Consider the following 56,841-nt stretch of genomic DNA (forward strand, 5'->3'; position numbering starts at 1 on the left):
CGGTGGTCGACGTGTATGGCGTTAGGGCGGGCGTGCGGGCGGCCGCTGCCTCCCGCGCCTGCTGCTCCTCGAGCCGCCGGGCGGCGGCGAGCAGGGGCGACGCCGCGGCCGTCGGGCTGGCCGGCTCCCCGGGGAGGGGCTCGGGCTCGGCGTGCGGCTCGCGGTCCGCCTCGGCGTCGGGCGTGGGCTCGGCGCGGGGCTCGGGCGGGGCCCGGAACGCGGCGAGGACCGAGTGGGCGATGGCGTGCCGGGGGTCCACGGGCTCGGGCTCGGGTGCCGGCGTACCGACCCCGGTCGGCTCGGCGTGGGGCTCGGCGTGGGGCTCGGCGGGCCCCTCGGCGGCCGGGGCGGCGAGGTCGCGGTCGACGGCGGAGGGGGCGGGGTCGTCCGCGGCGGTGCGGGGCGGGCGCTCGGCCCGGTGGGCGGGCGCGCTCGTCCCGTCGTCGTCGGGGTTGCGGCTCTCGAGCCAGCGGCTCAGCAGGTCGACGGGCGCGTGGCCGCCGTCCCGGGGAGTGCTCATGCCCCACAAACTACGCCGGAGGGGCCGCGTTACGGGGCCGTTCCGCCCCGCCCACCCGTCCCGCCCGGCACGCCGGCAGGCCCTGGCCACTGGCAGACTGGGGCGGCGGGCCACTAGCTCAATGGGCAGAGCATCGGACTTTTAATCCGCTGGTTCAGGGTTCGAGTCCCTGGTGGCCTACCGCTCCCGCCCCACGGAGCGCCACGTCCGGCCCCCCGCCGGGGCGTCGGCCCGCCCGGGCGTAGCGTGCGCGGGTGAGCACGGGACCCGACGGCCGACCGGTCCGCGCGACGTTCCCCTGGGTGCCCGTGCTGGCGCTCCTGCTGGTGGCGCTCAACCTCCGTGCCCCGTTCGTCGGGGTCTCGGTCGTCACCGACGAGCTGCGCTCCGCGCTCGACGCAAGCAGCGGCGAGATCGGGCTCCTGACCAGCCTCCCGGTGCTCTGCTTCGGCCTCGCCGCCCCGCTCGCGCTGGCCGTCGTGCGTCGCCTCGGCGCCGAGGTCGCCGTGGTCGTGTGCCTCGCCGGGGTCGTCCTCGGCAGCCTCGTGCGCTCGACCGGCTCCCTGGCCGGTGCCGCGGTCGGCACCGTCGTGGTCGGTCTCGGCATCACCATCGGCAACATCGTGGTGCCCGTCCTCATCCGCCGCTCCACGCCGCCGGCGTACGTCGGCGCCGTCACCGGCGCCTACACCGCGACCCTCAACATCGGCTCGATGTGCGTCCTCGTGGGTACGGCGCCGCTCGCCGACGCCGCCGGCTGGCAGGTCGCCCTCGTCGCCCCCGCCGTGGTCGCGAGCCTCGCCATCGCGGTGTGGTGGCGCGTGGCGCTCCCGCGCCGGATCCCGGTCGCCCGCGGCGTCGCGGAGGAGCCCGGGGCGGGGGAGTCCGCCGTACCGGCCGACGGAGGCACCCGCGCCCGCCCGCTGTGGCGCGAGCCGGTCGTCCTGCTGCTCGCGCTGGCGTTCGCCGGGCAGGCGACGTCCTACTACTCCCTCACCGCCTGGCTGCCGTCGGTGCTGAGCGACGAGGCGGGTGCCGGCGATGCGGCCGGCGGCCTGGCCGCGGTGTTCCAGGTCGCGGCGATCATCGGCGCGGTGGGGGTGCCGCTGCTGGCGCTGCGCGTGCCGGAGTGGTGCACGGTCGCGCTCGTCGGGGTGCTGTGGACGAGCTTCCCGGTGCAGCTGCTCGCGGCCCCCGACGCCTACCTGCTCGGCAGCCTGCTCGGCGGCGCCGCCCAGGGCGGCGGCTTCTCGGCCATCTTCACCATCATCGCCCGGGTCGCCCGCTCCGACCGGGAGAGCGCGGGCATGTCGACCTTCGTGCAGACGGTCGGGTACGCCGTCGCCGCCGTCGGCCCCACGCTGCTCGGCGCGGTCCACGACGCGACCGGGTCGTGGACGGTGCCGTTGGCCCTCGTCGTCGGGACGACCGCGACGTTCACGGTGGCGGGCTCGGCCGCCGCCCTCAGTGCGCGACGTCGCTGAGGACGGTGTCCCGGCGCCCGGTGGGGAGAGCCGCGGAGCGGTCGTCACGGGCCGCGTAGCCCCCGCGTCACCGGCTCGTAGCGCAGTCTTCACCGCCGTCCGAAAAAAATCGGCCGCCGAGAATGTCGTGCTGGGGGTAGGGGTTGGTACTGTCGGAGACGCAACAGGTGCAAGTTCCAGCAGGTATCGCCCGCGGAGTTTGTGATCCAACGGCGCTTTTCTTCGTGGGCCTACCACTCACGACAGTCGGAGCGACGTATCACCGCATCTGGTGTGGGTCGTCGAAGTGACGGCTCTCGCCCCGACAAGAGGAGAATGAGTCACATGACTCTGGGCACCGTTAAGTGGTTCAACGCTGAGAAGGGCTTCGGCTTCATCGCGCAGGAGGACGGCGGCGACGACGTCTTCGTGCACTACTCGGCGATCCAGTCGCAGGGCTACAAGTCCCTCGACGAGAACCAGAAGGTCGAGTTCGACGTCACGCAGGGCCCCAAGGGCCCGCAGGCGGAGAACGTTCGCGCCGTCTGATCGAGCCTCTCGGACGCACCTGTCCGTAGCTCACGAGGCCCCTCCCGCTCCGGCGGGAGGGGCCTCGTCCCTTTCCCGGCGCCGCCCCTGCGGGCGCGCACTAGGCTCGGGCCCCGTGAGTGCCTCCGCCGAGCTCCCCCACCGACTGCGCGACGCCCTCGTGGCGGCCGACTTCACCGTCGACGCCGTCGCCGAGCTGCTGGGGACGACGGCCCACGCCGCCCTGGCCCGCAACCAGACCGCGCCCGGGCTCGCCCGCACGGGGGACGGATCGCCGCTGGCGACGCTCACCCGGCTGTTCCTGCTGCAGACCGCGGTGCCGGCCTCGGCCGCGGAACAGGCCCTGCCCGGCCTCGTCGACCGGCTCGCCGTCGAGGGGATCCTGGAGGCCGGGGTGGGCGAGGTGCGCGCGCGGCTCGACTGCCGCCCGTACGCCGCCCCCGACGCCGCGGGCGACCACGACTTCTGGGTCGTCAGCGACCTGACGCCGGGCCTCGACGGTGCCCCCAACGTGGTCAGCACCGACCACGTGCTGGGCATCAGCTCCGCCTCGACCTCGTTGGCGCAGCTCACCATCCGCGACGACGTGGCCACCGCGCTCGACCTCGGCACCGGGTGCGGCGTCCAGGCGCTGCACTTGGCCACGCACGCCGGCCGCGTGGTCGCCACCGACGTGAACCCCCGGGCGCTGCGGATCGCCCGGCTCAACGCCGCGCTCAACGACCTCGGCACGGTCGAGGTGCGCGACGGCTCCTACTTCGAGCCCGTCCGCGACGAGCAGTTCGACCTCATCGCCACCAACCCGCCGTTCGTCATCTCGCCGGGCACCCGCGAGCGCCTCGTGTACCGCGACTCCGGGCTGCCGGGCGACCGGGTCGTCGAGGACATCGTGCGCACCGCGCCCCGCCACCTCGTGCCCGGCGGCTGGTGCCAGGTGCTGGCCAACTGGGTCATCGCCCGCGGCACGCCGTGGGACGAGCGGCTCGGGTCGTGGCTCGAGCCGGGCGCCGACGGCGTCGCGTGCGACGCGTTCGTGGTGCAGCGCGAGGTGCTCGACCCCGCGGCGTACGTCGAGCTGTGGCTCGCCGACGAGGGCGCCACGGGGACGCCGGACTACCTGCGCCGCTACGACACCTGGCTCTCGTGGTTCGCCGAGCAGGGCATCGAGGGCGTCGGGTTCGGCTGGATCAACCTGCGGCGCCGTCCGGACGGCGCGCCCGGCAGCCCGGTCACGCGGCTGGAGGAGTGGCCGTACGACGTGGAGCAGCCGATCGCCCCCGCCATCGCCGCGTGGGGTCACGCCATCGACGACCTGGCGGCACTCGACGACGCCGCGCTGCTGGGTGCCCGGCTGCGGGTGCGGGCCGACGTGCGGCAGGAGAACGTCGGGGCTCCGGGCGCCGCCGACCCCGAGGCCATCGTGCTGCGCCAGCAGCGCGGCTTCCGCCGCGGGCACGCCGCCGACACGGTCACGGCGGGCCTCGTCGGGGCCTGCGACGGCGACCTCGCCGTCGGCCAGCTGCTCGACGCCCTCGCCCAGCTGCTCGACGAGGACGCCGCAGGGCTGCGCACGACGTACCTCCCCGTGGTGCGGGGCCTCGTGGCCGACGGCTTCCTCGAGGTCTGAGCCCGGCGGGCCTCAGGCGGCGTCCCCGGCCGCCTCGGCCAGTGCGCGGTCGCGGGCCCGCACGAGCTGGCGCCGGGTGCTCGTGGTGAGCACCCCCGCCCACCCGGTGGCCAGGAGGTCCGACCCGACCCCGACGTGGTGGTGTCTCCACGGCCAGCGCGGCCCCAGGGAACGCTGCACGACCTGACCCGTCGAGCTCAGCTGGCCGCGGAGCCCGAGCAGCTCCCGCACGACCGCCTGGGTGGCGCCCGGCACGAACAGCCCGTTGGCCCGGCCGACGACCCAGCACACGCCGCCGGCGACCTGCGCCGCGGTGCGCGACCCCGTCAGCAGCAGCGGGTCGTCGGTGCAGAGGTGGTCGACGACGCGGTGCAGCGCCGCCTCGACGTCGGCGTCGAAGCAGCGCTCGGCGACCGCGGAGACGAGGTCGCGAACGACGGCCCGGCGCTCGAGCACCCCGCTGGGCACCCCGAGCGGGGCCTCGCCGGGGGCCGGTGCCTCCGGGGTCAGGGCCAGCAGCGCCTCCCGGCCGCCGACCAGGTCGTCCAGCCAGGCGAGCACCTGCGCGTGACGGGGCGGCGGGGGCGGGGCCGGGTCGGGGGCCGGACGACGGGGGCGGTCCAGGGCCTCGGCGACCCCCGCCCACGGCGTCAGCTCGACGGGCTCCGTCCACGCGTCGACGAGGCGGCCGTCGACGAGCACGAGGTGGGTCAGGCGGTCGCCGCGCTCGAACGCCGGGCGGGGCGGGGCGAGGCCGCCGACCTCCGCGCGGCGCGTGGGTTCCGTCTCGTCGTCGCGCCACCGCTCGGGCGGCGGGTCGGGCCAGTCGTCGTACATCTCGTGCTCCCCCTCGGTCGTGTGGTGGCAGCCACCCTGGCACCGCGCGCCGACCTCCCGGCCCGCTCCTCCACAGGTCCGGCGCGGGCCCGCGGGCCTGGGGACGACGCCGCCTCGACTCGCGTCCCCGTCGGGGTTCCGCGCTACTGTGACCCGCCGTGGGGGCCCGGAGATGGGTCGCGGTCCTCGCGTGACGCAGTGGGAGAGGGAGTCGTGGCACACAAGCTGGTGATCGTCGAGTCGCCTGCGAAGGCCCGGACGATCGCGGGTTACCTGGGCGAGGGGTACGTCGTGGAGTCCTCGATCGGGCACATCCGCGACCTGCCCAACAACGCCGCGGACACCCCCGCCAAGATCAAGGACAAGCCGTGGGGCCGCCTCGCGGTCGACGTCGACAACGGCTTCGAGCCCTACTACGTGGTGCCCCGCGACAAGAAGTCCCACATCAGCAAGCTCAAGGGCCTGCTGAAGGGCGCCGACGAGCTCTTCCTCGCCACCGACGGCGACCGCGAGGGCGAGGCCATCGCGTGGCACCTGCTCGACGAGCTGAAGCCGAAGAACATCCCCGTCAAGCGGATGGTCTTCCACGAGATCACCAAGCAGGCCATCCTCGAGGCGGCCGAGCACCCGCGCGAGCTGGCGATGGACCTGGTGGAGGCGCAGGAGACCCGTCGCATCCTCGACCGCCTCTACGGCTACGAGGTCTCGCCGGTGCTGTGGCGCAAGGTGATGAGCGGCCTGTCCGCGGGCCGCGTGCAGTCGGTCGCGACCCGCCTCGTCGTGGACCGCGAGGCCGAGCGCCTGCGGTTCCGCCCGGCGTCGTACTGGGACCTCGAGGGCACCTTCGACGCCGGCAGCGACCACGACCAGCGGATGTTCCCGGCGAAGGTCCACTCCGTCGACGGCGCCCGCGTCGCCCGGGGCTCGGACTTCGGCCCCGACGGCCTGCTGAAGACCGCCTCCGAGGGCAAGGTCGTCCACCTCGACCGCGCCCGCGCCGAGGGCCTCGTCGGCGCGCTCGCCGAGTCGACGTACGACGTGCGCTCGGTCGAGTCGAAGCCCTACAAGCGCTCGCCGTACGCGCCGTTCCGCACCACGACGCTGCAGCAGGAGGCGAGCCGCAAGCTCGGGATGAGCGCGAGCGTGACCATGTCGGTCGCGCAGCGGCTCTACGAGAACGGCTTCATCACCTACATGCGCACCGACTCGACCACCCTCTCGGAGGGCGCGGTCGCCGCGGCCCGCGACCAGGTCCGCGAGCTGTACGGCGCGGAGTACGTGCCGGACCGGCCCCGGGTCTACGCGAGCAAGGTCAAGAACGCGCAGGAGGCGCACGAGGCCATCCGCCCCGCGGGCGAGTCGTTCCGCACGCCGGCGCAGACCGGGCTGACGGGGGAGCAGTTCCGCCTCTACGAGCTCATCTGGATGCGCACGGTCGCCTCGCAGATGCGCGACGCCGTCGGCCAGTCGGTCTCGATCCGCATCGGTGGCACCGCGGCGACCGGCGAGGACGTCGTCTTCTCCGCGTCGGGTCGCGTCATCACGTTCCACGGGTTCCTCAAGGCGTACGTCGAGGGCACCGACCACGGCGCCGCCAGCGACGACCAGGAGACACGCCTGCCGGCGCTCGCCGAGGGCGACGCCGTCTCGGCCGCGTCGCTCACCGCGAACGGCCACGAGACCAAGCCCCCGTCGCGCTACACCGAGGCGACGCTGATCAAGGAGCTCGAGGACCGGGAGATCGGCCGCCCGTCGACGTACGCCTCGATCATCGGCACGATCCTCAACCGCGGCTACGTCTACAAGAAGGGCACCGCGCTGGTGCCCGCGTGGCTCGCCTTCTCCGTGGTGCGGCTGCTCACCGAGCACTTCCCCCGCCAGATCGACTACGAGTTCACCGCCCAGATGGAGGACGTGCTCGACGAGATCGCCGCGGGCCGCTCGGACCGCAACACCGAGCTCGCGGAGTTCTACTTCGGCAGCGGCGACGTGGACGGGCTGAAGAAGCTCGTCAACGAGCTGGGCGACATCGACGCGAAGGGGCTCGCGACCATCCCGCTGCCGTTCGGCGCCTCCGCGGAGGAGTCGGACATCCACCTGCGGGTCGGCAAGTACGGCCCCTACCTGGAGGGCCCCGGCGACGACGGCACGGCCTTCGCGAAGCGGGCGAACGTGCCCGACGACCTGCCCCCCGACGAGCTGACGCTGGAGAAGGCCGAGGAGCTGCTGGCCAACCCGGCCGGTGAGGAGCGCGAGCTCGGCCGCCACCCGGAGACGGGCCTCGTCGTCGTGGCCAAGAACGGTCGGTTCGGTCCCTACGTCACCGAGCTGCTGCCCGAGGACGCGCCGAAGTCGGCGAAGCCGCGCACCGGCTCGCTGTTCTCCTCGATGACGCTCGACACGGTGACCATCGACCAGGCCGTCAAGCTGCTGAGCCTGCCGCGCGTCGTGGGCACCGACGCCCAGGGCGTGGAGATCACGGCGCAGAACGGCCGCTACGGCCCGTACCTGAAGAAGGGCACGGACTCGCGCTCGCTCACGAGCGAGGACCAGATCTTCGACATCACCCTCGACGAGGCGCTCGCGATCTACGCGCAGCCGAAGCAGCGGGGTCGCGCCGCGGCCGCGCCGCCGCTCAAGGAGCTCGGCAACGACCCGGTCTCCGGCCAGCCGATCGTGGTGAAGGCCGGTCGCTTCGGCGAGTACGTGACCGACGGCGAGTTCAACGCGACGCTGCGCAAGGACGACTCGGTCGAGGCCGTGACGCTCGAGCGGGCGGCGGAGCTGCTGGCCGAGCGCCGCGCGAAGGGCCCCGCCACGAAGAAGGGCGCCAAGAAGGCGCCGGCCAAGAAGGCCCCCGCGAAGAAGACGGCGGCGAAGAAGACCGCCGCCAAGAAGACCACCGCCAAGAAGACGACCGCGGGGAAGACCACGAAGGCCACGGCCAAGAAGGCCTGACCGCGGGCCGCGCTCAGCCGAGCGCGGCCCGCAGGTTCTCCGGCGTGAGCCGGCGGGGCCCGACGTAGTAGAGCGTCGCCCCCGCCGGCACCCGCGTCGCCCAGTCGGGGCTGACGTGCACGTCGCCGTCGACGCCGAGGGCCAGCACCGTGGTGGCGCTGGTCTCGCCGAGCGTGCGCTGCCACTCGCCGTACGTCGCGTCGGCGCCGTCGGGCACGACCGTCGACCAGGTGCTCGGCCCGCCGGGGGTCATCAGCTCGTCGTACACGGTCGCGATGCCGGGGTCGGCCAGCTCGTCGAGGACGAGCCCCAGCGCGTGCCACTGCACGCAGTGCACCGTGGGGTCGATGCGGCGCACGGTACGACGTCGCGCGACGTCGCGCAGGGTGACGACCGTGTGGACTCCCGGCGCGGCCTCCTCGGCCGCCACGGTGAGCGTGATGGCCTCGTTGTCGTCGCGGGCGTCGACGAGCACGGCGGAGGCCCGGTCGATCGCGGCCCGCCGCAGCACGGCCAGGTCGGTCAGGTCGCCGCGCACGAACTCGACCCCCGCGACGTCGACCAGGGGGTGCTGGGGCACCTGGTCCTCCCAGGCGCACACGACGATCGTGGTGTCGTCCTCCGCGCGCAGGTCGGCGACGAGCCGGTCGGTGCGCCCGGCGGTGTAGCCGACCAGCACGAGGTGGCCGGAGAGGTCGAGGCTGAGGAGGCCGTTCATGCGTCGTCCCTTCGCGTTCGCCAGCGTGGCGGCGAGGTGGGTGAAGAAGGTGGTGAGGGTGGCCACGCCTCCGGCGACGACGTAGGCGCCCACGAGCCGGCCGCCCGTCGTGACCGGGAAGTAGTCGCCGTACCCCACCGTGGAGGCCGTGACGAGGAACCACCACCAGTAGTTGGCGGGGTCGGCGATGTCTCCGTCGGGCTCGAGCAGGGCCATCGCGGCCCAGCTGGTGCTGAACACGACGAGCAGCACGATCAGGGGCGTGCGCCACGTGACGCGCGAGGTGAACCGGGCCCAGAGCCGGGCGAGGACGAAGACCATCAGTAACCCACCCAGGCGTGCTCGGAGTAGCGCAGGATCGCGGGGTCCAGGAGCGTCGACACGTCACCGGGGCGATCGGCCATGTCGGGCGGGAAGACCGCCGCCGCGTCGAGCACGCCCGGGGAGGCGAAGCGCGTCGCCGGGGCCCCGGCCGCGATGTCGAGGGGCGGCGCGACCGTCGCGCCCGTGCCGTCCGTGCCGCCGGGGCCGTCGGCGGTCGCCAGCACCCAGCCCCAGTCGCCGAAGGACGGCACGTCCGCGTGGTACGGCGTCGTGGCGAAGCCGGCGTCGGCGAGCGTGCGTCGCACGCACCAGAACGCGTCGGGGGCGAAGAAGGGTGAGCCCGACTGCACGACCAGCCGCGCGTCGGGGGCGAGGAGCGAGCGCAGCGTCGCGTAGTGCTCCCGCGAGTAGAGCTTGGCCAGCGCGGGCGAGTCCGGGTCCGGGTAGTCCACGACCACCACGTCGTAGCTCTCCCCGGCGTCGGCGGCGCCGCGGGCCCACGAGAACGCGTCGGCGGCCTCGTAGGTCACCCGGGGGTCGGCCCACGCGTCCTCGTTGAGGTCGCGGATCGGCTCGTAGCGGCGGGCCAGGTCGACGACCGCCGGGTCGAGGTCGACGAGCGTGACCTCCTCGACGTCGTCGTACCCCAGCACCTCGCGCAGCGCCAGGCCGTCCCCGCCGCCGAGCACGAGCACCCGGGCGTGCGGGCCCGCCATGGCCGGGTGCACGAGCATCTCGTGGTAGCGGTACTCGTCCACGGACGAGAACTGCAGGTCGCCGTCGAGGTAGAGCCGCACGTCGTCGAACTCCGCACCCTGGAACCACCCGCGGGTCACGACGATCGACTGGTACGCCGACCGCTCGCTGTGGACGATCGGGTCGCGGTAGAGCGCCTGCTGGGCCGTCGCCTCGAAGGCGCTCGCCCGCCACGCCATGAGCCCCAGGGCCAGCGCGGTGACGACGCACGCGGAGACCGCGACGAGCAGCGGCGTACGGGTGCGGGCCCGGCGGCCCAGGGCGAGCGCCACGACGGCGGCGGCGGCCACGTTGAGCGCGGCCGTGGCCAGCGCGCCGTCGAGCAGGCCGAGCAGGGGGAGCAGCAGGAAGGGGAACGCGAGGCCGCCGACGAGCGCTCCGACGTAGTCGACGGCGTTGATGTCGGCGACGGCGTGGGCCGCGTCCTGGCGGCGCAGCTGCTGCAGCAGCGCCATGAGCAGCGGGATCTCGGCCCCGACCAGCAGGCCGATGGCGAAGGACGCGACGACCATCGCCGGGGTGTAGAGCGAGAGCCAGGCGAAGGCGGCGTACAAGGCGGGCACGGAGAAGCCGCCGACGACCGCGAGCGCGAGCTCGACGCCGACGAAGGCGCGCAAGGGGTGGCCGAGCAGCGGCTTGGCCGCGACGGCGCCCACACCCATCGCGAACATGGTCACCGCGAGCACGAGGGAGGTCTGGGTGACGGTGTTGCCGAGCAGGTAGCTGCCGAGGGTGACGAGGGAGAGCTCGTAGACGAGGCCGCACGCGGCGCACACGAAGACCGCGGCGAGCACGACCACGCGCAGCGCGCGCGCCGAGACCCCCCGGGGCGCGGCGCCGGCCCCGGGGGCGGGAGCGGTGGTGGCGCTCAGCTGATCGACGCGGCGACGACCAGGCCGACCGCGAGCTGGACCGCGACCGCGACGTACGCCGCCGGGTCGTCGGAGTCGTCGACCACCAGCTCGGCGAGGCTGCCCGGGGTCACCAGGTCGAGGAGCCAGAACGAGAGGCCGAGCAGGGCGACGCCGATGAGGCCGAAGACCGAGGCCTCCAGCAGCGTGTCCCACGTGTCGCCCTGGGCCGTCCAGAACGCCGTGGCGATGATGAACCCGAGTGAGACCTGGGTCGAGGCCAGCACCAGGGCGGCGTCGCGGCGGTGCTCGACGAAGACCTGCCGGCCGAGGTGGCCCGGGGTCAGCAGGTCGACCATGAAGTAGCCGATGACGAGCAGGAGGAGGCCGACCCCGGCGAAGGCCAGGGTCGCGAGGGACTCGTCGAGGAGCTCGGGCATGTCGTGCCTTTCGGTGCGGGTCGGTGCTCGTGGGGTGCGCGTGCTGTGCCGGGGTGGAGCAGGTGGTGCGGGTGGTGCGGGCGGTCGGCCGGGTCACTTCCCGGAGCCGGAACCGCCCCCGCGGTAGCTGCTGCCGCCGCCCCCGCCGCCGTAGTAGCCGCCCCAGAAGCCCACGAAGGTGCTGTTGTTGGAGTAGCCGCGGTCGAACTCGTCGAGGGTGATGCGCGAGCCGTCGCCGTCGTCCGAGACCGTCACCATCCAGTCGTTGCTGTAGCGCAGGAAGGCCCGGCCGTCGGCCTCGCGACGGTCCGACGGGTTCGTGCCGGCGGCGATGGCGGCGGCGGTGGTCGTGACGTCGTCGTCCGAGCGCCACGTGACCGTCTCGTCGTCGGGGTCGGAGCCCGAGACGTGCTCGTAGTGGTCGTCGATCCAGTCCTTCGGGCCGTTGCCGAAGCCGCCGAAGAGGATCGGGACGAGCACGATGCCGACGAGGAGGAGGGCCCCGACGATCAGCAGGCCCTTGGCGCGTGAGCTCACGGGCGACCCTCTCAGCGGGCGCCGGGCTCGTCGGAGCCCGGGTAGACGGTGAGCTCCCACGGCTGGAGGGGCTCGCCGAGCGAGGCCTCCCAGCTGCCGCCGAAGTTCTCGAAGCCGAGCAGGTGCTTGCCGTCGGCGCTGGCGTAGTCGACGTACTCCGCGGTGCCCTGCGGGGCGGTACCCGTCGAGCCCTGGGAGCGGAAGGCCGCGGAGCCCCGCTCCTGCAGCCGGTAGGCCACGCCGCCGACGATGACGTCGCGGTCGCCGGGAGCGCCCTGCTCGACGTCGCCCGCGGGGATGCCGCGCCACAGCGCGACCTCGAAGCCCTCGTCGTCCTCCACCGAGAGCCAGCGGCGGGCCTCGGCGTCGTCGAGGAAGTGCTCGGTCCACGTGTAGCCGGACTCGTCGAAGTCGAGGCGGCCGCGGACGAAGAGCATCGCGCCCTGGTACTCCACGATGTCGCCCACCCGCAGGCGTCGCAGCGGCTCGACGGAGGCCAGGTCGTTCTCGGCGATCACGTCACCGGGCGGTCGGGAGCCGCTGGTCGCGGGCTTGCGCGTGCGCGCCACGACGACGGCGGCCGCGACGGCAGCGGCCAGCACCAGCAGCAGGATGAGCCACCACACGGACGATCACTCCTCAGGGGGTCGGACGGGATCCGGAGCCTCGTTACCCCGCGCCCGGACGCCCAAACCCCACCACGCCGCGCCGGGGACCGCCAGCCCCGTCCACAGGTCGGCGGCCGCCACCACCCCGCGGGTGGCCGGGTGTCGGTGCGACCTCGTAGGTTCGTCGCCGTGAGCGTCCCCCCCGTGCCCCCGCCGCCGACGGACGGGACCCCCGCCCCCGTCCGCACGAGCACCGGGGTCTTCGTCTGCCTCGAGGGCGGCGACGGTGGCGGCAAGTCGACGCAGTCGGCCCTGCTCGTCGAGCGGCTGCGGGCGGGGGGCTACGAGGTGGTGCCGACGTTCGAGCCCGGCGACACCGCGGTGGGCCGCGAGCTGCGCCGCATCGTGCTCGACCCGGCCACCGGCGACCTCGCGGCCCGCACCGAGGCGCTGCTCTACGCCGCCGACAAGGCGGAGCACGTCGAGCGCGTCGTGCTGCCCGCGCTGGAGCGCGGCGCGGTGGTGGTGACGGACCGGTACGTCGACTCCACCCTCGCCTACCAGGGGGCCGGCCGGGCGCTCGGCGACGCGCTGGCCGGGCTCGAGCAGGTCGCCCGCTGGGCCACCCGGGGGCTGCGTCCCCACCTGACCGTCGTGCTCGACGTGCCGCCGGCGGCCGGGCTGGGCCGTCTCGAGGGCCGCGACCGCATCGAGGCCGAGTCCGCCGAGTTCCACGAGCGCGCCCGCCAGGCGTTCCTGGCCCTCGCGGCCCAGGACCCGGCCCACTACCTCGTCGTCGACGCGCGGGGCACCCGCGCGGAGATCGCGTCGGCGGTGTGGGAGCGCGTCGCCCCGCTGCTGGGCCAGGCAGTCCGCGGCGACGGGGCCGACCAGACCGGCGGGGAGGGCGCGTGAGCGTCTGGGACGGCCTCGTGGGCCAGCGCCCGGCCATCGCCGCGCTGGCCCCGGCCGCGCGGGAGGGCCGGGGCATGACGCACGCCTGGCTCTTCACGGGCCCGCCCGGCTCGGGTCGCTCCAACGCGGCGATCGCGTTCGCCGCCGCGCTGCAGTGCGAGCGGGGCGGCTGCGGCGAGTGCCACGACTGCCGCACCGTGCTGGCCGGCTCGCACGCCGACGTCGGCGTCATCCGCACCCAGCGCCTGTCCATCGGCGTCGACCAGGTGCGGGACCTGGTGCGCCGCTCCGCCCTCGCCCCGGTCGGGCGGCGCTGGCAGGTGCTGGTCGTGGAGGACGCCGACCGGCTCACCGACCAGGCGTTCAACGCGTTGCTCAAGGCGATCGAGGAGCCGACGGAGCGCACGGTGTGGATGCTGTGCGCCCCCACGGTCGAGGACGTGCTGCCGACCATCCGCTCGCGCTGCCGGCTCGTCACGCTGACGACCCCGGCGGCGGCCGACGTGGCCGCGTTCCTCGAGCGCACCTGCGACGTGCCGCCCGACCTCGCGGCGTACGCGGCCCGCGCCAGCCAGGGCCACATCGGCCGGGCGCGGGCGCTCGCCACGGACGAGGCGACCCGGCAGCGGCGGGCGGCGGTGGTCGCTCTCCCGGGGCGGCTGCGGTCGCTCGGCGCGGCGATGACGGCGGCCGCGACCCTCAACGAGACGACGAGGCAGGAGGCCGAGGCCATCACGGTCGAGCTCGACGCGGCCGAGCGCGCCGACCTCGACGCGGCGTACGGCGTGGTCGAGCGGGGCCGCCGGCCGCGGGAGTACGCGCCCGCCCGCGCCGCGCTCGAGCGCGAGCAGAAGTCGCGGGCCAAGCGTCGCCACCTCGACGTGGTCGACCGGGCGCTGACGGACCTGGTGTCGGTCTACCGCGACGCCGTCGCGCTGGCCGTCGGCGCGGGCGGCGAGCTGGTCAACGAGGAGCTGCGCGACGACGTGCAGGTGCTCGCCGACCAGCGCGGCGCCGAGGGCTGCCTGCGGTGCATCGACGCGATCTTCGCGGCCCGCGAGCAGATGCTGGAGTTCAACGTCCCTGTCATGCTGGCGCTCGAGTCGATGGCGGCGGGTCTCCTGCCGACGACCGGTGGTGTCGGCGCGGGGACCTCGACGAGGGTGGGGGACGCGTGAGGCGAGGAGCAGTCCTGGCGTTGGTGCTGGCACTGGTGGTGGTCGTGGCGGGAGCCGTGACCGCGGTGGTGCTGGTGAGGGGTGGCGGTGATGACGTCCGCGAGACCGGCGGGCGTCAGGAGGCCGCCGGCGACGGCGCCTCGACGGAGGACGACGACGCCCGCACCCCGCCGAGCCCGGAGCTCGAGCCGTTCTACTCCCAGGAGATCGACTGGGAGGAGTGCGACGACGAGGGCGACGAGTTCGACTGCGCCCAGCTCGAGGTGCCGCTCGACTACGCCGAGCCCGACGGCGAGACCATCGAGCTCAAGCTCGTGCGGGACCCCGCCGACGAGCCCGACGACCGGATCGGCTCGCTCGTGGTGAACCCCGGCGGCCCCGGGGCGCCGGGCTCCGAGATGGCGACGCGGGGCAGCGCGGCGTACGGGCAGGTGCTGCTCGACCGCTTCGACGTCGTGGGCTTCGACCCGCGCGGCACCGGCGCCAGCCGCCCGATCGACTGCCTCTCCGACGCCGAGCTCGACGCCTACCTGGCCGACTCCGTCGACCCGACGACGCCGGAGGGCGTGGCCGAGGTCGAGGGCTGGCAGCAGCGGATGGGCGAGGGCTGCGCCGTGCTGTCGGGCGACCTCGTCGACCACGTCTCCACCGTCGAGAGCGCCCGCGACATGGACGTGCTGCGCGCCGCGGTGGGGGACTCCTCGCTGCACTACCTGGGCTTCTCCTACGGCACCACGCTGGGCGCGACATACGCCGAGTACTTCCCCGAGCGCGCCGGCTCGCTGGTGCTCGACGGCGCGACCGACCCGTCGCTCTCGCGCATCGACGGGTCGCTGAGCCAGGTCGCCGGCTTCGAGCTGGCGTGGGACAACTACCTGGCCGACTGCGTCGAGACCGCGTGCTCGCTGGGCGCGACGGTGGAGGAGGCCGACGCGGCGGTGAACGGCTTCCTCGACGGCCTGCTCGCGCAGCCGCTGGCCGTCGGTGACCGCGAGCTGACGCAGGCGCTGGCCACGACCGGCATCCAGGCCGCGCTCTACAGCGAGGACAGCTGGACCTACCTGACCCAGGGCCTCGAGACCGCGTTCGCCGGCGACGGCACGCTGCTGCTCCTGCTGGCCGACCTGTACGCCGACCGCAACGAGGACGGCAGCTACAACTCCAACCTCATGGAGGCGTTCTACGCCATCTCGTGCCTCGACGACCCGACCAGCCTGACGCCGCAGGAGGCCGCGCCGTACGCGGACGACTTCGCCGCCGCCTCGCCCACCTTCGGCGAGGGCGGCCAGCTCGGTCTCGGCTGGTGCAGCGGGTACCCGGGGCGCACGAGCGAGGAGCGCCGCGAGATCCGCGGCGCCGGCGCGGAGCCCATCCTCGTCGTCGGTACGACGGGCGACCCGGCCACGCCGTACGAGGAGGCCGTCGCGATGGCCGAGCAGCTCGAGTCGGGCGTCCTGCTGACCCGGGAGGGCGAGGGTCACACCGCCTACGGCTCGGGCAACGACTGCATCGACGAGACCGTGGAGGCGTTCCTCGTCGACGGCGAGGTGCCGGACGACGGCACGACCTGCGCAGCCTGAACCACCCGTCCCCCGGTCACCGCGGGTCGTAGGGCTCGGCGATCTGTCGGATGCGGGCCGTGGCCAGCTCGATCATGAGGCGCGCGGCCGGTGAGAGGGTCGCCCCGGCCCGGTGCACGACGGCGAGGCTGTCGTACTGCCGCGGGCGCAGCGACACGTAGCCGGCGCCCGGCGCCAGGCGGGGGAGCAGCTGCACGGCCGCGCCCTTGGGGATGACGGAGTCGGCCAGGCCCATGCCGACGAGCTCGACGGCCGTCTCGACGTCCTCCACCTCGATGCGCGTCATCGGGTTGCGCCCCGTCTCGTGGAGCATCTGGCGCAGCACCATCCGGGTGGAGTCGACGGCCCGCCACGTGGTCTCGGGCATGACGAGCTTGGCCAGCGACAGCCGGTGCGCCGTGACGGGCGTGGCGAGGTGGGCGGGATCGGCGCTGATGTAGACCAGCTCGTCCTTGGCCACCGGGGTGACGCTCATGCCCTCGCTGCTCGCGGCCGGCACCGCGATCATCGCCGCCTCGAGCCGACCGCGGCGCAGGTCCTCCTGCACGTCGGTGGAGTTCTGGCCGATGAGCTCCACCCGCACGCCGGGGTAGCGCTCCAGCACGTCGGCGACGAGCCCGGCCCCGGCGTACAGCCGCGCGGTGCCGAACATCCCGAAGCGGATGGTGCCGGTCTCGAAGTTGCGCGCGCTGGCGACCGCGCGGCGCGCCTCGTCGGCGGCGGCCAGCGTGCGCTCGGCGTGCGGGCGCAGCTCGTCGGCCATCGTGGTCGGCACCACGCCGCGGCCGACGCGACGGAAGAGGGGCACGTCGAGGGTCTTCTCCAGCGCCCGGATCTGCTCCGAGACGCTCGGCTGGGCGTACCCCAGCTCGGCCGCGGCCGCCGTCAGCGAGCCGTGCTCGTAGGTGGCGAGGAAGCAGCGGAGCTGGTGGAGCGAGAGCACGGTCACAACCATAGGTCAGACCTAGGGTTCCTGCTGGGAAGTGAGGCTACCCCTTGAATCTCGATGACGAGAGACTCGTGGTGTCACCGATCTGACCCCGAGGAGGTCCCCGTGTTCGTCCACCACTGCACCGCGTGCCGGAAGCAGCAGCTCACCTTCGACTCGCAGTTCACCGCGGTCCGCGCCGTCGAGGGCGGCTACGAGGCCACCTTCACCTGCTGGTGCGGCGCCGAGCAGACGCACCTGAGCGACGGCGCCCGCGCCGCCCGCCTGGCCCTCGCGGCCTGACCGACCCGACCCGCGGCCCCCGCGGACCCGATTTCGCCTCCGCGACGGACGTCCCTATACTTCTGCGGGTCGTCCGTCATGGCGGACGGCGCGCCGCCTTAGCTCAGTCGGTAGAGCGAATCACTCGTAATGATTAGGTCGTCAGTTCGATTCTGACAGGCGGCTCCGGCACGTGGCCCCCTGACCTGCAGCGATGCAGGGCGGGGGGCTTCGTCGTACCCGGGGTGGTAGGAGAGAGGCCATGACCCCCGCGACCCCCGCGACCCCCGTGACCCCCGCGATCACCGCCGTCCGGATGACCGGCGCCGCCCACCGCGAGGAGCTGCCGCTCCTCGTCCTCGGGCCGTCGCTCGGCACGTCCGCCGCCACGCTGTGGACCACCTGCGCGGCCGGGCTGACCGACGCCTTCGACGTCCTCGCCTGGGACCTGCCCGGCCACGGGCACAACAGCTCGGTGCCCGACGAGCCGTGGACCGTCGCGGACCTGGCCCGCGGGGTGCTGACCGTGATCGACGACGTGCTCGCGCAGCGCGGGGAGGTCGGCGGCACGTTCGCGTACGCCGGTGACTCGGTCGGCGGAGCGGTCGGCCTGCAGCTGCTCCTCGACGTCCCGGCCCGGGTCGAGGGCGCCGTGCTGCTGAGCACCGGCGCCCGGATGGGCACCCCCGAGCTGTGGGCCGACCGGGTGGAGCGCGTGCGCGCCGGAGGTACGGCGGCCGTGGTCGCCACCGCGGCCGAGCGCTGGTTCGCCCCCGACTTCCTCGACCGGCGACCGTCGGTCGGCTCGGCCCTCCTGGTCGCGCTGCAGGAGACGGCGGACGAGGGCTACGTCCAGGTGTGCCGAGCGATCGCGGCGTTCGACGTGCGCGAGCGGCTCGCGGAGGTCACGGCCCCCGTGCTCGCCGTGGCCGGCGCCGTCGACGCGGCCACCCCGACCGCCGCCCTCGAGGAGATCGCCGCCGGCGTGCGGGACGGCCGGCTCGTCGTGCTCCCCGACGTCGCGCACCTGCCGCCGGCGGAGGCGCCCGAGACCGTCGCCGCGCTGGTGCGCGAGCACCTGCTCGGCGAGACCGCGCCGTCGACACCCGTCACCTCGGCGGCACGCGACGACCGCTCGGCGCGGCACGAGACCGGCGACCTGGTGCGCCGCGAGGTGCTGGGAGACGCCCACGTCGACCGGGTGGTCGGGGAGACCACCGACTTCACCGACGACTTCCAGGAGCTGGTCACCGACCACCTCTGGGGCGGCGTCTGGGCCCGCCCCGGCCTCGACCGGCGGAGCCGGTCCCTCGTCGCGCTCACCGCCCTGGTGGCGCAGGGCCACCACGAGGAGCTCGCCGTGCACGTGCGGGCCGCGCTGCGCAACGGGCTGCGCGCCGACGAGATCAAGGAGGTGCTGCTGCAGACGGCGGTCTACTGCGGCGTCCCCGCGGCCGGCGCGGCCTTCCGCATCGCCCAGGAGGTGCTGGCGGAGGAGGGGCTGGCCTGACCCGGCGTCGTGGCGCGGCCGGGCCGTTCCCGCCCGCGGGGCGTCCGTCGTCGGTAGGTTCCGGTGCCGTGGGGGACGCGGGGCAGAGCGACGAGCGGGACGCGCGCGGAGAGCGTGCGCATCGGGGCGTTGACGACGCAGGAAAAGTGGGCGGTGCTGTCGTGCGCGCTCGTGGCGGTCTCTGCCGTCTTGGGTTCGGATGACGATCCTTCAGTGCTGGACCACGTGCTCGACGCCTTCGTCCTCGCCTCGTTCGCCGGCCTCCTCTGCTGGACCGTCTGGGCCTGGTGGCACCGCCGCCGCACGGGCCAGGACGTGGCACGCTGCGTCGGCGTGGTCGCCACGTGGCGGACCGCCAGCACCTGCCCGACCTGCGGGGCGCCCGTGGTGGGCGAGCGCCGCGGCTACGACAGCCGGCTCGGGCCGCTGCACCGCGAGCGCTACACGTGCGCGGCCGCAGGCCCGGCGCACCTCGACGACACGTGGCCCGTGCGGGACCGCGGTGGGAAGGACGTGGCGCGATGAACCCCGACGACCTCGGCGACGACCTCGTGCTCGACTTCGTCCCCGCGCTGGTGGCGGTGCTGCTCGCGACCGAGCGCGCCAAGGGCGAGCCGCTCGCCGAGGCGGAGGTGCTGGCGGTGCGCGACGGCGCGACCTGCGTGCGGGTGCCGCGCTCGGTCGCCGCGGCGCTGGCCGAGCAGCGCGGCTACGACGACCTCGACCCCGAGCGGGTCTGGGAGGAGTGGCAGGCGGTCCGCCGCTCCTGGGAGTGACGCGAGCCGGACGTCAGGCGCCCTGCTCCTCCTCGCGCAGCCGCGGCGGCGTGAAGGTCTCCGGGTGGAAGCCGGTCTTGTCGGCGTAGAACTCCCGCACCCGGTCCATGTCCGCGCGCACGTCGCCGGACGGGTGGAACGTCGGGCCCCAGCCCACGGTGCGGCTCGGCACGTCGAGGTAGGCGAGCGTGATGGGCAGGCCCGTCTGCTGGGCGATGCGGTAGAAGCCGGACTTCCAGTACTCGCCCTTGCTCCGGGTGCCCTCGGCGGCCAGGCCGAGCAGGAAGGGGTGGTCGCCCTCGGCCTGCGCGAGGAGGGCGCGGACCGTCGTACCGGGGTTCTTCCGGTCGAGCTCGACGGCGCCCGTCGCGCGCAGCAGGGGGCCGAGCGGGCCGCGGAACATCTCCTTCTTGACCAGCAGGCCGATGCGGATCCCGTAGGACCAGCCGAGCAGGAGGGTGAGCACCCAGTCCCAGTTCGAGGTGTGGGGGGCGCCGACGAGGACGCCCCGCTCGGGCACCTCGCCGACGGCGCGCCACCGCGCGGCCTTGAGGACGAGACGGGCCACCGTGCGGCGGATCAGGAAGTGACGCTTCACCTCCTGACCGTACCCGGCGCGGGCCCCGCTCAGCCGTCCCGGTCCGGCGCCGAGCCCCCCGCGCCGTCGACCTCGCCGGTGCGCGCGAGCGTGTCGGCCAGCATCGTGCGCAACGTCCAGGCGAGGTCGGCCGGGTCGCTGGCGGGGCCGCTCTCGAAGCCGACGAGCACGTACATCCCGGCGACCGCGGTACGGCGGGCCAGCTCGCCGTCGCCGAGCACGGCCTCCATCGACTCCGCGAGGTGGCGCAGCCGCTCGGCGTCCACCTCCTGCTGCACGGCCCGCACCTCGGGGTCGTGGGCCGCCCAGACGCGGATCGCGGCCTCCGAGGCGTGCGGCAGCCCCAGGGCGACCTCGACCAGTGCCTCGAGCCGGTCGACGTCGCCCACGACGGAGCGCGTGCGGGTGATCAGCTCGTCGCTGCGGCTCGCCCGCCAGTGCCGGATGAGTGCGGACGTGTAGGCCGGCCAGCCGTCGAAGAAGTGGTAGAAGGGCCCGGTCGAGGTGCCGGCCTCCGCGCACACCGCGGCCAGCTTGAGCCCGGCGTGCCCGTGCTCGGCGAGGATCGCGAGGCCGGCCTCGAGGTAGCGCTCCTGCCCGCGGGTCCGCCGTACCGCCGCTGCGCCCTCCCCGTCCACCTCCACGGCCGCGACGGTACCGGCGTACCCGTTGCACGTCCCTGTAACTCGACTTACAGTCCGAGGACCGCCCCCTGGAGGTGCAGCGTGAGACGGACCGACCGCACGGCCGGGCTCGACCCGGAGACCGACTACCTCGAGATCTACCGCGACCTCGGTGCCCACGAGTTCCCCTGGGACCTCAACCAGGCCCTGAGCTTCGCCCTCTTCCGCACCTACGCCGTGCCGAGCATCGGGCGACTGCTGGACGCGACCGGGCAGTTCACCGGGCCGACGCAGAAGCGGTACGACGACACCGCCCTGCTGCTCGAGGCCCCGCTGGTCGACGGGCTCGACAGCCCCCGGGGCCGGGCCGCGATCCGTCGCATCAACCAGATGCACCGCACCTACGACATCAGCAACGACGACATGGTCTACGTGCTGTCGACCTTCGTCGTGGTGCCGCGGCGCTGGATCGACGCCTACGGCTACCGCCGGCTGACCGAGACCGAGGTGCGGGCGTCGGTGCGCTACTACGTCGAGCTCGGCCGCCGGATGGGCATCAAGGACGTCCCGGACACGTACGACGGGTTCGCCGCGCTCATGGACTCCTACGAGCGCACGCACTTCGCGTACGACCCGGGCGCGCGACGGGTCTCCGACAGCACGCTCGCGCTCCTCGCGTCGTTCTACCCGCGCCCCGCGCGGAAGGCGGTCGAGCGCTTCAGCCTCGCGGTCATGGACGACCCGCTGCTCGCCGCGTTGCGGTACGACGCGCCCCACCCCCTCGCGCGGCGCCTGTCCCACGGCGCCCTGCGGACCCGTGGCCGGATGGTCGCGCTGCTGCCGCCCCGGCGCCGGCCCGTGCTGGTGCAGGACTCGCGCCGCCAGCGCACCTACCGCGGCGGTCTGCCGCCGGTGGAGTCGATGGGCACGTTCGCGCCGGGGTGCCCGGTGCACCGCCCGGTCGGCACCGGTGCCGACCCGGCGGGGGACGTCAGGTCGGCGTGACGGCGCCGGTACCGACCGGCACGATCACGACGACGGGCTCGAACCGCTCGCCGGGTGCGTAGACGCCGCCGAACAGCTCGGCCCCGGCCGCGGTGAGGCGCACGTCCCCGGCGGTCCAGAGCGCCACGCCGTCCGCGGCCGCGTCGGGACTCGGGCGGTGCGCGAGGTCCAGCGTCACGAGGGGCACGCGCGGGGCGCCGGCGGTGTCGTGGGGGTCGTGCGGGTCGTGGGGGTCGTGCGGGTCCGCGACCCAGAGCGTCGCGCCCGCGTCGCCGAGCGTGATCCACGGGTGGGCGATGCGCACGGACATCATCCCGCCGTGGCCGGAGAACCGGACGTCGCCGCGGAAGGCCCATGCCCGCGTCGTACCGCTCGGCAGGTCGACCGCGGCCGGCGCCCGGTCGTCGAGGGGGAACAGCACCTCGTCGCCGCCGACCGGCACCGCTCCGTCGGAGACCGAGCCGGTGCCGCCCGGCGTGCGCCGCACGTAGGAGACGAACGACGCCTTGATCGCCCACCGCAGGCCCGGGGGCGGGGCGCCGCCAGGGGTGCGTGTCTGCTCCGGGGCCGTCATGCGTCCGATGCTTCCATGCGCAGGGTTTCGGGTCCAGGTGCGCCTGGCGACGACTCGGCCGTGCTGCGCGTGCGCTTCGCGACGACTCGCGGGGAAGGGTCGCGCGGGTGCGCGCGTTGCCCGGGCGTGAGGCTCTCCCTGCTCGACCGCTCCCGCACGCGCGCCGGCCGCCCCGACGGCGAGGCGCTGCACGACACGGTGGCGCGGGCGCGGTGGGCGGAGGAGCTGGGGTACGACCGCATCTGGGTGGCCGAGCACCACGGGGTGCCCGGCGTCGCCTCCGGCTCGCCGCCCGTGCTGCTCGCCGCGATCGGTGCGGCTACCGGTCGCATCCGCATCGGCTCCGGGGGCGTCATGCTGCCCCACCACCAGCCCTTCGTCGTCGCCGAGCAGTTCCGCATGCTCGACGCGCTGCACCCCGGGCGCGTCGACCTCGGGGTGGGCCGCTCCCTCGGCTTCACCGAGCCGGTGCGCCGCGCGCTGCGGCAGGGCACCGACGCGCCGGACACGTTCGAGGCCGACCTCGCCGAGCTGCGCCACCACCTCGCCGGCACCGGGGCGGTGACGGTGCGCCCGGCGGGCGGGCACGTCGTACCGCTCCACGTGCTCGCCACCGGCCGTGGGCTCGTGGTGGCTGCCCGCCTCGGGCTGCCGGTCGTGCTGGGTGGGCCCGTGCTGGGGAGCGACGAGCTGCCGGGGGCGCTGGCGGCCTACCGCTCCGGGTTCCGGCCCCACGCCGACGGCGACCGGCCACGGGTCACGGTGTCCCTCGACGTGCTCGTGGCCGACGACGCGGCGACCGCCCGCGAGCTGGCCCTGCCCGAGGCGTGGGCCATGGCCCGCTCGCGGCAGACGGGGGAGTTCGGCCCGCTCGAGGCGCCGGCCGCCATCCGCGCGCAGGCGTGGACCGACCAGCTGCGGCGCCGCGTCGAGGCCCACCTCGACGGCGCGGTGGCGGGCACGCCCGCGCAGGTACGACGCGCGCTCGAGCGCCTCGCGGAGCGCACCGGCGCCGACGAGCTGCTGGCCAGCACCTCGACCCACGACCGCGACGCCCTGCGCGCCGCCGACGCCGCCCTGGCCGCCCTCGTGCTGGGCGGCTGACCCGGCGGCGCGGCTCGTCGGGCGCGGGTCGTCGGGCGCGCTCCGGCAGCGCTCAGCGGGCGCGGCGGTCCACGTAGGCGACGACGCGGGCGAAGAGGGCGGCGGCGGCCGCGGGGTCGCCCTCGCCGCGCTCCTCGGCCGGCACGGCCCGCAGGAGGGGGCCGTCGGTCCCGGTGGGGGGCTCGCCCGCCGCCGCGGCGCAGGTCCGGGCCGCGGCGGCCACGTCGGCGGGTCGCAGCGACCACACCGCCTCGAACTCCCGGCGGGCGTCGGGCAGGCCGTCCTGCCCCGGCACCTCCCACGCCGACAGCACGACCGAGAGGTCCTCGGCGTCGCAGACGACCGCCCACTCGCCGTGCAGGGGCGAGTCGTCGGCGAGCGCCGCGCGCCGCACGGTCCCGGGCGCGGCGACCGGATCGCTCTCGGGGAAGTCCGCAAGCACGGTGGCCGACGCGCAGCGGCGCGCGAGGTCGCGCCAGCGGCCCCGCGACGCGGCGTAGAACTCCGCGCGCTGGAACGCGCCGTACAGCCGCGGTCGTCGCGCCTGGACGACGAACTCGTCCTCGATCGCCCACGACATGGCGACGAGGGTGTCCTTGCCGAGACGGTGGACCGGCAGGCCCGGGTTGCGGTGGCGCAGCTCGGCGAAGACGGAGGCGTCGGGGGGCGCCGCGCTGCGCCGCACGCGAGCCACCGCCTGCTCGAGGCGCAGGCCGGCGGCGCGTTGCTCCGCGACCCGGCGGACGAGCTCGACGTCGTCGGCGTGGTAGCGGCGGTGCCCGCTGGGCAGGCGCACGGCGACGGGGAAGCCGTGCCGCTGCTCCCACATCCGCAGCGTCGGGACGCTCACCCCGGTGGCGGCCGCCAGGTCGCCGATCGAGAGCGCGGCTGCCTGGGGGTTGCGTGCGGCTTGGACCATGGTGCCACCATACCTCCACAATGCGTTGACATCGTTGTTGACATTCCCGGAAGGAGCTCGGATGGACGAGCACCGCTGCGTCGGCCACGTCGGTGGTCTCGCCCTCGAGCTCGACGGGGACCGCGGCCCGGTACCCGCGCTGCTGCTCCGCGACGAGGCCGGCGGACTGGTCCTCCGCCTCGAGGACCCCTCGGCGTACCGGGGTCTCCGGGTGCGGCCGCAGGTCCGGCGGGCGAGCGCCCTCATGGCCGAGCGCGGCGTCGAGGTCCGCGTCGTCGCCGGCGAGCGCGAGGTGATGGTGCTCGGCGTCCCCTCGGCCCCGTGGTGGCACCGCGTGGTGACCGGTACGGCGCACGTCCGGCTCGGCGCGCGCCCCCGTCGCCGGCGCCCGGCGACCGGCGGGATGACCGGCGGGGCGCCGTCGGCGGCGCCCGTCCGGCCGGCCTTGAGGTGAAGTTGACCGCAACCAGCGGAGAAATCGAGACGCCGGGGGCCCGGCGGGTGCATAGTTGACCTCGAACCGCGGTGGAGACCCGAGACTCCACCGCGGTTCTTCATTTCCCCCGACCTCGCCGCGGTCCCCCGAGGACCGCCGCGGGGCCCGCCGCCCCGGGCGGCGCCGGACCGGGTCTACGGTTCGCCGGGTGAGCACAGCCGACGCCATCTCGCCCGACTCCGACCGGCCGTGGGGCGACGCGGGCGCTTGGCCCGTCGCCCCGGGCGTGCACCGCATCCCCCTCCCGCTGCCGAACGACGGCCTGCGCGCGGTCAACGTCTACGCGCTGGAGACCGTCGAGCCCGACGGCGCCCGCAGCCTGACCCTGGTCGACGGCGGCTGGGCCATCGAGGAGGCCGACGCGGCGCTGCGCTCGGCGCTCGCGACGATCGGCGCCGGCGTCGAGGACGTCCGCCGCTTCCTCGTCACCCACGTCCACCGCGACCACTACACGCAGGCCGTCGCGCTGCGTCGCACGACCGGGGCCGAGGTCGTCCTCGGCCGCGGCGAGCAGACGTCGCTGGCGCTCGCCGGCGACCCCGAGGGTGGCGTCCGGGCGGTCATGGCCGCCCACCTCGCCGACGCCGGCTCCGTGGAGGACGCCCGCCGCCTGCGCGCCGCCCCGTCCGAGGCCGACCACGACATCTGGGAGGCGCCCGACACGTGGCTCGACGGCGACGTGCGGCTGCAGGTCGGGGAGCGCGCGGTCGACGCGGTGCACACCCCCGGCCACACCAAGGGCCACTACGTCTTCGCCGACGCCGCCGCGGGACTGCTGCTCGCGGGCGACCACGTGCTGCCGACCATCACGCCGTCCATCGGCTTCGAGCCCGACACCCAGCTGGGCGCGCTGGCGGACTTCCTCGGCTCGCTCGCCAAGGTCCGGGCCCTGCCGGACCTGCGCCTGCTGCCCGCCCACGGGCCGGTGACCGCCTCCGCGCACGCCCGGGTCGACGAGCTGCTGGAGCACCACGAGCAGCGGCTGTCGCTCAGCCGTGCCCCGCTGGAGGCCGCCGGCACCGAGGGGCTCACCGCCCGCGACGTCGCCGCGCACCTGCCGTGGACCCGCCGCGCGCACGCCTTCGCCAGCCTCGACCCGTTCAACGGAGCGCTCGCGGTGATGGAGACCCGCGCGCACCTCGAGGTGCTCGTGGCCCGCGGCGAGGCGTCGGTACGGCGCGCCCCCGCCCCCGCGACCGGCCCCGGGACGGACCGCGTGACGGGCGAGCCGGCGCGCTACACGCTCGCCTGAGCCCCCGGCGTACCGCCCGGGCCGCCGCCCGTGCCCGGGCGCTCCATCGGCACGTGCGGGATGCCGTCCTCGAGGAACTCCGGGCCGGTGACCGCGTAGCCGAACCGGGCGTACCAGCCCGCCAGCGGCGCCTGCGCGTCGAGGTGCGAGGGGCGCTCGCCGACCACCTCCAGCGCGGCGGTCATCAGCGGGTCGGCGAGGCCGCGACCCCGCGCCGTACCCCGCAGGACGACCCGGCCGACGCGCGCCCGGTCGCCGTCGTCGAGCACCCGCACGTAGCCGAGGAGCACGTCGTCCTCGACGAGCAGCAGGTGGACGGTGCCCGGCTCGACGTCGCGGCCGTCGAGGTCGGGGTAGGGGCAGTCCTGCTCGACCACGAACACGTCCTGGCGCAGGCGCCAGACCTCGTAGGCCAGGCGCGGGGGGAGGTCGTCGAACGCGAGGCGCAGCACGGTCACGGCGGCACGCTCCCACACCGTGCGGCACCGGGCGGCCCCGGGCGGCCCGAGCCCCCGGGCCGGGGCGGGGGAGGCGCGACGTAGGGTGTCGGGCACACGACAGGGGAGCGCCTCACGGGCGCTGAGAGTGCGGATCCGCCGCAGACCCTCGAACCTGCTCCGGTTAGCACCGGCGAAGGGAGTCATCATGTTGCCGTCGCGCCATGCCGTCCGACGCTCGGGCCTCGCGGTCCTCGCCACCACCCTCCTCGCGCCCCTGGCGTCCTGCTCGCTCGTGGGCGGCGGGGACGACGAGGCCTCCGACGGGCGCGGGGAGGTCGTCCTGCTCACCCACTCCTCGTTCGTCCTGCCCGACGCGCTCGTCGAGGACTTCGAGGCCGATCACGACGTCGACCTCGTCGTGCGCCAGCCCGGTGACGCCGGTGCCGTCGTGACCGAGGTCAGCCTCAACCCGGACGACGCGGGCGCCGACGTCGTCTTCGGTGTCGACAACACGTTCGCGAGCCGCGTGCTGGAGGCCGACGCCCTCCTGCCGTACGACGGGGAGCTGCCGGCCGGCGCCGACGCCTTCGCCCTCGAGGGCGAGAACCGGCTCGTGCCCGTCGACACCGGCAACGTCTGCGTCAACGTCGACACGGCCTGGTTCGCCGAGCAGGGCATCCCGGAGCCGAAGACCCTCGAGGACCTGGCCGACCCGGCGTACGCGGGCCTGTTCGTCACCCCCGGCCCCGTCGACTCGAGCCCGGGCCTGGCGTTCCTCCTCGCCACCGTCGCCGAGTTCGGCGAGGACGGCTGGGAGGGCTACTGGGAGCGACTGCTCGCCAACGACGCCCTCGTGGTCGACGGCTGGACCGACGCCTACTACGGCGACTTCACGGCCGCCGGCGAGAACCCGACGCGCCCGATCGTCGTCTCCTACGACTCCTCGCCGGCCTTCACCCTCACCGAGGACGGCTCGGCGACGACCACCCGCGCGCTGCTCGACACCTGCTACACGCAGGTCGAGTACGCCGGCGTGCTGCGCGGCGCCGACCACGAGGACGTCGGTCGCGAGCTCGTCGACTGGCTGCTCTCGCCCGAGGTGCAGGCGGCGCTGCCGGAGAGCATGTACGTCTTCCCCGTCGCCGACGACGCCGAGCTGCCCGCCGACTGGGCGAGCTTCGCGGAGCGGCCCACCGCGCCGTACCAGCTCGAGGCGGACGTCGTCGCCGCCGGCCGCGAGGAGTGGATCGCCCGGTGGCGCGACCTCGCCGCGGGGTGAGGTCGGGCGCGGAGGCGGGTCGGTGACGGGCGCGGGGGCCGTCGCGTGAGGGCGCTGCGCCTGCTGGCGCTGGCGGCGCTGCCGCTGTCCGTCGTCGGCGTGTTCTTCGCCCTGCCCGTCGGCGCGATGGTGGCGCGCGGGCTGTTCGCCGACGGGTCGTTCGACCCGGGCGCCCTCCTCGACGTGCTCGGCCGCGAACGGACCGGCCGGATCCTGGGGTTCACCCTGTGGTCGGCCGCCTTCGGCACGGTGCTGTCCGTCGTGCTCGGGCTGCCCGCCGCCCACGTGCTGCACCGGCTCGACCTGCCCGGGGTGCGGGTCGCGCGCGGTCTGCTGCTGGTGCCGTTCGTGCTGCCGACGGTCGTCGTCGGGGCGGCGTTCCGGGCGCTGCTCGCCGACGGCGGCCCGCTGGGGTTCCTGGGGTGGGAGGGCTCGGCCGCTGCGATCGTCGCGGCGCTCGTGTTCTTCAACGTCTCGGTCGTGGTGCGGGTCGTCGGCGCCTCGTGGGCGACCCTCGACCCGCGCCCCGCCGAGGCGGCTGCGGCGCTCGGCGCGAGCCCGGCGCGCGTGCTCGCCACGGTCACGCTGCCGGCGCTGCGACCCGCGATCGTCTCCGCGGCGGCCGTGGTGTTCCTCTTCTGCTCCACCGCCTTCGGCGTCGTGCTCACCCTCGGCGGGCAGCGCCACGCCACGGTCGAGACGGAGATCTACCTGCTCACCCGGGCCTTCGACCTGCCGGCCGCCGCGTGCCTGTCGCTCGTGCAGGTGCTGGGCGTGGTCGCCCTGCTCGTGGTGCTCGGCCGGCTCCGGGCCGACGGGCCGGATGGCACCGCGGTCGGGCGGCGCCCGGTGGTCCCGCGGCGGCCGCGGCGCCCCGACGTACCCGCCGTGGTGGTGACCGCCCTCGTCGGCGTCGCCTCCGCCGTGCCGGTGCTCGCCCTCGTCGCCACGTCGCTGCGGGTGCGGGGGGAGTGGACGCTCGCGAACTACCGCGCGCTCACCGGCGTCGACGAGGACTCGCCGGTGCTCGTGCCCGTCACGCAGGCGCTGCGCAACTCGCTGCAGACCGCGGCCGACGCGACGTGGATGGCGCTGCTGCTGGGCGGGCTCGTCGCGGTCGTGCTGACGCGGCGCCCGCGGGGCCGCGGCGAGCGGGTGGTGCGCTCGGTGCTCGACGGGTTCTTCATGCTGCCCCTCGGGGTCTCGGCGGTCGTGCTGGGCTTCGGCCTGCTCGTCACCGTGGCCCGGCCTCCGTTTGCGCTGCGCGACGAACCGCTGCTCGTGCCGCTCGTGCAGGCGCTGGTCGCGCTGCCCCTCGTCGTGCGCACGCTCGTGCCGGTGCTCGCCGGCATCGACGACCGCCAGCGGCAGGCCGCCGCCTCGCTGGGGGCCTCGCCGGCCCGCACCCTGCTCGTCGTGGACCTCCCCGTCGCGTGGCGCCCGGTGCTCGCGGCCGGGGGGTTCGCCTTCGCGGCGTCGCTGGGCGAGTTCGGCGCCACGTCGTTCCTCGCCCGCCCCGACCACCCGACCCTGCCCGTCGTCGTCGCCCGGCTGCTGGGCACGCCGGGGGTCACGGGCGAGCAGTCCAACCCGGGCACCGCCATGGCGGGCGCCGTCGTGCTCGCCGCCACCGTCACCGTCGTCGTGCTGGCGGTCGAGCGCCTGCGCGTGCCCAGCACAGGAGCGCTGTGATGTCCCCGCACCCCGGCACCGGCCCCCGCACCGGTCTCGAGCTCGTCGGCGTCGGCGTGGAGTACGACGGCGCGCCAGCGCTGCGCGACGCCTCCCTGCACCTGCCGCGCGGCGAGGTGCTCGCGGTGCTCGGCCCCTCCGGCAGCGGCAAGTCGACGCTGCTGCGGGCGGTGGCCGGGCTCGAGGACCTCGCGAGCGGGTCGGTCGCCTTCGACGGCGAGGACCTCGCCGGCGTGCCGGTGCACCGGCGCTCCTTCGCGCTGATGTTCCAGGACGGCCAGCTCTTCGCCCACCTGAGCGTCGGGCGCAACGTCGCCTACCCGCTGCGCCTGCGCCGCACCCCGCGCCCGGCCGTGCGCGCCCGGGTCGCGGAGCTGCTCGAGCTCGTCGGCCTCGCCGGGTACGCCGACCGCCCGCCCGCCACGCTGTCGGGGGGCGAGCGCCAGCGCGTCGCGCTGGCCCGGGCGCTGGCCTGCGAGCCGCGGCTGCTGCTGCTCGACGAGCCCCTCTCGGCGCTCGACCGCGGGCTGCGCGAACGGCTGGCCGGCGACCTGCGGCGCATCCTCGTCGCGGCGGGCACGACCGCACTGCTCGTCACGCACGACGTCGACGAGGCGCTGGCGACCGCCGACCGACTGGCGCTGGTGCGCGGCGGCCGGGTGGTCCAGGAGGGGCCGGCGGCCGCCGTCGACGCGGCGCCGGTGGACGCCGACGCGGCCCGGCAGCTGGGCTACGCGCACGTGCTCGCCCCGGACGTGGCGGCCCGGGCGCTGGCCCCGGCCGGCGCGGGGGCGAGCGGGCGCGGGGGGCTGGCGGTCCGCCGTACGGGGTGGGAGGTGGTGGTGCCGGGCGGCCTCGCGGGCACCGTGACCGAGCAGCGGCGCACGGGCGCAGGCCCCCGCCTGGTCGTCGCCGTCCCCGGGGTCGGGGAGGTGGAGGCGCGGCTGCCGGGTACCGGGCCGGCGCCCGCGGCCGGGGCGCCGGTGCGCGTCGCGGTCGATCCGGCATCGACGGCCCCGATCGGCTGAGCCCCTACACTGCAGGGGTGTATCGCCGCGCCTACGTCCTGCTGATCGGGGTCGCAGCGACGATGGCGGTCCTGGCCTTCGTGACCGCCCTGTCGCTCGGCCGCAGCGTCATCGACCCCGAGGGCTTCCTCGGTCCGGGCTGGCTCCGGTTCCCCCTCCTGGTGGGCCTGGCGCTCCTCGCCGACCTCGTCCCGCGGTCGTTGTGGGGGGCGCGCGGCAACTTCTCGAAGGTCGTGCCGCTGATCAAGGAGCGCTGGCGCGAGCACTGGACGCGCGAGCGGTTCACGCTGGTGGCGCTGGGCATCGGGTGCTTCTACGTCACCTACGCCTGCTACCGGAACCTGAAGTCGTTCCTGCCCTTCGTGCTCGGCGAGCAGAAGTACGACGCGGAGCTGCACGCGCTCGACCGCATCCTCTTCCTCGGCAACGACCCGTCCGCGGTGCTGCACACCCTGTTCGGCTTCACCTGGTTCGAGCAGCTGATCTCGACCATCTACCTGTGGTACCTGCCGCTCGTGCCGGTGCTCGTGGCGATCTGGGTGATCTGGTCGCGCAACATCTCGTTCGGCTACTGGTTCGTGACGTCGCAGGTCATCGCCTGGTCGCTCGGCACGGCGACGTACTACATGCTCCCGGCGCTCGGCCCGAAGTTCGCGTTCCCGTGGCTCTACACCGACCTCGACTCCGGGGCCGCGGACCTGGCCGACTCGCTGTTCTACAGCCGCATCGACGTGTTGTGGGGCGGTGGCGAGGGCCTGCAGTCGACGGCGGCGTTCGCGAGCCTGCACACGGCCATCACGCTGCTGTGGGCGCTGATGGTGCAGTACACGGTGCGCAATCGCGTCCTGCACTGGGTGATGTGGGTGAACTTCGGCCTGACGATCATCGCGACGCTCTACTTCGGCTGGCACTACGTGGCCGACGACATCGCCGGCGCCATGATCGCGGTGGTCGCGTTCTACGTGGGCGGTGTGGCCAGCGGGCAACGGTTCGACAGACGCGGGCTGGGGAGCCACCCGACGACCACGACCTCCCGCATCCCGCTGACGCCCGACGGCAGCGACGCCGACGTCCGGGTCGAGGACCCGGCCGAGGCCGCTCCCGAGGCGTCGCGCCTCAGCCTCCGGAAGCGTCGTACTCCCGGGTAGGTTGGGGCGCATGGCCACCGACGCCGTCGTCTCCCCGCAGCCCGAGTCCGCCGCCGGCTCCGCCCCCGAGCCGTCCGCCGACGGGTACGTCCAGCCCGCACCCGACGCCGCCGCGCTCCAGCGCGTGCTCGACGGGCGCTATGCCGAGGTCCGTGACCTCGTGCGCCGCAACCTGGTCGACTACGCCGGCCTCCTCGAGGAGGCCGAGAGCCTGGACCGCGACGCGTTCCGCGACCGCGTGCTCGAGGTGGTGCTCGACATCGCCCGCACCGGCCAGACCGGCTTCGGGTTCCCGACGGAGTACGGCGGCGGTGGCGACATCGGCGCCTCCATCGCCGCCTTCGAGACCCTCGCCTACGGCGATCTGTCCGTGCTGGTGAAGGTGGGCGTGCAGTTCGGCCTGTTCGGCGGCGCCGTGCTGCAGCTCGGCACGAAGCGCCACCACGACGCCTACCTCGCCGGCATCATCGACGGCTCGATCCTGGGCTCCTTCGCGATGACGGAGTCCGGGCACGGGTCGAACGTGCAGGCGCTCGCCACCACCGCGACGTACGACGTGGCGACCGGCGAGTTCGTGATCGACACCCCCCACGACGCCGCCCGCAAGGACTACATCGGCAACGCCGCGCGGCACGCGGAGCTGGCGGTCGTCTTCGCGCAGCTGCACATCGGCGGCGAGAGCCAGGGCGTGCACGCGTTCGTCGTGCCGATCCGGGTGCGCGACGAGGACGGCGAGCTGGTGCCCGCGCCCGGCGTGCGGATCGAGGACTGCGGCCCGAAGATGGGGCTCGAGGGCGTCGACAACGGGCGCCTGTGGTTCTCTGGCGTGCGGATCCCGCGGGACAACCTGCTCGACCGGTTCGCCGAGGTCAACGCGGCCGGCGTCTACAGCTCGGCCATCGAGAGCCCCGGCCGGCGCTTCTTCACCACCATCGGCACCCTCGTGCAGGGCCGGGTCAGCGTGGGCGGCGCGGCCGTCAACGCGGCGAAGGTCGCGATGGTGCTCGCGGTGCGGTACGGCGAGCGGCGCCGCCAGTTCGAGGCCACCGGGTCATCCGAGGAGCTGCTCCTCGACTACGGCCTGCACCAGCGGCGCCTGCTGCCCCTGCTCGCCCGCACCTACGCGTTGCACTTCGCGCAGGAGGAGGTCGCGGGCCGGCTGCACGCCGTGTTCTCCGGCGAGGAGGACAGCGAGCGCTCGCGCCGGGCGCTGGAGTCCGAGGCCGCCGGCATGAAGGCGTTCGGCACGTGGCACGCGACGCGCACCATCCAGGAGTGTCGCGAGGCGTGCGGTGGTGCCGGCTACCTCTCCGCCAGCCGCTTCGCCGCCCTCAAGGCCGACACCGACGTGTTCACCACGTTCGAGGGCGACAACCACGTGCTGCTGCAGCTCGTGGCCAAGGGCCTGCTGACCGACTACGCGGGCGACTTCCAGGACGCCGACCAGTTCGAGATGGTGCGGCTCGTCGCGGGCCTGGCCCTCGACGAGGTCGTCAAGCGCACCCGCGCCCACCAGCTCTTCGAGCGCGTGCGGGACCTGCTGCCCGGCGGGGACGAGTGGGACTCCGAGGCCGGCCTGCGCGACCCGGCGTACCAGCTGGCGATGCTGCGCTACCGCGAGGAGCAGATCATCTCCTCGGCCGCGCGGCGCCTGAAGTCGGGCGTCGACGGCGGGCTCAACCCGGGTGCGGTCTTCTCGCGCGTGCAGCCCCACGTCATCGCGGCGGCGAAGGCCCACCAGGAGCGCGTCGTGCTCGAGGCGTTCCTGGCCAAGCTCGACGGCCTGCCCGACGGCGAGGAGAAGCGGGCGCTCGGGCTGCTCGCCGACCTGCACGCGCTGTCGGTCATCGAGGAGGACCGCGCGTGGTTCCTCGAGCACGGCCGGATGACCTCGACCCGGGCGAAGGCGATCACGCGGGAGGTCGACGACCTGTGCCGCAAGGTCCGCCCGCTCGCGCGGGTGCTCGTCGACGCGTTCGCGGTGCCCGAGGAGATCCTGCGGGCGCCCGACCTGCTGGGTCACGTCGTCGTGGCGGCCGAGCAGGGCCGGGGCGACGAGGCGGCGCACCACACTCTCGGCGAGACCGCGGAGCAGGTCGCGGAGCAGGCGTGAGGTCGTCGGGCCCCGTGCGTCCCGCGGTGGACGCCGTCGCGGGCGGGCTCCGGCGGGTCCGCGGGCTGCTCGGCGGCTGGGAGGGCGACCCCGCGTGGGCGCACGTCTACGCGTGGTCGGTGGACCACCCGGGCCCGGGCGCGGTGGGCTGGCGGGCCGCCGTCGGCTCCGACCTGCAGCTGCTGCTCGACGCGGCCGACGAGACCGGCACGCTCCCGGCCGGCTCGCGCGTGCTCGACGTGCCCTGCGGTTCCGGGGTGGCGCTGCGCGGGCTGCGCCCGGGGCAGGGGCTGGAGTACGTCGCGGCCGACATCGCCCCCGCGATGCTGGAGCGCACCCGGCGCACCGCCGCCGACCTCGGCGTCGCCGACCAGGTGACGTGCACGGAGGCGGACGTGGCGGCACTGCCGTTCACGGACGCGTCCTTCGACCGGGTGCTGAGCCTCACCGGGCTGCACTGCTTCCCCGACCCGGCGGCCGCGTTCGCCGAGATGGCGCGGGTGCTGCGCCCCGGAGGCGTGCTGCTGGGCAGCGCGCTGCTCACCGACACCGGGCTGCGCCACGAGCCGGTGCGGCGCATCGGCCGCCTCGCCGGGCTGCTGGGGCCGATGTGCTCGAGCGACGACGTACGGCGCTGGGCGACGGCGCACGGCGTACCCGACCTCGAGCTGCGCACCAGCGGGGCGTTGGCGTACTTCCGCGGCACCCGGGCGTAGCGCCCCGCGCGCTCGCCACGCCGATCGCCTGGAGCGCCGTCCCCCCGGCCCGTGTAACGCGGTGTCCGGGCGACTGCACACGTGGTCCTCGGCGTGCGCAGACGCCGGGACACCGCGTTACACGTCGGATGGCTCGTTCCCGCCCGGCGCTGGCCCACGGCGTACGGGGCTCATGGACGTCTGGTGCGGTGGTGGTGTCTGGTGCGGCGCCGGGGCGTCTGCGTCCGTGGTCGACCGCGTGTGGAGACGCCCGGACACCGCGTTACAGCGGGGAGGGGCGCCGGGTCACCAATGGTTGAAGCGGAAACCCGCCACTTCCGGGTGCGAACTTCCCACCGGAAGTGGCGGGTTCCCCGGTGCACCGGGGAACCCGCCACCCCGGCCGGATCAACCTGGTCAGTACGTGCTGCCGTTGTCCTTGAACCGCTGGTACGACGCCTCGATCTCCTTCTGCGCCTCCTCGGCGCCCACCCACTCGGCGCCCTCGACGGACTTGCCGGGCTCGAGGGCCTTGTAGACCTCGAAGAAGTGGCGGATCTCGAGCAGGTCGAACTTGGAGACGTCGCCGAGGTCCTTGAGGTGGTCGACGCGCGGGTCGCCGGCGGGCACGCACAGGACCTTGTCGTCGCCGCCGGCCTCGTCGGTCATGCGGAACATGCCGATGGCCCGGGCCTTGATGAGGCAGCCGGGGAAGGTCGGCACGGGGAGGATGACCATCGCGTCGAGCGGGTCGCCGTCCTGGCCGAGCGTGTCCTCGATGAAGCCGTAGTCGGCCGGGTACTGCGTCGAGGTGAAGAGCGTCCGGTCCAGGCGCAGACGACCACTGTGGTGGTCGACCTCGTACTTGTTGCGCTCGCCCTTGGGGATCTCCACCAGTACGTCGAACTCGAGCACGCTGTTGCCTTCCACGTCGCGGCCGCGCCGGCGCGGCCGATCTTGTCGGTCTCGATCTGCATAGTGTGCGGTACCCGCGGGGTCGCCGGGCCTGCACGGAACTCTAGGGGTGGGGCTGCAGCTGCGCCCGGCGCCAGCCCGGAGGCCGGGTTCGTCGACGTCGGCGGGCTCGCGCACAATGGCGCGGACCGATCGAGCTGAGGTGATCCTAGGTGGCCGTGGGACAGGGGCGCAGGCGGGGCAGCGGCCGGGGCCGACGGCTCCCGCTCGTGCTCGCGCTCGTCGTGGTCCTCCTGGCCGTCGCCGGCGCGGCCGCGTGGCGGCTCGACCTGCTCGACGGGGTGCTGGGCGACGACGGCTCCGGGGGGCCCGCCGCGGTCGCGCCGCCCGAGGGCCTCGACCTCCCGCCCCTGGCCGATCCCGACCCCCTCCTCACCCCCGTCACCGCCACCGCCGGCGCCGTCGACCCGCAGGCGGTGGCGGCGGCGATGGCGCCGTACCTCGCCGAGGCGGGCCTGGGTCCCCAGGTCATGGTCGGGGTGGCGCCGCTGGGGGAGGGCACGCCGTACCTGGCGGGCGCCGAGCGGGTCGTGCCCGCCTCCACCACCAAGCTGCTCACCGCCGTCGCCGCCCTCGAGGCGCTCGGCGGCGACCACCGCTTCACCACCCGCGTGGTCGACGGGGGCGCGTCCGACGCCGTCGCCGGGGTACGCCGCGTGGTGCTGGTCGGCGGCGGGGACCCGCTGCTGGCCCGGGAGCCGGTGCCCGCGGAGGACGCCGCGTCCACGTACCCGGCGCGCGCCTCGCTGCGCGACCTCGCCGACCGCACCGCCGCCGCGCTCGTCGCGGACGGCGTCACGAGCGTCGAGGTCGCCTACGACGCGTCCCTCTTCACCGGGCCCGCGATCAACCCGGCGTGGCCCGCTTCCTACGTGCCCGACGGGGTCGTGCCGCCGATCACGGCCCTGTGGGCCGACCGGGGGTACGTCGAGGACGAGGTGGTCGCCGACCCCGCCGCCGACGCCGCCGCGTGGTTCGCCCGGGCGCTGGTCGACGCCGGCGTGGAGGTCGTCGCCACGCCGGCCCCCGGCCTGGGCGGCAACGGCACGACGCTCGCCGAGGTCGACAGCACCCCCGTGGCGAACCTGGTCGAGCACCTCCTGGCCATCAGCGACAACGAGACGACCGAGGTGCTGGCCCACCACGTCGGTCTCCAGGTCGAGGGCGCGGGCACCTTCGAGGGCGGGGCGGCGGGAGTACGCCGCGTGCTCGCCGACCTCGGCGTCGACCTGGGCGCCGACGTGCTCCGCGACGGCAGCGGCCTGTCGCGCGAGAACCAGCTGAGCGCCACCACGCTCCTCGGGGTGCTGGGGGTCGCCGTCTCCTCGGAGCACCCGGAGCTGCGCGCCGCCGTCACCGGTCTGCCCGTCGCCGGGTTCAGCGGCTCGCTGGCGAACCGCTTCGACGACGCCGACCCCGCGGGCCTCGGCACGGTGCGCGCCAAGACGGGCACGCTCACCGGCGTGCAGGGTCTCGCCGGCGTGGTCGAGGACGCCACCGGCACGCCGCTCCGGTTCGTGGTCGTCGCCGACCGCGTCGACCTCCCCTCCACCCTCGACGCCCGCCAGGCGCTCGACCGCGCGGTCGCGGCGCTCGCCGCCTGCACCTGCTCGACGTCGGCGGCGGGCCCGGCGGCGACCCCGTCCACCGGCTCGACCGGCTCCGCCGGCGCCCCGGCGACCACGGGCTGAGCCCCCGGCTGAGCCCCCGGGCGGTCTTCGGCCCGCGCGTAGGGTCGCGGGCATGAGCTCCGCTGAGTCCTTCGGCCCCCCGGACCCGTCCGCGACGGGCGCGCCGGCCATCGACTGGGCGCTCGCAGCCCGCATCGGCGCCCGCCTGGCGCCGCCGGAGCCGGCCATCCCCGCCGAGTCCGTCGCCGAGACGGTCGAGGCGCTGCGGGCCGACGCCGAGCGCTCCTCGGGCCTGGTCCGCGAGTTCACCGGACTCCACGCCGTCGAGCACAGCGCCCCGGTGCTCGTGGTCGACCGCCGCCGCTGGATCGAGGCCAACACGCAGAGCTTCGGCGTGATGATGCAGCCGTTCGTCGACCAGCTGGCGCAGCGCCGCTCGGGCGGCCCGCAGGCGCCGGAGGTGCTGCGCCGCGCCGGCGCGGCGGTCGGCTCCCGCGTGACGGGCGCCGAGCTCGGTGCCCTGCTCGGGCTGCTGTCGGGCAAGGTGCTGGGCCAGTTCGACCCCTTCGCGCCCGCCGACGTCGCCCCCGACGGCCGGCTGCTCCTCGTCGCCCCCAACGTCTGGCAGGTCGCCGAGGAGATCGGCGCCCGCCACCGCGACTTCCGCCTGTGGGTCTGCCTGCACGAGGAGACCCACCGCGTGCAGTTCACCGCCGTGCCGTGGCTGCGCGACCACCTGCGCGCCCAGGTCGAGGCGCTCGCCGGCACCCTCGACCCCTCCGCCGTGCTGGGCGACGGCCTCTCGCGGGTCGTCGAGGCCGTGCGCGGCGGCGGGGGCGGCAGCATCGTCGACATGCTGAGCACCCCCGACCAGAAGGAGATCATCGACCGCGTCACGGGCGTGATGTCGCTGCTCGAGGGGCACGCGGACGTCGTCATGGACGGTGTCGGCCCCGGCGTCATCCCCACGGTGAAGCGCATCCGCCGCGCGTTCGAGCAGCGCCGCGACGGGGTCGGGCACCTCGACCGCCTGCTGCGCCGCCTGCTCGGCCTCGACGCCAAGATGGCGCAGTACCGCGACGGCGCCGCCTTCGTCCGCTCCGTCGTCGACCGCGTGGGCATGGACGACTTCAACGCCGTCTGGTCGGCGCCCGAGGCGCTCCCCTCCCGCTCCGAGATCGCCGACCCGGACGCCTGGGTCGCCCGCGTCCTCGCCTGAGCCGCAGGTCGTGACCCTGCCCCCCAGCCTCGCGGCGGTGCGCGGCGCCGTACGCCGGGAGCTCACCGCACCCGGTGCCGCCCCGCCGCCCGTCGTCGTCGTGGCCTGCAGCGGGGGAGCGGACTCGCTCGCGCTCCTCGCCGCCACCGTCTTCACCTGCTCCCGCGCCCGTGACGCCCTCGACACCCGGGTGGTCGGCGTCGTCGTCGACCACGGGCTGCAGGAGGGCTCCGCGGAGCACACGGCGCGCGTGGTCGAGCAGATGGCCGCGCTGGGCGCCGACGAGACCTTCTCCGCCCGGGTGCAGGTCTCCGCGGGCGGCCTGGGCGTGGAGGCCGCGGCCCGGGAGGCCCGCTACGCGGTGCTCGCCGAGGTCGCCCAGCGGGTCGACGCGCCGCTGGTGCTGCTGGGCCACACGCTCGACGACCAGGCCGAGACCGTGCTGCTGGGCCTGGCCCGCGGCTCGGGCGGGCGGTCGATCGCCGGGATGCGGCGCCGCTTCGAGGTCTTCGCCCGGCCCCTGCTCGACGTCACCCGCGCCGAGACCGAGGAGGCCTGCCGCGCCGAGGGGATCGCGTGGTGGGACGACCCGCACAACGACGACCCCCGGTTCCTGCGCTCGCGGGTGCGCCGCGCGGTGCTGCCGGTGCTCGAGGCCGAGCTCAACCCGCGCGTGCGCCACAACCTCGCCCGTACGGCGGACCTGCTGCAGGACGACCTCGCCGCCCTCGACGAGCTGGCGGCGGGGCTGCACCGCCAGGCGGTGCGGGGCACGGGGCTGGCCACCCAGGTCGACACGGCGGCCCTCCCGGGCGTGCCGCGCGCGCTCGTCACCCGCGTGCTGCGCCGGGCCGCGCTGGCCGCGGGCGCGTCGGACGCCGAGCTCTTCGCGGTGCACGTCGAGGCGCTCGACCGGCTCGCGTCCGGCCCCCGGGGCGCGTCCACCCCGCTGCCGGGCCACGTGACGGCGTACCGCGACGGCGCGCTCCTGCGCTTCCGGCCCACCCCGCCCGCCGACGCCTGACCGCGTGGCCGCACCGGCGACGGCTGTGGCAGGCTGCCTCCTCGTGGACGCCTCCTCCGTCGATGACGACCTGGTCAACATCCTCTTCACCGAGGAGCAGATCCTCGCCAAGCTCGACGAGATGGCCCGCCGGATCGAGGCGGACTACGCGGGGAAGGAGCTGCTGGTCGTCGGCGTCCTGCGGGGCGCGATCATGGTGATGGCCGACCTCTCCCGGGCGCTGGACCGCCACGTCGAGACCGACTGGATGGCCGTGTCGTCGTACGGCTCGGGCACCAAGTCGAGCGGCGTCGTGCGGATCCTCAAGGACCTCGACACCGACATCTCCGGCAAGCACGTGCTCGTCGTGGACGAGATCATCGACACCGGCCTGACCCTGAGCTGGCTGATCTCCAACCTCTCGAGCCGCGGCCCGGCCAGCGTCGAGATCGCGACGCTGCTGCGCAAGCCCGAGGCGCTGGCCATGCCGGTGACCCCGAAGTACGTCGGGTGGGACATCCCCAACGAGTTCGTCGTCGGCTACGGCCTCGACTACCAGGAGCGCTACCGCAACCTGCGGTGCATCGGCACGCTCGCCCCGCACGTCTACTCCTGACGCTCGTGGGTACGCCGCACCGCGCGGCCCCCGCGAGGTGGTTGGGCGGTGCTGCCAGAATTGCCGGAGCAGGGGCTCCGCCACGCGCCCGGGCCTGTAGCGTCGCTCCCTGAGTCCTCGATGCCGCGGCTGTGCCCGGTGTCCACCGTCGTACGTGGAAGAAGCCTGTGAAGCGTTTGTTCAAGGGGCCGTGGCTCTGGATCGTCCTGGCCGTCGTGGCCGTGCTGCTCGCCCTGCAGTTCCTCGCCCCCGGCGACGGCTCGGACGAGATCAGCACGTCGCGGATGGAGAAGTACATCGCGGACGGCGAGGTCTCCGAGATCACCTTCGTCGACGGTGAGCAGCGCATCGAGGCCACCCTCGACGACGACGTGGACCGCGAGGGCGGCCGCGAGGTCGTCTCCTACTACGTGCAGGGCCAGCAGGACGGCATCATCGAGGCCGTCGGCGAGCAGGTGGACGAGGGCACCATCGAGGAGTCGAACTCCGAGAACCCCCAGCCCAGCCTGCTCGGCTCGCTGCTGGTGAGCCTGCTGCCCTTCGTCATCATCCTGGCGCTGTTCATCTTCCTGATGAACCAGGTGCAGGGCGGCGGCGGTCGCGGTGTCATGCAGTTCGCCAAGTCCAAGGCGAAGCTCATCACCAAGGACATGCCGAAGACCACCTTCGCCGACGTCGCCGGCTGCGAGGAGGCGATCGAGGAGCTCGGCGAGATCAAGGAGTTCCTCTCCGAGCCCGCGAAGTTCCAGGCCGTGGGCGCCAAGATCCCCAAGGGCGTGCTGCTCTACGGCCCGCCCGGCACGGGCAAGACGCTGCTCGCGCGCGCCGTCGCCGGCGAGGCGGGCGTGCCGTTCTACTCCATCTCGGGCTCCGACTTCGTCGAGATGTTCGTGGGTGTCGGCGCGAGCCGCGTCCGCGACCTGTTCGAGCAGGCGAAGGAGAACGCCCCGGCCATCGTCTTCATCGACGAGATCGACGCCGTCGGTCGTCACCGCGGCGCCGGCATGGGCGGCGGCCACGACGAGCGCGAGCAGACGCTCAACCAGCTGCTCGTCGAGATGGACGGCTTCGACGTGCGCGGCGGGGTCATCCTCATCGCGGCCACGAACCGTCCCGACGTGCTCGACCCGGCCCTGCTGCGTCCCGGCCGCTTCGACCGCCAGATCCAGGTCGACGCCCCCGACCTCTCGGGCCGTCACCAGATCCTCAAGGTCCACTCGCGCGGCAAGCCGATGGCCGAGGGCATCGACCTGCTGCAGATCGCGCGTCGTACCCCCGGGTTCACGGGTGCCGACCTCGCCAACGTGCTCAACGAGGCCGCGCTGCTGACCGCGCGGTCGAACGAGAAGCTCATCACGCCCTCGGCGCTCGACGAGGCCATCGACCGCGTCATCGCGGGCCCGCAGCGACGCACCCGCCTGATGAACGAGCACGAGAAGCTCATCACCGCCTACCACGAGGGCGGCCACGCCCTGGTCGCCGCGGCGCTGCCGGGCACCGACCCCGTGCACAAGGTGACGATCCTGCCGCGCGGGCGGGCGCTGGGCTACACGATGGTGCTGCCCGACGAGGACAAGTACTCCCAGACCCGCAGCGAGATGCTCGACAAGCTCGCCTACATGCTGGGCGGGCGCGCCGCGGAGGAGATGATCTTCCACGACCCGACCACCGGCGCCGGGAACGACATCGAGAAGGCCACGAGCCTGGCCCGCGCGATGGTCACGCAGTACGGCATGACCGAGCGCCTCGGCGCCATCAAGCTGGGCGACTCCGGCGGCGAGCCGTTCCTGGGCCGCGACATGGGCCACCAGCGCAACTACTCCGAGGACGTCGCGGCGATGGTCGACGACGAGACGAAGAAGCTGCTGGCGACCGCGCACCAGGAGGCGTTCGACATCCTCGAGGAGAACCGCGACGTCCTCGACGCCCTGGTGCTCGCGCTCCTCGACAAGGAGACGCTCGACAAGGCGGAGATCGCCGCGATCTTCGAGGCGCTGCGCCGTCGTCCGGTCCGCCCGGCGTGGACCGGTTCGCCGACCCGCAACCCGTCCGCCATCCCGCCGGTCGAGATCCCCGAGGCGGTGCGCGAGCGCGCCCGCGCCGGCACGGTCGAGCTGGCCAAGGGCCCGCAGGGCGGCACCGTCATCACGCCCCCCGGCCCCGGCGGCGACATCCACGGCGGCACGCCCGGCCCGGGGGCCCCGTGACCGACCGCATCTCCGTGAGCGACCCCGGCGAGGTCCCGCCGTACGACCACGAGCGGGCCGAGGCGGCCGTGCGCGAGCTGCTCGCCGCCATCGGCGAGGACCCCGAGCGCGAGGGCCTGCGGGACACGCCGGCCCGGGTCGCCCGCGCGTACGCCGAGGTCACCGCCGGCCTGCGCCAGCGGCCGGAGGAGGTCCTCACCACCACCTTCGACATCGGCCACGACGAGATGGTCCTCGTGCGCGACATCGAGCTGTGGAGCATGTGCGAGCACCACCTCGTGCCCTTCACCGGGGTGGCCCACGTCGGCTACATCCCGTCGGCCGACGGGAAGATCACCGGGCTGTCGAAGCTGGCGCGCCTCGTCGACGTGTACGCCAAGCGCCCCCAGGTGCAGGAGCGGCTCACGACGCAGGTCGCCGACGCGCTCATGAGCATCCTCGAGCCGCGCGGCTGCATCGTCGTGATCGAGGCCGAGCACCTCTGCATGACGATGCGCGGCGTGCGCAAGGCGGGCGCCCGCACCCTCACCTCGGCCGTGCGCGGGATCATGCACAACCCCGCGACCCGCGCCGAGGCGATGGCGCTCATCCACAGCCCGCGTCGCTGAGGCCGCCCGTGAGCGTCCCCCGCCCGCCTCACCGGCCCCTCCTCATGGGCGTCGTCAACGTCACGCCGGACTCGTTCTCCGACGGCGGCCGCTGGGCCGACCCCGACCGCGCGGTCGCCCACGGCCTCGAGCTCGTCGCGCAGGGCGCCGACCTCCTCGACATCGGGGGGGAGTCGACCCGGCCGGGCGCCACCCGCCCGCTGCTGGCCGAGGAGCTCGGTCGCGTCGTCCCCGTCATCCGCGCGCTCGCCGCGACCGGCGTCCCCGTCTCGGTCGACACCATGCGCGCCGAGGTCGCCCAGGCTGCGCTGGACGCCGGCGCGAGCGTCGTCAACGACGTCTCCGGCGGGCTCGCCGACCCCCGCATCCTCGAGGTGGCCGCGGCGGCGGGCGCGACGTACGTCGCCATGCACTGGCGCGCCCACAGCGACCGCATGGCCGACTTCGCGTCGTACCCGGCCGGGGTGGTCACCGAGGTCGCCGACGAGCTGGCGGTACGGCGGGACGCGGCGCTCGCCGCGGGCGTGGCCCCCGAGCGCCTCGTGCTCGACCCGGGGCTGGGGTTCGCGAAGCGGGCCGAGCACAACTGGGAGCTGCTGGCCGGCCTCGACCGGATCGCCGCGCTCGGCCACCGGCTTCTCGTGGGCGGCAGCCGCAAGACGTTCCTCGGCCGCCTCCTGGCCGAGGGGGACCAGCCGCGGGCCGTGGACGGGCGGGAGGCCGCCACCACGGCCCTCACCCTGCTGCTCGCGGACGCCGGCGCGTGGTGCGTGCGCGTGCACGACGTGCGGGCCAGCCGCGACGCCCTCGCCGTGCGGGAGGCCTGGCACTCGGCCAGGGCCTCCACCTCGCCGACCGCCGCCCCACCGACCGCCACCCCACCGACCGCCGCCCCACCGACCGCCGGCGACGCCGGCCAGACGGGACCGACATGACCGACGAGCTCGCCGTCCTCGGCATCGAGTGCTTCGCCCACCACGGGGTCTTCCCCGACGAGCGGCGCGACGGGCAGCGCTTCGTCGTCGACCTCGTGCTGGGCGTGGACACCCGGGCCGCGGCGGCCTCCGACGACTTGCACGACACGGTCGACTACGGAAGTCTCACCATGGCGGTGAAGGCCGCCGTGGAGTCCGACCCGGTCGACCTCGTCGAGCGGGTGGCCCAGCGGATCGCCGACACCTGCCTGTCGGACGAGCGTGTTGAATGGACCAGGGTGACCCTGCACAAGCCGGACGCACCCATCACCGCGACGTTCTCCGACGTCGCGCTGACGATCGAGCGGAAACGAGGCAACGCGTGACCGAGACGCCGAACCCCCACATCATCGACGCGGACACCCTGACGGGCGAGATGCGCCCGATCCGACGGACCGTGATCTCGTTGGGGTCCAACCTCGGCGACCGCTTCGCCAACCTCCAGGGCGCGGTCGACGCGCTCGCCGACACCCCCGACGTGTGGATCACCGGCATCTCGGCGGTCTACGAGACCGAGCCGGTCGGCACCCCCGAGGGCTCCGAGAACTTCCTCAACGCGGTCGTCCTCTTCGACACCACGCTCTCCGCGGCGCGCCTCGTGGACCGCGCCCACGCCATCGAGGACGCGTTCGGTCGCGAGCGCACCGCGATCCCGAACAGCCCGCGCAGCCTCGACGTCGACCTCATCGTGGTCGGCGACCGCCGCAGCAACGAGGAGTGGCTCCAGCTGCCGCACCCGCGCGCCGCCGAGCGGGCCTTCGTGCTCCAGCCCTGGTGCGACCTCGAGCCCGACGCCGAGATCCCCGACCACGGCCGCGTCGCCGACCTGCTCGCGAAGGTCGGGTCGCAGGGCGTCCACCGCCGTGACGACCTCGTCCTCTCCACCCCCTCCTGACGGCCCCGGGGGTCCCGGCGCGCCGGGACCCGGCGGAGCGGGTGACGACCGTCGCCGGCTCCGGCCCGTGGCGCCGGGGGTCCTGACCGCCTGGGTCGTCGCCGGCCTCGTCGTCGGCTGGCTCCTGCGCCGCCTGGCGCGGGCCGCCGGCACGAGCGTGCCCGAGGTCTCCTGGACCCAGGTGTTGCTCCTCGCGCTGGTCGCCGCGATCCTCGGCGTCTCCGCCGTCATCACCCGGCGGGAGGTCACCACGGCCCGTCCGGACCTCCCGGCCCACCGCGCCGTCAACCGCCTCGTGCTGGCCCGGGCCTGCGCGCTGGTGGGCGCCCTCCTCCTCGGCGGGTACGCCGGCCACGCCCTGAGCTGGGTGGGCTCGCCGTCGTTCGTCGCCGAGGAGCGGATGGCCCGCGCGCTCCTCGCGGCCCTCGCCGGTGCATCGGTGCTGGTCGCAGCCCTGCTGCTCGAGCGCGCGTGTCGCGTCCGATCGGACCCCGACGCCGCCTAGGGTGGCGCGCATGGCTTCCCCCACCGCCCGCCGACGCCAGCGCAGCACGCGCCTCGCCGTGGCCGTCGCGCTCATCGTCGTCGCCGGGCTGCTGGTCGCGGCCACCGTGCCCACCGGGTCGTTCCCCGCGGTCGCCGTCGCCGGCGCCGTCGCGGTCGCGCTCGGTGCGGCCGCCCTGCGCATCGCCCACACCGAGCTCATGACGTCGCGCCGCGAGGCCGCGGGCGACCGGGCCGCCCAGGCGAAGGAGTACGCCGCGCTCGCCGCGCGCCGTACCGAGGAGAACGCCGAGTTCGTCAGCTCGATGAGCGACCGCCTCGCCCAGCGCGACGACGCCCTGGCCGAGCGCTCGAAGGCGATCGGCGAGCTGGAGGAGGCCGTGCGCCTCGCCCAGGAGAAGGTCGTCGAGCTCACCCGCCGCGCCGACGCGGAGGCCAAGCGGGCCGACGCGGCCGTCGCCGAGCGGGACGCGCTGCGCACCCGGCTCGCCGCCGCGGAGGAGCGCGCCGCCGACGCGATCGTGCGCCTCGCCGAGCTGGAGCACGAGCTCGACGTGGTGCGGGCCGAGCTGCAGGCGTGGCAGACCACCCACGTCGACCTGCGCAAGCGCGCCTGAGCGCTCCGCCCGTCCACCCCGGCCCCGCGCGGGCCCGCCGGTGGCACTGCCCGTCGTCCTCGGCCGGGGGTGGGGCAGAATCACCGGGGTGATCCCGGACGACAGCCGATTCGAGCGCGACCCCGACGAGCTCCTCGCGTCAGAGCCGCCCCTGCCCGACGGCTGGTCGGTGACCGGGGTCGACCCGTCCGTGGACGCCGACGTCGACCGCCTCGTCGAGCTGTTGCGCGGCCACGAGGTCGCCGGACGCGGCTGGGCGGGCGCCGGCCGGGACGGCGTGCTGGTCGAGATCTCCGACCTGGGCACCCGCACCCGCGCGAACGCCGTGGTGCGCGACCCCGACGGCGTCGTGCAGGGCTGGGGCAGCGTGCACGACCGCGCCGCCGGTCGCATGCTGCTGCTGCACGTCGTCGCCCGCGACCTGGACCACGTGGTCGCCGCCCGCTGCGCCCGGGTGCTCCTGACCTGGGCGGAGGCCCAGGCCCGCGAGGTCGGCGCCGCGCGCGGCCTGCCGGTCCAGCAGATCGACACCGGCGCGTTCACCGACGACCCCCGCCAGCACGCCTGGCTCAGCGCCGCCGGCTTCGAGCGGGTCCGCACCTGGTGGCAGATGAGCCGGCCGGTGACCGAGGCCGAGGCGGGCCTCGTGCCCGACCCGGAGCGCTGGGAGAAGGACGGGGTGGTCTTCCGCGCCGTGGGCCGCGAGGGCTCGGGCATGCCCGACGAGGCCGACCTCCGCAAGGTGCACCACGTGCTGGAGGGCGCCTTCACCGACCACTTCAACTCCCGCGAGGAGACGTTCGCGGAGTTCGTGCACCGGCTGCGCCAGGACCCGGGCCACCGGTGGGACCACTGGTGGCTGGCCGAGATCGTCGACGGCGACGAGGCCGAGCCGGCCGGCGCGCTGGTGGCGACCGAGAGCGAGTCCGACGACGGCCCGCACGGCTCGTACGTCGACTACCTCGGCGTCCTCGCCAACGCCCGCGGCCGCGGGGTGGCGAAGGGGCTGCTGCACACCGTGATCGCCGACGCCGCGCTGCGGGGCCGCAACCGGGTCGGGCTCGAGGTCGACGCGGACTCGCCGACGGGCGCCGACGGGCTCTACACCTCGATGGGCTGGACGTCGTCGTACCTCACCCAGTCGTGGCACAAGGACGTCCCCGTCACGGACGACGCGGCGGGCTCCCCGGCGGACGACGCCGCGGACCCGGCCTGAGGTCGTCGCCGTGAGCCCCACGAGCCTCGGGATGCCGGCGCTCCCGCCGCCCGGGGAGCCGACCTGGAAGCAGGCGTGGGACGCGGCGCTCTACGGCACGGCCGGGGGCTTCCTGCGCGCCCACCCGCCGACGCTGCTGCAGGCGCGCGACGCGGTGCTCGACCTGCTGGCCACGGAGCGGCCCGAGGAGCTCGTGCTGCTCGGCTCGATGGGCGTGCTGACGCCCGACATCGTCCGGGTGCTCCCCACGACCGCGATCCGGTTCGACCTCCCGGCGGGGTACGGCGGCACCGTGCTCGCCGCGGACTGGCTCGCCCACGTGCCGACCCACGTGGTGCAGGTCGACCGCGACGGCTACCCGCGGATCGTGCACGTCGACCCCGTGACCGGCCGCGAGCGCCTCGGCGCCCGCCTCGTCGAGACCGGCGTGCCGCAGCAGGTGGGCCGCTGGCTGCAGGAGTGGTGGCCCGTCGCCGACGGCGGTCCGGGGGCCCGCGCGGAGGTCGGCACGGCCCGCGACGCCGCGTGGCGTGACGTCGTGCGGAGCCTCGGGCCCGGCGGCCGCGCGGTCGCCGTCGAGTCCGGGCACACCCGCGCCGCCCGGCCGTTCGACGGCTCGCTGCGCTGCCCCGGGTCCCGCGACCACCCGGTGCTCGTGCCCGACGGGTCGCGCGACATCGTCGCCGGGGTGGCGCTCGACGCGGTCGCCGAGGCGACGGGCTCGGTCCTCGTCGACGGCGACGGCCCGACGCGCCTCGTGCACGTCCGCCGCTGACGCCGCGCCGTCGCCGCGGCACGTCGTGAGCCAGGTCACCGACCGGTCTGTTCCCCGGTTGGAAGCACGGGCGTAACGTTCCCGTTGCACTGAGCGGCCGGGTCGTCCGGCCGCACCGTTCGAGACAACGTCCGGTACCCACACCGGCCCCGCGAGGGGTGGTCGGAGGGACGGGAACGAGAGGTTCGGACCATGTCGTCAGACATGCCCCGCCCGCACGCCCTGCGCGTGGGCGTCATCGGCACCGGCCGCGTCGGTGCCGTGCTCGCGTCGGCCCTGGCCGACGCCGGGCACACGGTCGTCGCCGCCTCCGGCGAGTCGACGGCCTCCCGCCGGCGGGCCGCGGCGCTGCTGCCCGACGTACCGCTGCAGAAGCCCTCCGCCGTCGCCCGCGCCTGCGACCTGCTGCTGCTCACCGTTCCCGACGACATGCTCGGCAACGTGGTGCGCGTGCTCGCCGCGAGCGGCGCGCTGCACGCCGGCCAGGTCGTCCTCCACACCTCGGGCGCCCACGGCGTCGCCGCGCTCGCCCCGGCCGTCGCGGTCGGCGCGCGGGCGGTGGCGCTGCACCCGGCCATGACCTTCACCGGTACGGAGACCGACCTGCCGCGCCTGCGCGGGTGCGCGTACGGCGTGACCACCGGCCCCGAGGAGTCCGCGCTCGCCGACGGGCTCGTCGCCGACCTCGGCGGTCGGGTCGTGCGGGTGGCGGAGGAGCGGCGCCCGCTCTACCACGCCGCGCTGGCCCACGGCGCGAACCACCTGGTCACGCTCGTCGCCGAGGCGCTCGAGATGCTGGCCGCCGCCACGCCGACGGGGGAGCCCGGGGAGCCCGGGGAGCCCGGGGACACCGCCGGTCCGGCCGACGTGCTGCGCCCGCTGCTCACCGCGGCGCTCGACAACGCCCTGCGGGCCGGCGACGCCGCCCTCACCGGCCCCGTCGTGCGCGGCGACGTCGGCACGGTCGCCACCCACGTGGCGGAGGTCGCGGCCCACGCGCCGCAGGCCTCGGCGTCGTACGCCGCGCTGGCCCGCGCCACCGTCGGCCGGGCCGCCACCGACGGTCGCCTCCTGCCGCTGCGCGCCGGCCACCTGCTGGCCGCGCTCGAGGGCGAGCCGGCGACCGCGCCCGCCACCCCCGCCACCCCCACCAGCGCCATCAGCCCCGAGGACGTGGCCCGATGACGACGACCGTGCGTCCGACCCCGCCGTCCGCGGCGCTCGCCCCCGCCCTCGCCCCCACCCGCGCGGCGCTCCAGCACGAGCTCGCCGTGGTCCGCGCGCGCGGCGGCCGGGTGGCGTTCGTGCCGACGATGGGCGCGCTCCACGAGGGCCACGCCAGCCTGGTGCGGGTCGCCCGCGACCACGTCGGGGCCGACGGGGCCGTCGTCGTGTCGATCTTCGTCAACCCGTTGCAGTTCGGGGAGGGCGAGGACCTCGACCGCTACCCGCGCACGCTCGACGCCGACCTGGCGCTCTGCGCCGCGGAGGGCGTCGACGTGGTGTTCGCGCCGGCCGTCGACGAGGTCTACCCCGGCGGCGACCCGCAGGTGACGGTCGAGCCCGGGCCCCTGGCCACGGTGCTCGAGGGCGCCAGCCGCCCCGGTCACTTCCGCGGCGTGCTGACCGTCGTGGCCAAGCTGTTCGGCCTCGTGCAGCCCGACGTCGCGGTGTTCGGCCAGAAGGACTACCAGCAGCTCGCGCTCGTGCGACGCATGGCCGCCGACCTGTGCCTGCCGGTCGAGGTCGTCGGCGCCGAGACGGTCCGCGAGGCCGACGGCCTGGCGCTCAGCTCGCGCAACCGCTACCTCGACGCGGAGCAGCGTCGCCTCGCCGTCGTGCTCTCCCGCGCGCTGAGCGCCGCGGCCGACCACGCGTCGTACGGCGTGGACGCGGCCCGGCAGGCCGCGGCGACCGTGCTGGCGGAGGCGCCGCAGGTGGAGGTCGACTACCTCGTCGTGACCGAGGCCGACCTGGCCGAGGTCGACCCGGCCCGCACCGACCCCCGCGAGGGCCGCGTGCTGGTCGCCGCCCGCCTCGGCGCGACCCGCCTCATCGACAACCTGCCGCTGGACCTGCGAGCCACCGGAGCCCCAGGTTTCCCCGCCTAGCCGGGTATCCCTGTGCTTCACGGCCTAGGCATCAGCCGTAGACCACAGGTTTCCCCGCCTAGGCGGGGAAACCTCACCGAACCGCCCCACCACCCCGCACCCCCACGAGCACCGAGGAGACCTCCGATGCTGCGCACCATGATGAAGAGCAAGATCCACCGCGCGACCGTGACGCAGGCCGACCTGCACTACGTCGGCTCGGTCACCGTCGACGAGGACCTCCTCGACGCCGCCGACCTGCTGGCCGGCGAGCTCGTCCACATCGTCGACATCACCAACGGCGCCCGCCTCGAGACCTACACGATCGCCGGCGAGCGCGGCTCGGGCGTCATCGGCATCAACGGCGCCGCGGCCCGCCTCGTGCAGCCCGGCGACCTCGTGATCCTCATCGGCTACGGCCAGATGGAGACGGCGGAGGCCAAGGAGTTCCAGCCGCACGTCGTCTTCGTCGACGCCGACAACAAGATCCTCGCCACGGGCTTCGACCCGGCCGAGGCGCTCGCCGGCTCGGGCCTGGTGCGCGGGGACACGCTGGCCGCGCGCTGAGCGCGCGGTGCTGCGAGACTCCACCCCCATGAGCACCCCGACCACTCGCCTGCCGCAGCGGCTGAGCGCGCCCGAGCCGGGCTGGACGACGCGGGCCGACGTGGTCGTGGTCGGCTCCGGCATCGCCGGGTTGACCGCGGCGCTGCGGCTCCGCGCGGCCGGCGTGGGCCGGGTGCTGGTGGTCACGAAGACGGTGCTCGACGCCGGCTCCACCCAGTGGGCCCAGGGCGGGATCGCAGCGGCCCTCGGGCCCGGTGACACCCCGGCCGAGCACGAGCTCGACACCCTCGTCGCGGGCGCCGGCGCCTGCGACGGCGAGGCGGTGCGGGTGCTCGTCACCGAGGGGCCCGAGGCGGTCCGCGAGCTCATCGGCCTGGGGGCGCAGTTCGACCACGACCCCGACGGCGAGCTGTCGCTGACCCGGGAGGGCGGCCACCACCGCGACCGCATCGCCCACGCGGGCGGCGACGCGACGGGCGCGGAGATCCAGCGGGCGCTCATCGCGGCCGTGCAGCGGGACCCCGAGGTCGAGGTGGTGCAGCACGCCCTGGCCGTCGACCTCCTGCTCGCCGCCGACGGCGGCGTCGCCGGCCTGACCCTCCACGTGCTGGGCGAGGGGCAGCGCGACGGTGTCGGCGCGGTGCTGTGCCGCGCGGTGGTGCTCGCCAGCGGCGGCCTCGGCCAGGTCTTCCAGCAGACCACGAACCCGTCGGTCACCACCGGCGACGGCATGGCGCTGGCCCTGCGGGCGGGCGCCACCCTGCGCGACCTGGAGTTCGTGCAGTTCCACCCCACGGTGCTCTACCTGGGCCCCGACGCGCTGGGTCAGCAGCCCCTCATCTCCGAGGCGGTGCGCGGCGAGGGCGCCGTGCTCGTCGACGGCCCGCCCGAGGAGGGTGGTCGCCGCGTGATGGAGGGCGTGCACGAGCTCGGCGACCTCGCGCCGCGCGACGTCGTCGCCAAGGCCATCACCCGCCGCATGCACGCGACGGGCCGCCCGCACGTGTGGCTCGACGCCCGCGCCCTGGGGCGGGAGTTCTGGGAGCGCCGCTTCCCCACGATCCTCGCCACCTGCGAGCGGTACGGCGTGGACCCGGCCACCGACCTCATCCCCGTCGCCCCGGCCTGCCACTACGCGTCCGGCGGCGTGCGCACCGACCTGTGGGGGCGCACCGGCGTGCCGGGCCTCTACGCCACCGGCGAGGTGGCCTGCTCGGGCGTGCACGGCGCCAACCGCCTCGCCTCGAACTCCCTGCTCGAGGGCCTCGTGTTCTCGCGGCGCATCGCGACCGTGCTGCCCGGCGAGCTGCGGGGCTGGTCCGAGCCCGCCGACGACCGCCGGCCCGCCGGCCTCGTCAGCGGCGACGTGCGCGCCGAGCTGCAGGCGGTCATGACCGAGCGCGTCGGCGTGCTGCGCAGCGCCACGGGGCTCGCCGAGGCGCACGCGCGGCTCGCGGGGCTGGCCGCCGTACCGGCCGACCGGGTCGACGTCGACGCCTGGGAGACCACCAACCTCCTCACCGTCGCCGACGCCCTCGCCGCGGCCGCCGCCCTGCGCACCGAGACCCGCGGGTCCCACTGGCGCGAGGACCACCCCGACACCGACGACCACTTCCCGGGCCACTTCGACGTCACGGTCCACGAGGGCGTACGTCGGGTCGCGCTCGCCGCCGCACCCACCCGCACCGAGGAGACGACCCCCTGATGCTCGCGCGCCACCCCCTCGACGCGATGCCCGCCGCACTGCTCGCCGAGATCGAGGCCGCCGGCCTGTCCGCCGCCGCCCTGCACTCCGCCGTGGCCGCGGCCATCGACGAGGACCTGCCGGGCGAGGACGTCACGAGCGCCGCCACCATCCCGGCCGCCGCCCGCGGCGTCGCCGAGATGGCGGCCCGCGAGCCCGGGGTCGTCGCCGGCCTGGCGCTCGCCGAGCTGGTGTTCCGCTACGTCATGGGCGACGACGTCGAGGTCACCGACCGGCGCCCCGACGGCGACCGCGTCGCGGCGGGCGACCTCGTGCTGCGCGTCGCCGGCCCCACCCGCGGCCTGCTGACCGCCGAGCGGGTCGCGCTCAACTACGCCAGCCACCTCTCGGGCGTCGCCACCGCGACCGCCGCCTGGGTCGCGGCGCTCGAGGGCACGCGGGCGCGCGTGCTCGACACCCGCAAGACGCTGCCCGGCATGCGCGCGCTGCAGAAGTACGCCGTGCGCTGCGGCGGCGGCGTGAACCACCGGTTCAGCCTGTCGGACGTCGCGATGGTGAAGGACAACCACGTGGTCGCCGCCGGCGGGGTCGTGCCGGCGTACGAGGCCGTGCGGGCGGCCTACCCCGACGTCCGGGTCGTCGTGGAGGTCACCGAGCTCGACGAGCTGCGCCAGCTGCTCGAGGTGGGCTGCGACTGGGTGCTGCTCGACAACATGACCACGGCGACGATGGCCGAGGCGGTCGCGATCACGGGTGGCCGCGCGACGCTCGAGGCCTCCGGGGGCCTCACCATCGCCCGTGCCACCGAGGTGGCGGCCACGGGCGTCGACTACATCTCCGTCGGCGCGCTCACCCACTCCGTCACGGTCTTCGACCTGGGCCTGGACCTGCGGGGCTGACGTGAGCACCCCACTGCCACCGCCCGCCGCCGGCTCCCGGCTGCTCTGCGTCGCGATCGGCAACACCCGCACCGTGCTGAGCCTGCTGGACGGCGAGACGCCGCTCGCCGACTGGCGGGTGGCGACCGACGAGCGCCGTACGGCGGACGAGTGGGCCGCGCTGCTCACCTCGCTGCTCGCCGAAGGCGGGCCCGCGCAGCCGCTGCCGGACGGCATCCGGTCGCTGACGGGCGTCGCCATCGCCTCGACTGTGCCGGGCGTGCTCCACGAGTGGCGCGGGATGCTGGCGCGCCACCTGCCGCAGGTGCCGCACGTCGTCGTCGGGGCGGGGGTACGGACGGGCATCCCCGTGCTGGTCGACAACCCGCGCGAGGTCGGCGCGGACCGCATCGTCAACGCGCTGGCCGCGGCGACCTACCACGCGGAGCCGGGCCGGCCGGTCGTCGTCGTCGACCTCGGCACCGCGACCACCCTCGACGTGGTGAACGCGAAGGGGCAGTACGTCGGCGGGCTCATCGCGCCCGGCGTCGAGGTCGCCGCCGAGGCCCTCGACCGGCGTACGGCGCAGCTGCGGCGCGTCGAGCTGGTGCGTCCGCGCTCGGTCGTCGCCAAGAACACGGTGGAGGCGATCCAGGCGGGCCTCTACTTCGGCGTGCTGGCGCAGGTCGAGGGACTCGTGGCCCGGGTGGCCGCCGAGATCGGCACGAGCGTGGCGGACCTGCGCGTCGTGTCGACCGGGTATCTCGCCCCGCTCGTGAGCGAGGAGTGCGCCGGTATCGACCGGCACGACCCGTGGCTCACCGCGCGCGGTCTCGAGCTGGTGTTCCGCCGCAACGCGTCCTGAGGCAGTCGGTCTCTTTTCCGCTGCACCTCCTACCCCCTTTTCCCCGGTCGACTCCGCCCGCATTCCCGCCGGCCGTCGCCCGTTCTCCTCGGGCTTTCGCATCCGCTCCGTCGACGACATCACGAAATGCAATTCCCCGCACGGGTCGACCCGGTGCTGAATGTCGCGCTCCTTTCTGCCATGATCGAGCAGTAATTCATTCCCGGCCGGTTTTCCGGTCGACTCCTGGGAAAGTGGTGGGAAATGGCGCAGAAGGTGAACATCGTCCTCGTCGACGACATCGACGGCAGCGAGGCGACGCAGACGGTCTCGTTCGGTCTCGACGGCGCCGAGTACGAGATCGACCTCAACGACGAGCACGCCGAGGCCCTGCGCGAGGCGCTGGCCGGCTACGTCGGGCACGCCCGCAAGTCGGGCGGCAACCGGCGGGCGCGCCGTACGTCGTCCTCGTCGTCCGCGGCGGCGGCCTCCGACGGCCCGTCGACCAAGGAGGTCCGCGAGTGGGCCCGCGAGAACGGCTGGGAGGTCCCCGACCGCGGCCGCGTGTCGGCCGAGATCCGCGAGGCGTACGACGCCGCGCACTGACGCCGTACCGAGCGAGCCCTCTCCACGCTCCGTGCGCCACCGGGGTCTGTTCGCTGTGAGCAGACCCCGGTGGGTGTCTGGAGGGGAACACGTAGTCTGGACCGGGAGTTGATCTCCGGTGTACGAGCGGCCTCTGGCGGGGTCGCCCGGCCCACCCGCGGCGCTGGCGCGTCGCGGTATCGAGAAGGATCGAGGCGCACATGTTCGAGCGGTTCACTGACCGAGCCCGTCGGGTGGTCGTGCTGGCCCAGGAAGAGGCCCGCATGCTCTCCCACAACTACATCGGCACCGAGCACATCCTGCTCGGGCTGATCCACGAGGGCGAGGGTGTCGCGGCGAAGGCCCTGGAGAGCCTGGACATCTCGCTCGAGGCCGTCCGCGCCCAGGTCGAGGAGATCATCGGCCAGGGCCAGCAGGCCCCCAGTGGTCACATCCCCTTCACCCCCCGAGCCAAGAAGGTGCTCGAGCTGTCGCTGCGCGAGGCGCTGCAGCTCGGTCACTCCTACATCGGCACCGAGCACATCCTGCTCGGCCTCATCCGCGAGGGTGAGGGCGTCGCCGCCCAGGTGCTGCAGAAGCTGGGCGCCGACCTGAACCGCGTGCGGCAGCAGGTCATCCAGCTGCTCAGCGGTTTCCAGGGCAAGGAGAGCGCGGGTGCCGCGGCCAGCACGGGCGGCTCCGGCAGCGAGGCCCCGTCCTCGTCGCTGGTGCTCGACCAGTTCGGTCGCAACCTGACGCAGGCGGCCCGCGAGGGCAAGCTGGACCCGGTCATCGGCCGCGAGTCCGAGATCGAGCGGGTCATGCAGATCCTCTCGCGCCGCACGAAGAACAACCCGGTCCTCATCGGCGAGCCCGGCGTCGGCAAGACGACGGTCGTCGAGGGCCTGGCGCAGGACATCGTCAAGGGCAACGTGCCGGAGACGCTGAAGGACAAGCACATCTACACGCTCGACCTCGGCGCCCTGGTCGCCGGCTCGCGCTACCGCGGTGACTTCGAGGAGCGCCTGAAGAAGGTGCTCAAGGAGATCCGCACGCGCGGCGACATCGTGCTGTTCATCGACGAGATCCACACCCTCGTCGGGGCCGGTGCGGCCGAGGGCGCGATCGACGCGGCGAGCATCCTCAAGCCGATGCTGGCGCGCGGCGAGCTGCAGACCATCGGCGCGACCACGCTGGACGAGTACCGCAAGTACCTGGAGAAGGACGCCGCCCTCGAGCGCCGCTTCCAGCCCATCCAGGTGGCCGAGCCCTCGATCGCGCACACGATCGAGATGCTCAAGGGCCTGCGGGACCGCTACGAGGCGCACCACCGGGTGACGATCACCGACGAGGCGCTCGTCTCGGCGGCCACGCTCGCCGACCGCTACATCTCCGACCGGTTCCTGCCGGACAAGGCGATCGACCTCATCGACGAGGCCGGCTCCCGCCTGCGCATCAAGCGCATGACGGCGCCCGCCGACCTCAAGGAGTACGACGACAAGATCGCCGAGGTGCGCGTCCGCAAGGAGGCGGCCATCGACGGTCAGGACTTCGAGGCCGCCGCCGCGCTCCGCGACGAGGAGAAGCAGCTCATCCTCAAGAAGGCCGACCGCGAGAAGCAGTGGCGCTCCGGCGACATGGACGTCGTCGCCGAGGTCGACGAGGAGCTGATCGCCGAGGTGCTCGCCGTCGCGACGGGCATCCCGATCGTGAAGCTGAGCGAGGAGGAGTCGTCCCGCCTGCTCAACATGGAGGACGAGCTCCACAAGCGCGTCATCGGCCAGGAGGAGGCCGTCAAGGCCCTCTCGCGGGCGATCCGTCGTACGCGTGCCGGTCTGAAGGACCCGAAGCGTCCCGGTGGCTCGTTCATCTTCGCCGGCCCGTCCGGTGTCGGTAAGACGTGGCTCTCGAAGACGCTGGCGGAATTCCTCTTCGGTGACGAGGACGCGCTCATCCAGCTCGACATGAGCGAGTTCGGCGAGAAGCACACCGTTTCCCGCCTCTTCGGTTCTCCCCCCGGTTACGTCGGTTACGAGGAGGGTGGCCAGCTCACGGAGAAGGTGCGGCGCAAGCCGTTCTCGGTGGTGCTCTTCGACGAGGTCGAGAAGGCCCACCCGGACATCTTCAACTCGCTGCTGCAGATCCTGGAGGAGGGTCGCCTGACCGATTCCCAGGGTCGGGTGGTCGACTTCAAGAACACCGTCATCATCATGACGACGAACCTCGGCACGCGTGACATCGCGAAGGGCGTGAACCTCGGTTTCGCCCAGACCGGTGACGCCGCGGGTTCGTACGACCGGATGAAGAACAAGGTGTCGGAGGAGCTCAAGCAGCACTTCCGCCCCGAGTTCCTCAACCGTGTCGACGAGATCATCGTGTTCCCGCCCCTGAACCAGGAGCAGATCATCTCGATGGTCGACAACATGATCGCGTCGGTGGAGCTGCGCCTGAAGGACCGCGACATGTCGCTGGAGGTGACGCAGGCTGCGAAGGACCTGCTCGCCAAGCGCGGCTTCGACCCGGTGCTCGGTGCGCGTCCGCTGCGCCGCACGGTGCAGCGCGAGATCGAGGACACCCTGGCCGAGAAGATGCTCTTCGGCGAGGTCGGC

General features: G+C 74.7%; 55 protein-coding genes, 2 tRNA genes, 1 pseudogene and 1 riboswitch (1 of these 59 only partly in view). Of the genes and pseudogenes, 44 read left to right on the forward strand and 14 right to left on the reverse strand.

The genetic code is table 11. From position 1 onward, the window contains the following. Positions 1 to 520 (reverse strand): annotated as a pseudogene (locus KK617_RS08670) (hypothetical protein); the annotation flags it as partial. A 107-nt stretch (positions 521 to 627) separates the two neighbouring features. On the opposite strand from KK617_RS08670, the gene KK617_RS08675 reads away from it, so the two are divergent. The 4 genes from KK617_RS08675 to KK617_RS08690 all read left to right on the forward strand — a co-directional run bounded on the left by KK617_RS08675 (position 628) and on the right by KK617_RS08690 (position 4,159). After that, positions 628 to 700: transfer RNA gene (locus tag KK617_RS08675), tRNA-Lys, on the forward strand. A 74-nt stretch (positions 701 to 774) separates the two neighbouring features. Next, a complete protein-coding gene (locus tag KK617_RS08680; RefSeq protein ID WP_277499505.1) occupies positions 775 to 2,004 on the forward strand; it encodes an MFS transporter in 1,230 nt (409 codons plus the stop codon). Positions 2,005 to 2,328: 324 nt separating this feature from the next. Then, entirely contained in the window at positions 2,329 to 2,532 is a 204-nt protein-coding gene (locus KK617_RS08685; protein WP_277499506.1) for a cold-shock protein, read from the forward strand. A gap of 115 nt (positions 2,533 to 2,647) precedes the next feature. After that, positions 2,648 to 4,159, forward strand: a complete 1,512-nt coding sequence (locus KK617_RS08690) for a class I SAM-dependent methyltransferase (RefSeq protein WP_277499507.1) — start codon at positions 2,648 to 2,650, stop codon at positions 4,157 to 4,159. A 12-nt stretch (positions 4,160 to 4,171) separates the two neighbouring features. Here the strand turns inward: KK617_RS08690 and KK617_RS08695 are convergent, their stop codons facing one another. Next, positions 4,172 to 4,996, reverse strand: coding sequence for a hypothetical protein (locus KK617_RS08695; RefSeq protein WP_277499508.1), 825 nt, complete (start codon positions 4,994 to 4,996; stop codon positions 4,172 to 4,174). Between the two features lie 213 nt (positions 4,997 to 5,209). Here KK617_RS08695 and topA point away from each other — a divergent pair, with 213 nt between their 5' ends. Beyond that, on the forward strand, positions 5,210 to 7,954 hold the full coding sequence (topA, locus tag KK617_RS08700) for a type I DNA topoisomerase (RefSeq protein WP_277499509.1): 2,745 nt from the start codon (positions 5,210 to 5,212) through the stop codon (positions 7,952 to 7,954). 13 nt (positions 7,955 to 7,967) lie between these two features. On the opposite strand, the gene KK617_RS08705 is transcribed toward topA, so the two are convergent. From KK617_RS08705 to KK617_RS08725, 5 genes are all read right to left on the reverse strand, one after another. Next, entirely contained in the window at positions 7,968 to 8,993 is a 1,026-nt protein-coding gene (locus KK617_RS08705; RefSeq protein ID WP_277499510.1) for an ion channel, read from the reverse strand. After that, the gene (locus KK617_RS08710; protein WP_277499572.1) at positions 8,993 to 10,624 is read right to left on the reverse strand and encodes a polyamine aminopropyltransferase; all 1,632 of its coding nucleotides are present in this window, start codon (positions 10,622 to 10,624) and stop codon (positions 8,993 to 8,995) included. The genes KK617_RS08705 and KK617_RS08710 overlap by 1 nt, the downstream gene beginning before the upstream one ends. After that, on the reverse strand, positions 10,621 to 11,043 hold the full coding sequence (locus KK617_RS08715) for a DUF350 domain-containing protein (RefSeq protein ID WP_277499511.1): 423 nt from the start codon (positions 11,041 to 11,043) through the stop codon (positions 10,621 to 10,623). The genes KK617_RS08710 and KK617_RS08715 overlap by 4 nt, the downstream gene beginning before the upstream one ends. 93 nt (positions 11,044 to 11,136) lie before the next feature. Further along, positions 11,137 to 11,580 (reverse strand): DUF4247 domain-containing protein, encoded by a 444-nt coding sequence (locus KK617_RS08720; RefSeq protein ID WP_277499512.1) that lies wholly within the window; start codon positions 11,578 to 11,580, stop codon positions 11,137 to 11,139. A gap of 11 nt (positions 11,581 to 11,591) precedes the next feature. After that, positions 11,592 to 12,206, reverse strand: coding sequence for a DUF4178 domain-containing protein (locus tag KK617_RS08725; protein ID WP_277499513.1), 615 nt, complete (start codon positions 12,204 to 12,206; stop codon positions 11,592 to 11,594). A gap of 171 nt (positions 12,207 to 12,377) precedes the next feature. Here KK617_RS08725 and tmk point away from each other — a divergent pair, with 171 nt between their 5' ends. The 3 genes from tmk to KK617_RS08740 are packed head-to-tail and all read left to right on the forward strand — an operon-like array spanning position 12,378 to position 15,861. Beyond that, positions 12,378 to 13,103 (forward strand): dTMP kinase, encoded by a 726-nt coding sequence (tmk, locus tag KK617_RS08730; RefSeq protein WP_277499514.1) that lies wholly within the window; start codon positions 12,378 to 12,380, stop codon positions 13,101 to 13,103. Next, a complete protein-coding gene (locus KK617_RS08735) occupies positions 13,100 to 14,281 on the forward strand; it encodes a DNA polymerase III subunit delta' (protein ID WP_277499515.1) in 1,182 nt (393 codons plus the stop codon). Before tmk ends, KK617_RS08735 begins: the two co-directional genes overlap by 4 nt. Further along, a complete protein-coding gene (locus KK617_RS08740; RefSeq protein ID WP_277499516.1) occupies positions 14,278 to 15,861 on the forward strand; it encodes an alpha/beta hydrolase in 1,584 nt (527 codons plus the stop codon). Before KK617_RS08735 ends, KK617_RS08740 begins: the two co-directional genes overlap by 4 nt. Before the next feature lie 16 nt (positions 15,862 to 15,877). Here KK617_RS08740 and KK617_RS08745 read toward each other — a convergent pair whose 3' ends face one another. Continuing rightward, positions 15,878 to 16,804 (reverse strand): LysR family transcriptional regulator, encoded by a 927-nt coding sequence (locus KK617_RS08745; RefSeq protein WP_277499517.1) that lies wholly within the window; start codon positions 16,802 to 16,804, stop codon positions 15,878 to 15,880. A 111-nt stretch (positions 16,805 to 16,915) separates the two neighbouring features. Between KK617_RS08745 and KK617_RS08750 the strand changes: the two genes are divergently transcribed. From KK617_RS08750 to KK617_RS08770, 5 genes are all read left to right on the forward strand, one after another. After that, on the forward strand, positions 16,916 to 17,092 hold the full coding sequence (locus tag KK617_RS08750; protein WP_277499518.1) for a hypothetical protein: 177 nt from the start codon (positions 16,916 to 16,918) through the stop codon (positions 17,090 to 17,092). Positions 17,093 to 17,184: 92 nt separating this feature from the next. Further along, positions 17,185 to 17,257, forward strand: a tRNA-Thr gene (locus tag KK617_RS08755). Positions 17,258 to 17,333: 76 nt separating this feature from the next. Next, positions 17,334 to 18,581: a 4-carboxymuconolactone decarboxylase gene (gene pcaC / locus KK617_RS08760; protein WP_277499519.1), complete on the forward strand. Its 1,248-nt coding sequence runs from the start codon at positions 17,334 to 17,336 to the stop codon at positions 18,579 to 18,581. Between the two features lie 213 nt (positions 18,582 to 18,794). Further along, positions 18,795 to 19,106, forward strand: coding sequence for a hypothetical protein (locus tag KK617_RS08765; RefSeq protein WP_277499520.1), 312 nt, complete (start codon positions 18,795 to 18,797; stop codon positions 19,104 to 19,106). Further along, the gene (locus KK617_RS08770; RefSeq protein WP_277499521.1) at positions 19,103 to 19,357 is read left to right on the forward strand and encodes a hypothetical protein; all 255 of its coding nucleotides are present in this window, start codon (positions 19,103 to 19,105) and stop codon (positions 19,355 to 19,357) included. The genes KK617_RS08765 and KK617_RS08770 overlap by 4 nt, the downstream gene beginning before the upstream one ends. 13 nt (positions 19,358 to 19,370) lie before the next feature. Here KK617_RS08770 and KK617_RS08775 read toward each other — a convergent pair whose 3' ends face one another. Together KK617_RS08775 and KK617_RS08780 are read right to left on the reverse strand one after the other, a co-directional pair. Next, complete coding sequence (locus KK617_RS08775; RefSeq protein ID WP_277499522.1) at positions 19,371 to 19,955, reverse strand: 1-acyl-sn-glycerol-3-phosphate acyltransferase; 585 nt, start codon at positions 19,953 to 19,955, stop codon at positions 19,371 to 19,373. 29 nt (positions 19,956 to 19,984) lie between these two features. Further along, complete coding sequence (locus tag KK617_RS08780; RefSeq protein ID WP_277499523.1) at positions 19,985 to 20,599, reverse strand: TetR/AcrR family transcriptional regulator; 615 nt, start codon at positions 20,597 to 20,599, stop codon at positions 19,985 to 19,987. Between the two features lie 81 nt (positions 20,600 to 20,680). Between KK617_RS08780 and KK617_RS08785 the strand changes: the two genes are divergently transcribed. Beyond that, positions 20,681 to 21,583, forward strand: coding sequence for an oxygenase MpaB family protein (locus tag KK617_RS08785; RefSeq protein ID WP_277499524.1), 903 nt, complete (start codon positions 20,681 to 20,683; stop codon positions 21,581 to 21,583). Here KK617_RS08785 and KK617_RS08790 read toward each other — a convergent pair. After that, complete coding sequence (locus tag KK617_RS08790; protein ID WP_277499525.1) at positions 21,570 to 22,157, reverse strand: HtaA domain-containing protein; 588 nt, start codon at positions 22,155 to 22,157, stop codon at positions 21,570 to 21,572. The genes KK617_RS08785 and KK617_RS08790 overlap by 14 nt on opposite strands. A gap of 126 nt (positions 22,158 to 22,283) precedes the next feature. Between KK617_RS08790 and KK617_RS08795 the strand changes: the two genes are divergently transcribed. Then, on the forward strand, positions 22,284 to 23,261 hold the full coding sequence (locus KK617_RS08795; protein ID WP_277499526.1) for an MsnO8 family LLM class oxidoreductase: 978 nt from the start codon (positions 22,284 to 22,286) through the stop codon (positions 23,259 to 23,261). A 52-nt stretch (positions 23,262 to 23,313) separates the two neighbouring features. Here the strand turns inward: KK617_RS08795 and KK617_RS08800 are convergent, their stop codons facing one another. Further along, the gene (locus KK617_RS08800; RefSeq protein WP_277499527.1) at positions 23,314 to 24,180 is read right to left on the reverse strand and encodes a DICT sensory domain-containing protein; all 867 of its coding nucleotides are present in this window, start codon (positions 24,178 to 24,180) and stop codon (positions 23,314 to 23,316) included. Positions 24,181 to 24,241: 61 nt separating this feature from the next. Between KK617_RS08800 and KK617_RS08805 the strand changes: the two genes are divergently transcribed. Together KK617_RS08805 and KK617_RS08810 are read left to right on the forward strand one after the other, a co-directional pair. Beyond that, positions 24,242 to 24,634, forward strand: a complete 393-nt coding sequence (locus tag KK617_RS08805) for a hypothetical protein (RefSeq protein WP_277499528.1) — start codon at positions 24,242 to 24,244, stop codon at positions 24,632 to 24,634. A 190-nt stretch (positions 24,635 to 24,824) separates the two neighbouring features. After that, positions 24,825 to 25,928 carry an MBL fold metallo-hydrolase gene (locus tag KK617_RS08810; protein ID WP_277499530.1) on the forward strand — a complete coding sequence of 368 codons (1,104 nt, stop codon included), beginning with the start codon at positions 24,825 to 24,827 and terminating at the stop codon, positions 25,926 to 25,928. Here the strand turns inward: KK617_RS08810 and KK617_RS08815 are convergent. Further along, positions 25,913 to 26,386 (reverse strand): GNAT family N-acetyltransferase, encoded by a 474-nt coding sequence (locus tag KK617_RS08815; RefSeq protein WP_277499531.1) that lies wholly within the window; start codon positions 26,384 to 26,386, stop codon positions 25,913 to 25,915. The genes KK617_RS08810 and KK617_RS08815 overlap by 16 nt on opposite strands. 91 nt (positions 26,387 to 26,477) lie before the next feature. After that, positions 26,478 to 26,584: riboswitch (TPP riboswitch) on the forward strand. Between KK617_RS08815 and KK617_RS08820 the strand changes: the two genes are divergently transcribed. The 6 genes from KK617_RS08820 to KK617_RS08845 all read left to right on the forward strand — a co-directional run bounded on the left by KK617_RS08820 (position 26,574) and on the right by KK617_RS08845 (position 34,344). Next, positions 26,574 to 27,647, forward strand: a complete 1,074-nt coding sequence (locus tag KK617_RS08820) for a thiamine ABC transporter substrate-binding protein (protein ID WP_277499532.1) — start codon at positions 26,574 to 26,576, stop codon at positions 27,645 to 27,647. (Overlaps the previous riboswitch by 11 nt.) A gap of 45 nt (positions 27,648 to 27,692) precedes the next feature. After that, entirely contained in the window at positions 27,693 to 29,339 is a 1,647-nt protein-coding gene (locus tag KK617_RS08825; RefSeq protein ID WP_277499533.1) for an ABC transporter permease subunit, read from the forward strand. Further along, on the forward strand, positions 29,339 to 30,367 hold the full coding sequence (locus KK617_RS08830) for an ABC transporter ATP-binding protein (protein WP_277499534.1): 1,029 nt from the start codon (positions 29,339 to 29,341) through the stop codon (positions 30,365 to 30,367). The genes KK617_RS08825 and KK617_RS08830 overlap by 1 nt, the downstream gene beginning before the upstream one ends. Before the next feature lie 17 nt (positions 30,368 to 30,384). After that, a complete protein-coding gene (locus KK617_RS08835; RefSeq protein ID WP_277499535.1) occupies positions 30,385 to 31,515 on the forward strand; it encodes a phosphatase PAP2 family protein in 1,131 nt (376 codons plus the stop codon). 10 nt (positions 31,516 to 31,525) lie between these two features. After that, positions 31,526 to 33,628, forward strand: coding sequence for an acyl-CoA dehydrogenase (locus KK617_RS08840; protein WP_277499536.1), 2,103 nt, complete (start codon positions 31,526 to 31,528; stop codon positions 33,626 to 33,628). Then, the gene (locus KK617_RS08845) at positions 33,625 to 34,344 is read left to right on the forward strand and encodes a methyltransferase domain-containing protein (protein ID WP_277499537.1); all 720 of its coding nucleotides are present in this window, start codon (positions 33,625 to 33,627) and stop codon (positions 34,342 to 34,344) included. The genes KK617_RS08840 and KK617_RS08845 overlap by 4 nt, the downstream gene beginning before the upstream one ends. 396 nt (positions 34,345 to 34,740) lie before the next feature. Here the strand turns inward: KK617_RS08845 and KK617_RS08850 are convergent, their stop codons facing one another. Then, the gene (locus tag KK617_RS08850) at positions 34,741 to 35,238 is read right to left on the reverse strand and encodes an inorganic diphosphatase (protein WP_277499538.1); all 498 of its coding nucleotides are present in this window, start codon (positions 35,236 to 35,238) and stop codon (positions 34,741 to 34,743) included. Between the two features lie 212 nt (positions 35,239 to 35,450). Here KK617_RS08850 and dacB point away from each other — a divergent pair, with 212 nt between their 5' ends. The 21 genes from dacB to KK617_RS08955 form a co-directional block, all read left to right on the forward strand. Further along, on the forward strand, positions 35,451 to 36,989 hold the full coding sequence (gene dacB / locus KK617_RS08855) for a D-alanyl-D-alanine carboxypeptidase/D-alanyl-D-alanine-endopeptidase (protein WP_277499539.1): 1,539 nt from the start codon (positions 35,451 to 35,453) through the stop codon (positions 36,987 to 36,989). A gap of 52 nt (positions 36,990 to 37,041) precedes the next feature. After that, the gene (locus KK617_RS08860; RefSeq protein ID WP_277499540.1) at positions 37,042 to 38,148 is read left to right on the forward strand and encodes a zinc-dependent metalloprotease; all 1,107 of its coding nucleotides are present in this window, start codon (positions 37,042 to 37,044) and stop codon (positions 38,146 to 38,148) included. Positions 38,149 to 38,158: 10 nt separating this feature from the next. Further along, positions 38,159 to 39,172: a tRNA lysidine(34) synthetase TilS gene (gene tilS, locus KK617_RS08865; RefSeq protein ID WP_277499541.1), complete on the forward strand. Its 1,014-nt coding sequence runs from the start codon at positions 38,159 to 38,161 to the stop codon at positions 39,170 to 39,172. 43 nt (positions 39,173 to 39,215) lie between these two features. Further along, on the forward strand, positions 39,216 to 39,767 hold the full coding sequence (hpt, locus tag KK617_RS08870) for a hypoxanthine phosphoribosyltransferase (RefSeq protein ID WP_277499542.1): 552 nt from the start codon (positions 39,216 to 39,218) through the stop codon (positions 39,765 to 39,767). Positions 39,768 to 39,934: 167 nt separating this feature from the next. Beyond that, the gene (gene ftsH, locus KK617_RS08875; protein ID WP_277499544.1) at positions 39,935 to 41,974 is read left to right on the forward strand and encodes an ATP-dependent zinc metalloprotease FtsH; all 2,040 of its coding nucleotides are present in this window, start codon (positions 39,935 to 39,937) and stop codon (positions 41,972 to 41,974) included. After that, entirely contained in the window at positions 41,971 to 42,582 is a 612-nt protein-coding gene (folE, locus tag KK617_RS08880) for a GTP cyclohydrolase I FolE (RefSeq protein ID WP_277499545.1), read from the forward strand. Before ftsH ends, folE begins: the two co-directional genes overlap by 4 nt. A 44-nt stretch (positions 42,583 to 42,626) precedes the next feature. Then, positions 42,627 to 43,517, forward strand: coding sequence for a dihydropteroate synthase (gene folP / locus KK617_RS08885; RefSeq protein WP_277499574.1), 891 nt, complete (start codon positions 42,627 to 42,629; stop codon positions 43,515 to 43,517). Next, positions 43,514 to 43,882, forward strand: a complete 369-nt coding sequence (gene folB / locus KK617_RS08890; RefSeq protein WP_277499546.1) for a dihydroneopterin aldolase — start codon at positions 43,514 to 43,516, stop codon at positions 43,880 to 43,882. Before folP ends, folB begins: the two co-directional genes overlap by 4 nt. Further along, entirely contained in the window at positions 43,879 to 44,451 is a 573-nt protein-coding gene (gene folK / locus KK617_RS08895) for a 2-amino-4-hydroxy-6-hydroxymethyldihydropteridine diphosphokinase (RefSeq protein WP_277499548.1), read from the forward strand. Before folB ends, folK begins: the two co-directional genes overlap by 4 nt. Before the next feature lie 67 nt (positions 44,452 to 44,518). Then, positions 44,519 to 44,956 (forward strand): DUF3180 domain-containing protein, encoded by a 438-nt coding sequence (locus KK617_RS08900; RefSeq protein WP_277499550.1) that lies wholly within the window; start codon positions 44,519 to 44,521, stop codon positions 44,954 to 44,956. 10 nt (positions 44,957 to 44,966) lie between these two features. Beyond that, complete coding sequence (locus KK617_RS08905) at positions 44,967 to 45,572, forward strand: hypothetical protein (protein WP_277499552.1); 606 nt, start codon at positions 44,967 to 44,969, stop codon at positions 45,570 to 45,572. A gap of 88 nt (positions 45,573 to 45,660) precedes the next feature. After that, positions 45,661 to 46,788 carry a GNAT family N-acetyltransferase gene (locus KK617_RS08910; RefSeq protein WP_277499553.1) on the forward strand — a complete coding sequence of 376 codons (1,128 nt, stop codon included), beginning with the start codon at positions 45,661 to 45,663 and terminating at the stop codon, positions 46,786 to 46,788. 10 nt (positions 46,789 to 46,798) lie between these two features. Continuing rightward, positions 46,799 to 47,563, forward strand: a complete 765-nt coding sequence (locus KK617_RS08915) for a hypothetical protein (protein WP_277499554.1) — start codon at positions 46,799 to 46,801, stop codon at positions 47,561 to 47,563. 192 nt (positions 47,564 to 47,755) lie between these two features. Next, positions 47,756 to 48,748, forward strand: a complete 993-nt coding sequence (locus tag KK617_RS08920) for a DUF2520 domain-containing protein (RefSeq protein WP_277499555.1) — start codon at positions 47,756 to 47,758, stop codon at positions 48,746 to 48,748. Further along, entirely contained in the window at positions 48,745 to 49,674 is a 930-nt protein-coding gene (gene panC, locus KK617_RS08925) for a pantoate--beta-alanine ligase (protein WP_277499556.1), read from the forward strand. Before KK617_RS08920 ends, panC begins: the two co-directional genes overlap by 4 nt. Positions 49,675 to 49,800: 126 nt before the next feature. After that, positions 49,801 to 50,220: an aspartate 1-decarboxylase gene (gene panD / locus KK617_RS08930; RefSeq protein ID WP_277499557.1), complete on the forward strand. Its 420-nt coding sequence runs from the start codon at positions 49,801 to 49,803 to the stop codon at positions 50,218 to 50,220. A 28-nt stretch (positions 50,221 to 50,248) separates the two neighbouring features. Next, entirely contained in the window at positions 50,249 to 51,925 is a 1,677-nt protein-coding gene (locus KK617_RS08935; protein ID WP_277499558.1) for an L-aspartate oxidase, read from the forward strand. Then, complete coding sequence (nadC, locus tag KK617_RS08940; RefSeq protein ID WP_277499559.1) at positions 51,925 to 52,824, forward strand: carboxylating nicotinate-nucleotide diphosphorylase; 900 nt, start codon at positions 51,925 to 51,927, stop codon at positions 52,822 to 52,824. Before KK617_RS08935 ends, nadC begins: the two co-directional genes overlap by 1 nt. A gap of 1 nt (position 52,825) precedes the next feature. Then, a complete protein-coding gene (locus KK617_RS08945) occupies positions 52,826 to 53,668 on the forward strand; it encodes a type III pantothenate kinase (protein WP_277499561.1) in 843 nt (280 codons plus the stop codon). Positions 53,669 to 53,911: 243 nt separating this feature from the next. Then, positions 53,912 to 54,253: an Lsr2 family protein gene (locus KK617_RS08950; protein ID WP_277499562.1), complete on the forward strand. Its 342-nt coding sequence runs from the start codon at positions 53,912 to 53,914 to the stop codon at positions 54,251 to 54,253. 200 nt (positions 54,254 to 54,453) lie between these two features. Continuing rightward, positions 54,454 to 56,841 carry the 5' portion of an ATP-dependent Clp protease ATP-binding subunit gene (locus KK617_RS08955; RefSeq protein WP_277499564.1) on the forward strand. 189 nt of this gene lie beyond the right edge of the window, so only the first 2,388 of its 2,577 coding nucleotides appear in the window; it begins with the start codon at positions 54,454 to 54,456; its stop codon lies beyond the right edge, outside the window.

The organism is Nocardioides sp. ChNu-99, from assembly GCF_029493445.1.
In the GTDB taxonomy this organism is placed as follows: domain Bacteria; phylum Actinomycetota; class Actinomycetes; order Propionibacteriales; family Nocardioidaceae; genus Nocardioides.

Coding starts and splice junctions, on each gene's coding strand:
- KK617_RS08685 (WP_277499506.1), top strand. CDS start 2,329: ATGACTCTGGGCACCGTTAAGTGGTTCAACGCTGAGAAGGGCTTCGGC.
- KK617_RS08695 (WP_277499508.1), bottom strand. CDS start 4,996: ATGTACGACGACTGGCCCGACCCGCCGCCCGAGCGGTGGCGCGACGAC.
- KK617_RS08705 (WP_277499510.1), bottom strand. CDS start 8,993: ATGGTCTTCGTCCTCGCCCGGCTCTGGGCCCGGTTCACCTCGCGCGTC.
- KK617_RS08715 (WP_277499511.1), bottom strand. CDS start 11,043: ATGCCCGAGCTCCTCGACGAGTCCCTCGCGACCCTGGCCTTCGCCGGG.
- pcaC (WP_277499519.1), top strand. CDS start 17,334: ATGACCCCCGCGACCCCCGCGACCCCCGTGACCCCCGCGATCACCGCC.
- KK617_RS08770 (WP_277499521.1), top strand. CDS start 19,103: ATGAACCCCGACGACCTCGGCGACGACCTCGTGCTCGACTTCGTCCCC.
- KK617_RS08790 (WP_277499525.1), bottom strand. CDS start 22,157: ATGACGGCCCCGGAGCAGACACGCACCCCTGGCGGCGCCCCGCCCCCG.
- KK617_RS08800 (WP_277499527.1), bottom strand. CDS start 24,180: ATGGTCCAAGCCGCACGCAACCCCCAGGCAGCCGCGCTCTCGATCGGC.
- KK617_RS08805 (WP_277499528.1), top strand. CDS start 24,242: ATGGACGAGCACCGCTGCGTCGGCCACGTCGGTGGTCTCGCCCTCGAG.
- KK617_RS08820 (WP_277499532.1), top strand. CDS start 26,574: ATGTTGCCGTCGCGCCATGCCGTCCGACGCTCGGGCCTCGCGGTCCTC.
- KK617_RS08830 (WP_277499534.1), top strand. CDS start 29,339: ATGTCCCCGCACCCCGGCACCGGCCCCCGCACCGGTCTCGAGCTCGTC.
- KK617_RS08840 (WP_277499536.1), top strand. CDS start 31,526: ATGGCCACCGACGCCGTCGTCTCCCCGCAGCCCGAGTCCGCCGCCGGC.
- KK617_RS08860 (WP_277499540.1), top strand. CDS start 37,042: ATGAGCTCCGCTGAGTCCTTCGGCCCCCCGGACCCGTCCGCGACGGGC.
- folP (WP_277499574.1), top strand. CDS start 42,627: ATGGGCGTCGTCAACGTCACGCCGGACTCGTTCTCCGACGGCGGCCGC.
- folB (WP_277499546.1), top strand. CDS start 43,514: ATGACCGACGAGCTCGCCGTCCTCGGCATCGAGTGCTTCGCCCACCAC.
- KK617_RS08905 (WP_277499552.1), top strand. CDS start 44,967: ATGGCTTCCCCCACCGCCCGCCGACGCCAGCGCAGCACGCGCCTCGCC.
- KK617_RS08920 (WP_277499555.1), top strand. CDS start 47,756: ATGTCGTCAGACATGCCCCGCCCGCACGCCCTGCGCGTGGGCGTCATC.
- panC (WP_277499556.1), top strand. CDS start 48,745: ATGACGACGACCGTGCGTCCGACCCCGCCGTCCGCGGCGCTCGCCCCC.
- panD (WP_277499557.1), top strand. CDS start 49,801: ATGCTGCGCACCATGATGAAGAGCAAGATCCACCGCGCGACCGTGACG.
- KK617_RS08935 (WP_277499558.1), top strand. CDS start 50,249: ATGAGCACCCCGACCACTCGCCTGCCGCAGCGGCTGAGCGCGCCCGAG.
- nadC (WP_277499559.1), top strand. CDS start 51,925: ATGCTCGCGCGCCACCCCCTCGACGCGATGCCCGCCGCACTGCTCGCC.
- KK617_RS08950 (WP_277499562.1), top strand. CDS start 53,912: ATGGCGCAGAAGGTGAACATCGTCCTCGTCGACGACATCGACGGCAGC.